Origin of the sequence: Kribbella sp. NPDC056951, from assembly GCF_042674205.1 — a bacterium.
In the GTDB taxonomy this organism is placed as follows: Bacteria; Actinomycetota; Actinomycetes; order Propionibacteriales; family Kribbellaceae; genus Kribbella; species Kribbella yunnanensis.
In genome coordinates, this window is sequence record NZ_JBHUQZ010000012.1 from 55,528 (window position 1) to 112,497 (window position 56,970).

Annotated in this window: 51 protein-coding genes (2 of these 51 cut by a window edge); 19 read left to right on the forward strand and 32 right to left on the reverse strand. The window is 67.3% G+C overall.

Features of this window, described 5'->3' with window-relative positions; genetic code table 11:
- Together ACFTSF_RS33430 and ACFTSF_RS33435 are read left to right on the forward strand one after the other, a co-directional pair.
- Window positions 1-537, forward strand: the 3' portion of a protein-coding gene (locus tag ACFTSF_RS33430; RefSeq protein WP_344149820.1) for an MsnO8 family LLM class oxidoreductase. 507 nt of this gene lie to the left of the window's left edge; 537 of the gene's 1,044 nt are visible here — the last part of the coding sequence; the start codon falls outside the window, past its left edge; the stop codon is at window positions 535-537.
- Between the two features lie 20 nt (window positions 538-557).
- Complete coding sequence (locus ACFTSF_RS33435; protein WP_380158602.1) at window positions 558-2,015, forward strand: NAD-dependent succinate-semialdehyde dehydrogenase; 1,458 nt, start codon at window positions 558-560, stop codon at window positions 2,013-2,015.
- Here ACFTSF_RS33435 and ACFTSF_RS33440 read toward each other — a convergent pair whose 3' ends face one another.
- The 7 genes from ACFTSF_RS33440 to ACFTSF_RS33470 form a co-directional block, all read right to left on the reverse strand.
- Window positions 2,016-3,218: a glutathionylspermidine synthase family protein gene (locus ACFTSF_RS33440; RefSeq protein ID WP_380158604.1), complete on the reverse strand. Its 1,203-nt coding sequence runs from the start codon at window positions 3,216-3,218 to the stop codon at window positions 2,016-2,018. It lies immediately after the preceding gene.
- Entirely contained in the window at window positions 3,218-3,646 is a 429-nt protein-coding gene (locus ACFTSF_RS33445) for a hypothetical protein (RefSeq protein ID WP_380158606.1), read from the reverse strand. Before ACFTSF_RS33445 ends, ACFTSF_RS33440 begins: the two co-directional genes overlap by 1 nt.
- 24 nt (window positions 3,647-3,670) lie before the next feature.
- Window positions 3,671-4,594, reverse strand: coding sequence for a polysaccharide deacetylase family protein (locus tag ACFTSF_RS33450; RefSeq protein ID WP_380158608.1), 924 nt, complete (start codon window positions 4,592-4,594; stop codon window positions 3,671-3,673).
- A gap of 16 nt (window positions 4,595-4,610) precedes the next feature.
- Entirely contained in the window at window positions 4,611-7,028 is a 2,418-nt protein-coding gene (locus ACFTSF_RS33455) for a glycoside hydrolase family 2 protein (RefSeq protein WP_380158610.1), read from the reverse strand.
- A 191-nt stretch (window positions 7,029-7,219) separates the two neighbouring features.
- Window positions 7,220-7,828, reverse strand: a complete 609-nt coding sequence (locus ACFTSF_RS33460) for an SGNH/GDSL hydrolase family protein (RefSeq protein WP_380158612.1) — start codon at window positions 7,826-7,828, stop codon at window positions 7,220-7,222.
- 10 nt (window positions 7,829-7,838) lie between these two features.
- Window positions 7,839-8,936, reverse strand: coding sequence for a Gfo/Idh/MocA family protein (locus tag ACFTSF_RS33465; RefSeq protein WP_380158614.1), 1,098 nt, complete (start codon window positions 8,934-8,936; stop codon window positions 7,839-7,841).
- Window positions 8,933-9,685 (reverse strand): sugar phosphate isomerase/epimerase, encoded by a 753-nt coding sequence (locus ACFTSF_RS33470; RefSeq protein WP_344149836.1) that lies wholly within the window; start codon window positions 9,683-9,685, stop codon window positions 8,933-8,935. The genes ACFTSF_RS33465 and ACFTSF_RS33470 overlap by 4 nt, the downstream gene beginning before the upstream one ends.
- A gap of 282 nt (window positions 9,686-9,967) precedes the next feature.
- Here ACFTSF_RS33470 and ACFTSF_RS33475 point away from each other — a divergent pair, with 282 nt between their 5' ends.
- The gene (locus ACFTSF_RS33475; protein WP_380158616.1) at window positions 9,968-10,981 is read left to right on the forward strand and encodes a LacI family DNA-binding transcriptional regulator; all 1,014 of its coding nucleotides are present in this window, start codon (window positions 9,968-9,970) and stop codon (window positions 10,979-10,981) included.
- A gap of 290 nt (window positions 10,982-11,271) precedes the next feature.
- Here ACFTSF_RS33475 and ACFTSF_RS33480 read toward each other — a convergent pair whose 3' ends face one another.
- The 3 genes from ACFTSF_RS33480 to ACFTSF_RS33490 are packed head-to-tail and all read right to left on the reverse strand — an operon-like array spanning window position 11,272 to window position 14,621.
- Window positions 11,272-13,368 (reverse strand): molybdopterin-dependent oxidoreductase, encoded by a 2,097-nt coding sequence (locus ACFTSF_RS33480; protein WP_380158618.1) that lies wholly within the window; start codon window positions 13,366-13,368, stop codon window positions 11,272-11,274.
- A 35-nt stretch (window positions 13,369-13,403) separates the two neighbouring features.
- Window positions 13,404-13,916 carry a phosphotransferase gene (locus ACFTSF_RS33485; protein WP_344149842.1) on the reverse strand — a complete coding sequence of 171 codons (513 nt, stop codon included), beginning with the start codon at window positions 13,914-13,916 and terminating at the stop codon, window positions 13,404-13,406.
- A 30-nt stretch (window positions 13,917-13,946) separates the two neighbouring features.
- The gene (locus ACFTSF_RS33490; protein ID WP_380158619.1) at window positions 13,947-14,621 is read right to left on the reverse strand and encodes a TetR/AcrR family transcriptional regulator; all 675 of its coding nucleotides are present in this window, start codon (window positions 14,619-14,621) and stop codon (window positions 13,947-13,949) included.
- A 77-nt stretch (window positions 14,622-14,698) separates the two neighbouring features.
- Here ACFTSF_RS33490 and ACFTSF_RS33495 point away from each other — a divergent pair, with 77 nt between their 5' ends.
- Genes ACFTSF_RS33495 through ACFTSF_RS33505 form a run of 3 tightly spaced genes read left to right on the forward strand, consistent with a single transcriptional unit; the run spans window position 14,699 to window position 16,573 of the window.
- The gene (locus tag ACFTSF_RS33495) at window positions 14,699-15,256 is read left to right on the forward strand and encodes a 2TM domain-containing protein (RefSeq protein WP_380158620.1); all 558 of its coding nucleotides are present in this window, start codon (window positions 14,699-14,701) and stop codon (window positions 15,254-15,256) included.
- Window positions 15,257-15,296: 40 nt separating this feature from the next.
- A complete protein-coding gene (locus ACFTSF_RS33500) occupies window positions 15,297-15,917 on the forward strand; it encodes a Pr6Pr family membrane protein (RefSeq protein WP_380158622.1) in 621 nt (206 codons plus the stop codon).
- Between the two features lie 11 nt (window positions 15,918-15,928).
- Window positions 15,929-16,573 (forward strand): hypothetical protein, encoded by a 645-nt coding sequence (locus ACFTSF_RS33505; RefSeq protein ID WP_344149850.1) that lies wholly within the window; start codon window positions 15,929-15,931, stop codon window positions 16,571-16,573.
- A 12-nt stretch (window positions 16,574-16,585) separates the two neighbouring features.
- On the opposite strand, the gene ACFTSF_RS33510 is transcribed toward ACFTSF_RS33505, so the two are convergent.
- Together ACFTSF_RS33510 and ACFTSF_RS33515 are read right to left on the reverse strand one after the other, a co-directional pair.
- Window positions 16,586-17,182 carry a transglycosylase family protein gene (locus ACFTSF_RS33510; protein WP_344149852.1) on the reverse strand — a complete coding sequence of 199 codons (597 nt, stop codon included), beginning with the start codon at window positions 17,180-17,182 and terminating at the stop codon, window positions 16,586-16,588.
- A gap of 296 nt (window positions 17,183-17,478) precedes the next feature.
- The gene (locus ACFTSF_RS33515; RefSeq protein WP_380158625.1) at window positions 17,479-18,015 is read right to left on the reverse strand and encodes a DUF5946 family protein; all 537 of its coding nucleotides are present in this window, start codon (window positions 18,013-18,015) and stop codon (window positions 17,479-17,481) included.
- Window positions 18,016-18,116: 101 nt separating this feature from the next.
- Here ACFTSF_RS33515 and ACFTSF_RS33520 point away from each other — a divergent pair, with 101 nt between their 5' ends.
- On the forward strand, window positions 18,117-18,716 hold the full coding sequence (locus ACFTSF_RS33520; RefSeq protein ID WP_344149856.1) for a response regulator transcription factor: 600 nt from the start codon (window positions 18,117-18,119) through the stop codon (window positions 18,714-18,716).
- Here the strand turns inward: ACFTSF_RS33520 and ACFTSF_RS33525 are convergent.
- From ACFTSF_RS33525 to ACFTSF_RS33575, 11 genes are all read right to left on the reverse strand, one after another.
- Complete coding sequence (locus ACFTSF_RS33525; RefSeq protein ID WP_380158627.1) at window positions 18,695-20,383, reverse strand: ATP-binding cassette domain-containing protein; 1,689 nt, start codon at window positions 20,381-20,383, stop codon at window positions 18,695-18,697. The genes ACFTSF_RS33520 and ACFTSF_RS33525 overlap by 22 nt on opposite strands.
- 64 nt (window positions 20,384-20,447) lie before the next feature.
- Window positions 20,448-22,100, reverse strand: a complete 1,653-nt coding sequence (locus ACFTSF_RS33530; protein ID WP_380158629.1) for an ABC transporter ATP-binding protein — start codon at window positions 22,098-22,100, stop codon at window positions 20,448-20,450.
- Window positions 22,097-24,034: a prolyl oligopeptidase family protein gene (locus tag ACFTSF_RS33535; RefSeq protein ID WP_380158631.1), complete on the reverse strand. Its 1,938-nt coding sequence runs from the start codon at window positions 24,032-24,034 to the stop codon at window positions 22,097-22,099. The genes ACFTSF_RS33530 and ACFTSF_RS33535 overlap by 4 nt, the downstream gene beginning before the upstream one ends.
- 107 nt (window positions 24,035-24,141) lie before the next feature.
- Window positions 24,142-24,276 (reverse strand): SapB/AmfS family lanthipeptide, encoded by a 135-nt coding sequence (locus ACFTSF_RS33540; protein WP_380158633.1) that lies wholly within the window; start codon window positions 24,274-24,276, stop codon window positions 24,142-24,144.
- A 3-nt stretch (window positions 24,277-24,279) separates the two neighbouring features.
- Window positions 24,280-26,871 carry a class III lanthionine synthetase LanKC gene (gene lanKC, locus ACFTSF_RS33545; protein ID WP_380158635.1) on the reverse strand — a complete coding sequence of 864 codons (2,592 nt, stop codon included), beginning with the start codon at window positions 26,869-26,871 and terminating at the stop codon, window positions 24,280-24,282.
- Window positions 26,872-27,128: 257 nt separating this feature from the next.
- A complete protein-coding gene (locus tag ACFTSF_RS33550) occupies window positions 27,129-29,663 on the reverse strand; it encodes a glycoside hydrolase family 20 zincin-like fold domain-containing protein (RefSeq protein WP_380158637.1) in 2,535 nt (844 codons plus the stop codon).
- Between the two features lie 73 nt (window positions 29,664-29,736).
- On the reverse strand, window positions 29,737-30,678 hold the full coding sequence (locus ACFTSF_RS33555) for a hypothetical protein (RefSeq protein ID WP_380158638.1): 942 nt from the start codon (window positions 30,676-30,678) through the stop codon (window positions 29,737-29,739).
- 550 nt (window positions 30,679-31,228) lie between these two features.
- Complete coding sequence (locus tag ACFTSF_RS33560) at window positions 31,229-32,290, reverse strand: ABC transporter ATP-binding protein (RefSeq protein ID WP_380158640.1); 1,062 nt, start codon at window positions 32,288-32,290, stop codon at window positions 31,229-31,231.
- On the reverse strand, window positions 32,287-33,060 hold the full coding sequence (gene modB / locus ACFTSF_RS33565) for a molybdate ABC transporter permease subunit (protein WP_380158848.1): 774 nt from the start codon (window positions 33,058-33,060) through the stop codon (window positions 32,287-32,289). Before modB ends, ACFTSF_RS33560 begins: the two co-directional genes overlap by 4 nt.
- Window positions 33,061-33,089: 29 nt before the next feature.
- Window positions 33,090-33,875 (reverse strand): molybdate ABC transporter substrate-binding protein, encoded by a 786-nt coding sequence (gene modA, locus ACFTSF_RS33570; protein WP_380158642.1) that lies wholly within the window; start codon window positions 33,873-33,875, stop codon window positions 33,090-33,092.
- On the reverse strand, window positions 33,875-34,270 hold the full coding sequence (locus ACFTSF_RS33575) for a molybdopterin-binding protein (RefSeq protein WP_380158644.1): 396 nt from the start codon (window positions 34,268-34,270) through the stop codon (window positions 33,875-33,877). Before ACFTSF_RS33575 ends, modA begins: the two co-directional genes overlap by 1 nt.
- 108 nt (window positions 34,271-34,378) lie before the next feature.
- On the opposite strand from ACFTSF_RS33575, the gene ACFTSF_RS33580 reads away from it, so the two are divergent.
- Together ACFTSF_RS33580 and ACFTSF_RS33585 are read left to right on the forward strand one after the other, a co-directional pair.
- A complete protein-coding gene (locus ACFTSF_RS33580; protein ID WP_380158645.1) occupies window positions 34,379-36,301 on the forward strand; it encodes an acyl-CoA dehydrogenase in 1,923 nt (640 codons plus the stop codon).
- A complete protein-coding gene (locus tag ACFTSF_RS33585; protein WP_380158647.1) occupies window positions 36,294-36,911 on the forward strand; it encodes a hypothetical protein in 618 nt (205 codons plus the stop codon). Before ACFTSF_RS33580 ends, ACFTSF_RS33585 begins: the two co-directional genes overlap by 8 nt.
- A 381-nt stretch (window positions 36,912-37,292) precedes the next feature.
- Here ACFTSF_RS33585 and ACFTSF_RS33590 read toward each other — a convergent pair whose 3' ends face one another.
- Window positions 37,293-37,586 carry a CopG family transcriptional regulator gene (locus ACFTSF_RS33590; protein ID WP_380158649.1) on the reverse strand — a complete coding sequence of 98 codons (294 nt, stop codon included), beginning with the start codon at window positions 37,584-37,586 and terminating at the stop codon, window positions 37,293-37,295.
- A gap of 364 nt (window positions 37,587-37,950) precedes the next feature.
- On the opposite strand from ACFTSF_RS33590, the gene ACFTSF_RS33595 reads away from it, so the two are divergent.
- Window positions 37,951-41,169 carry a phosphodiester glycosidase family protein gene (locus tag ACFTSF_RS33595; protein ID WP_380158651.1) on the forward strand — a complete coding sequence of 1,073 codons (3,219 nt, stop codon included), beginning with the start codon at window positions 37,951-37,953 and terminating at the stop codon, window positions 41,167-41,169.
- A 33-nt stretch (window positions 41,170-41,202) separates the two neighbouring features.
- Here the strand turns inward: ACFTSF_RS33595 and ACFTSF_RS33600 are convergent, their stop codons facing one another.
- Complete coding sequence (locus ACFTSF_RS33600) at window positions 41,203-43,770, reverse strand: bifunctional FO biosynthesis protein CofGH (RefSeq protein ID WP_380158850.1); 2,568 nt, start codon at window positions 43,768-43,770, stop codon at window positions 41,203-41,205.
- 52 nt (window positions 43,771-43,822) lie between these two features.
- Here ACFTSF_RS33600 and ACFTSF_RS33605 point away from each other — a divergent pair, with 52 nt between their 5' ends.
- Together ACFTSF_RS33605 and ACFTSF_RS33610 are read left to right on the forward strand one after the other, a co-directional pair.
- Window positions 43,823-44,365: a TetR/AcrR family transcriptional regulator gene (locus ACFTSF_RS33605; RefSeq protein WP_380158653.1), complete on the forward strand. Its 543-nt coding sequence runs from the start codon at window positions 43,823-43,825 to the stop codon at window positions 44,363-44,365.
- A 70-nt stretch (window positions 44,366-44,435) separates the two neighbouring features.
- Window positions 44,436-46,304 (forward strand): FtsX-like permease family protein, encoded by a 1,869-nt coding sequence (locus tag ACFTSF_RS33610; protein WP_380158655.1) that lies wholly within the window; start codon window positions 44,436-44,438, stop codon window positions 46,302-46,304.
- 103 nt (window positions 46,305-46,407) lie between these two features.
- Here the strand turns inward: ACFTSF_RS33610 and ACFTSF_RS33615 are convergent, their stop codons facing one another.
- From ACFTSF_RS33615 to ACFTSF_RS33630, 4 genes are all read right to left on the reverse strand, one after another.
- On the reverse strand, window positions 46,408-48,930 hold the full coding sequence (locus ACFTSF_RS33615; RefSeq protein WP_380158656.1) for a GH116 family glycosyl-hydrolase: 2,523 nt from the start codon (window positions 48,928-48,930) through the stop codon (window positions 46,408-46,410).
- A 73-nt stretch (window positions 48,931-49,003) separates the two neighbouring features.
- A complete protein-coding gene (locus ACFTSF_RS33620) occupies window positions 49,004-50,212 on the reverse strand; it encodes an MFS transporter (protein ID WP_380158658.1) in 1,209 nt (402 codons plus the stop codon).
- Window positions 50,209-50,646, reverse strand: coding sequence for a MarR family winged helix-turn-helix transcriptional regulator (locus ACFTSF_RS33625; protein WP_380158659.1), 438 nt, complete (start codon window positions 50,644-50,646; stop codon window positions 50,209-50,211). The genes ACFTSF_RS33620 and ACFTSF_RS33625 overlap by 4 nt, the downstream gene beginning before the upstream one ends.
- A 65-nt stretch (window positions 50,647-50,711) precedes the next feature.
- The gene (locus ACFTSF_RS33630) at window positions 50,712-51,470 is read right to left on the reverse strand and encodes a nuclear transport factor 2 family protein (RefSeq protein WP_380158661.1); all 759 of its coding nucleotides are present in this window, start codon (window positions 51,468-51,470) and stop codon (window positions 50,712-50,714) included.
- 94 nt (window positions 51,471-51,564) lie between these two features.
- Here ACFTSF_RS33630 and ACFTSF_RS33635 point away from each other — a divergent pair, with 94 nt between their 5' ends.
- Complete coding sequence (locus ACFTSF_RS33635; protein ID WP_380158663.1) at window positions 51,565-52,458, forward strand: helix-turn-helix domain-containing protein; 894 nt, start codon at window positions 51,565-51,567, stop codon at window positions 52,456-52,458.
- On the opposite strand, the gene ACFTSF_RS33640 is transcribed toward ACFTSF_RS33635, so the two are convergent.
- Window positions 52,442-52,630 (reverse strand): hypothetical protein, encoded by a 189-nt coding sequence (locus ACFTSF_RS33640; RefSeq protein ID WP_380158665.1) that lies wholly within the window; start codon window positions 52,628-52,630, stop codon window positions 52,442-52,444. The genes ACFTSF_RS33635 and ACFTSF_RS33640 overlap by 17 nt on opposite strands.
- Before the next feature lie 152 nt (window positions 52,631-52,782).
- Here ACFTSF_RS33640 and ACFTSF_RS33645 point away from each other — a divergent pair, with 152 nt between their 5' ends.
- From ACFTSF_RS33645 to ACFTSF_RS33665, 5 genes are all read left to right on the forward strand, one after another.
- On the forward strand, window positions 52,783-53,520 hold the full coding sequence (locus ACFTSF_RS33645; protein ID WP_380158667.1) for an RNA polymerase sigma factor: 738 nt from the start codon (window positions 52,783-52,785) through the stop codon (window positions 53,518-53,520).
- Window positions 53,520-54,263 (forward strand): sigma-70 family RNA polymerase sigma factor, encoded by a 744-nt coding sequence (locus ACFTSF_RS33650; protein WP_380158669.1) that lies wholly within the window; start codon window positions 53,520-53,522, stop codon window positions 54,261-54,263. The genes ACFTSF_RS33645 and ACFTSF_RS33650 overlap by 1 nt, the downstream gene beginning before the upstream one ends.
- Before the next feature lie 120 nt (window positions 54,264-54,383).
- On the forward strand, window positions 54,384-54,512 hold the full coding sequence (locus ACFTSF_RS33655) for a lasso RiPP family leader peptide-containing protein (RefSeq protein ID WP_344149908.1): 129 nt from the start codon (window positions 54,384-54,386) through the stop codon (window positions 54,510-54,512).
- A complete protein-coding gene (locus ACFTSF_RS33660; RefSeq protein WP_380158671.1) occupies window positions 54,476-56,197 on the forward strand; it encodes an asparagine synthase-related protein in 1,722 nt (573 codons plus the stop codon). Before ACFTSF_RS33655 ends, ACFTSF_RS33660 begins: the two co-directional genes overlap by 37 nt.
- A complete protein-coding gene (locus ACFTSF_RS33665; protein ID WP_380158673.1) occupies window positions 56,194-56,445 on the forward strand; it encodes a lasso peptide biosynthesis PqqD family chaperone in 252 nt (83 codons plus the stop codon). Before ACFTSF_RS33660 ends, ACFTSF_RS33665 begins: the two co-directional genes overlap by 4 nt.
- Here ACFTSF_RS33665 and ACFTSF_RS33670 read toward each other — a convergent pair.
- Window positions 56,435-56,566, reverse strand: coding sequence for a hypothetical protein (locus tag ACFTSF_RS33670; RefSeq protein WP_380158860.1), 132 nt, complete (start codon window positions 56,564-56,566; stop codon window positions 56,435-56,437). The two genes, ACFTSF_RS33665 and ACFTSF_RS33670, sit on opposite strands and share 11 nt — an antisense overlap.
- Here ACFTSF_RS33670 and ACFTSF_RS33675 point away from each other — a divergent pair.
- On the forward strand, window positions 56,532-56,951 hold the full coding sequence (locus tag ACFTSF_RS33675; protein ID WP_380158852.1) for a lasso peptide biosynthesis B2 protein: 420 nt from the start codon (window positions 56,532-56,534) through the stop codon (window positions 56,949-56,951). The two genes, ACFTSF_RS33670 and ACFTSF_RS33675, sit on opposite strands and share 35 nt — an antisense overlap.
- Here the strand turns inward: ACFTSF_RS33675 and ACFTSF_RS33680 are convergent.
- On the reverse strand, window positions 56,835-56,970 hold the end of the coding sequence (locus tag ACFTSF_RS33680; RefSeq protein ID WP_380158675.1) for a hypothetical protein. Its footprint extends 404 nt past the window's final position; the window shows 136 of its 540 coding nt (coding positions 405-540); its start codon lies off the right edge, out of view — the gene reads right to left on this strand; its stop codon occupies window positions 56,835-56,837. The two genes, ACFTSF_RS33675 and ACFTSF_RS33680, sit on opposite strands and share 117 nt — an antisense overlap.

A 56,970-nucleotide genomic window follows, 5' to 3' on the forward strand; every position in this document is an offset into this window, starting at 1 on the left:
CCCGGTGCGGCTGCGGTTGCCGCCGTACGGGGGTTGCCGGTCGTGGTGCAGCACCACAGTGCGACTGCGATGACCAGTGCGGCCGTGGCGGCGTACCGGGAGCACTTCGAGGCCAGTGGGCCGACAGTGAAGCCCTACTTGGCTGTGACGATCGGAGTGGTCGCTGCGGACACGGAGGAAGAGGCGATCATCCGATTCGCTGAATACGTGCGAGTGAAGACGCGGCTCAGTGTGGCGTCACCTCGTGCGACTACGGCCGAGCTGATGGCGTTGCTGGAGCCACCTCTGACTGGACGCGAGCGTGGTCGCGCCGAGCGCCTCCTGGACGACCCGGGCCATGTAGTCGGCTCCCGGACTTCAGTGGTGTCGGCACTCGGCGGTCTGGTCGCCGGTACGACGGCCGACGAGCTGATGCTGGTCCCGCTCGCCTTCGACGGTCTGGTCCGGTCGTCGATCCTGCGCACGATTGCGGCCGGTCTGACGCGCGCGATCCGGACTGTACCGCGGCACGCTCCGCCCCTCATTGCCACCGCCTGACAGCGACCTATGGTGGGTACATGGACCAGGAGCAGGCTGTTGTCGCGCAGTGTCCGACCGAGCTGTTCATCGGAGGCAAGTGGAGAGCGGGTGAGGGCGGCCGCACGCTGGCCGTAGAAGACCCCTCCACCGGTACGACGCTCTGCGAGGTCGCTGATGCCAGTCCGGCCGACGGCAAGGCCGCACTCGACGCAGCGGTCGCCGCACAGGCGGACTGGGCGGCCACGCCACCACGTGAGCGTGGCGAGATCCTGCGCCGTACCTATGAGCTGATGACTGAGCGCGCCGACGAGCTGGCGTTGCTGATGACGCTGGAGATGGGCAAGCCGGTCGCCGAGTCCAAGGGCGAGATCGCGTACGCCGCTGAGTTCTTCCGGTGGTTCGCCGAAGAGGCGGTGCGGATCGAGGGCAGCTACCAGGTCGCGCCGAACGGCAAGGGTCGCTTCCTGGTGATGCGCCAACCGGTCGGACCGTGCCTGCTGATCACGCCGTGGAACTTCCCGGCCGCGATGGGCGCGCGCAAGATCGGCCCGGCGGTTGCGGCCGGCTGCACGATGGTGATCAAGCCGGCCGCGCAGACGCCACTGTCGATGCTGAAGCTGGCCGAGCTGATGACCGAGGCCGGGCTCCCGGCCGGCGTCCTGAACGTGCTGACCACCAGCAACTCCGGTGGCGTGATGGAACCGCTGATCCGCGACGGCCGCGCCCGCAAGCTGTCGTTCACCGGCTCCACTCAGGTCGGCCGCAAGCTGATCGAACAGGCCGCTGAGCACGTGCTGAAGACCAGCATGGAGCTGGGCGGTAACGCGCCGCTGCTGGTCTTCGCTGACGCCGACCTGGACCAGGCCGTCGAAGGCGCGATGCTGGCGAAGATGCGCAACGGCGGCGAGGCCTGTACGGCGGCCAACCGCATCTACGTGCAGACCGCCGTACTGGATGAGTTCTCGCGGCGCCTCGCCGAGCGAATGGGCGCACTGACTGTCGGTCGCGGGACGGACGAGGGTGTCGACGTCGGTCCGCTGATCGACGCAACCCAACGGGACAAGGTCAAAGAGCTGGTCGACGACGCGGTCGAGCTCGGCGCGCGCGTCCTCACCGGCGGAGCGGTTGCTGAAGGCAACGGCTACTTCTACCCGCCGACCGTTCTCGCCGACGTGCCCTGGGAAGCCCGGTTGCAGAAGGAGGAGATCTTCGGCCCGGTCGCTCCGCTGACCGCGTTCGACACCGAGGACGAAGCGGTCGAGATGGCGAACGACACGGAGTACGGGCTGGTCTCCTACCTGTTCACCAACGACCTGACCCGCGCGCTGCGCATCTCCGAACGCCTCGAGACCGGCATGATCGGCCTCAATCAGGGCATCGTCTCCAACCCCGCTGCGCCGTTCGGTGGTGTGAAGCAGTCCGGCCTCGGCCGCGAAGGCGGTTCGGTCGGCATCGACGAGTACCTGGAGACCAAGTACATCGCGATCAACATCTGACTACTCGGCCAACCAGAGTCGTACGGTCTCGGCGTCCGGGCGCGGGCTGGTGCCGATGGCGTGCGGGACGAAGCGGGCGTAGTAGTCGGTGATGGGACCGTCGGACTCGCGCACCATCATGCCGGCGGCCGATCCGTCGACGATCCAGCTGCCGATGACGGCCCGGTTGCCGTCGTACGACGGGAGCGGGTACCACTGCTGGTAGACCATCGTCGCCGTGTCGTAGGGACCCTCCTGCGTGTGGTCCTCATCGGCGGTGTGAATGACGATGTTGCTGCCCTCGCGGCCGTGCAGCGGTTTGGCGACCCACTCGGTCAGATCGCCCGGGTGACCGAAGTATGCCGGGAGCAGGTTCGGGTGGTCGGGGTAGAGCTCCCACAGCACCGGGAGGATCGCCTTGGTCGAGAGCATCGTCTTCCAGATCGGCTCGATCCACTGCACCGGCTGACGTTCCGTACCGGCCAGGACGAAGCGGCCGAACTCCTCGTCGAGCATGTCCTCCCAGGGGTACAACTTGAAGGCAGTGCGGATCGGCCGGTTGCCCCAGTCGACGAAACGGCGCTCTGCGGAGTCCCAGCCGACGTCCTCGATCTCATGCCCGTACGTCGCCAGTCCGGCGATGGCCGCGGTGTCGCGCAGGTAGGCGACGGTCATCTCCTCCTCACCGGAGGTTTCGGCGGCGGAGTTGAAGAAGTGCGCCTCGTTGCCGGGGAACTGGTGCTGGGACCACCACTGCACCAGGCGGTCGTGGACCGAGTTCCACTGGTCGGCGTCCGGGAAGACATCCTCCAGCCAGTTCCACTGGATCACTGCGGACTCGACCAGGCCGGTCGGGGTATCGCCGTTGATCTCCAGCATCTTCGGGTCGGCGCCGTTCCAGGCCAGGTCGAAGCGCGCGTACATGGACAGGTCGTCGCGCTTGAGCGACTGCTGGACCAGAGCGAGCGTGCCGGAGGCCAGACCGAGCTCTGCGTCTGAGAACCGGTCTGCCATCACTCGGGCTGCCTGACGGCACATCGCGTAGAGCTCCTCGGTGACGCTCTCGAGGTGCAGGACCTCGTCCATGGTCACCTCGTACCAGGCGCTCTCGTTCCAGTACGGGCGCTCAGTGCCATCGGGCATGTCGGTCATCGGGAACACCAGCCCCTGTTCGACGACCTTTTCCCGCCAGCCCGGCCGCGGCTTACTCGCGTGCCGCCACATCAGCCGCCGGACCTCCCATGACTCGACTGACCGAAGCCACCGCGCGAGATGGTGCTGATGTCGCCGCCACTCTTCGACAGACCGCCGCGCTGGATCGTCGGCGAACCGCTACCGCCACCAGTGCGGTCGTCGCGCTCCCGAGGCACGGTGTAGGTGCCGTTGCCGGTGTAGTACTTCCCACCGACGGCCGGTACATACGCGCTGCCGCGAGTGGCCATGTAGAACCAGAAGAAGCCTGCGCCCGAGCCGTGGTACTCCTGCTCGTCCTTGCAGTTGCCGTCGTCGACCCGGGTCTCCGTCTGCGGATCGACACAGATCGCCGCATAGTCGGCAGTGTCGTCCTCGCTGGAGCATCCGGTGAGAGAGGCCGCGACCAGAGCGGTCAGGCCGAGCGTGATGCCGGCACTCCGCATCCGCCGCTTGTTCACACCAGGACTGACGGGGTGGTCGAGTCAGCGGTTCCCGTTCATGAGCTGAGTCACAGTGACGAGTTGGAAGCCGCGCGCCCGCAGCTCCTTCACGATCGGCGTGATCGCTTCGTCCGTGTACGGCGCGTTGTCACCGCCGTGCATGTGGAGTACGACGATCGACCCGTTCTGCACGTGGGACAGCACCTGCTTGACGATCGGCTTCGGGGACTTCGCGAAACCGTCCGCACCGGGCACGTCCAATCCCACGGCAGTCACTCCGGCCGGGGCGAGCTCGTGCAACGCCGTACCGTCGTAGCACCCACCGGGGAACCGGAACCAGCGCGTGGCGTGCGGATCCAGCTTGTCGAGCTGCTTGACCGCCTTCTGTACGTCGGCCAGCATGTCTGACCGCGGAACCGAGCCCAGCGTGTAGCAGTGCTTGGTGAAGGCACGGTGGTCGTAGGTGTGCGTGCCGAGCTCGAACAGCGGGTCAGCAGCCAGCTCCCTCGCCACCTCCGGGTACTCCTCCATCCACATCCCCGTGAGGAACATGGTGGCTGGGACCTGCAGAGTCCGGAGCTCCTTGATCAGAGTGGCGTTGTAGTACGACGTGACCTTCCCACTCAACAGGCGCTTCCGCATGGCCGCGGTCAGGTCCGCGTCGAACGTCAACGCGACCAGCTTCTGATCCCGCGGGCCATGGTCGACGATCGGCATCAGGTTGCTGTTGTGCGACGCCCCGGGCCGGCCGTTCGGCGTACCGACCGGAGTGGGCGTGCTGACCTGTGGAGTGCTCGGGATGGGGGAGCTGGGCTGGGGAGTGCTCGGCGTCGCGGTGCTGGGCGGCAGGCTCGCCGTGGGCGTCGTGCTGAGGGGGACGACGCCCGTCGACGACTCTTGTTCGCCGCAACCAGCCATCACCAGTGCGGCAACCAGCAGTAGCGCAATCCCCCGTGCCCCAGTCACAGTCGACCAGTATGCGTCACTCCCCGGTCAGCAGGTCGTTCGCCGAGCGCAGCACCGGTACGCCGACCTCAGCCGGAGCGCTCGCTCCGGTGACGCGGAAGGTGTGGCTCTCACCCGCGGACAGGGTGATCAGACACGAATCCACCCGAGCGGCCGCGTCGAGGCGGTCCGGGAAGAGCGCCAGGTCCTTGGCCAACGCGGTCGCCGTGACAGTGACGTCGTACCCATCGCTGGTCGGGGTGACCTCCGCCGTGTAGGCGTCGGCTGAGAGCTGCAGCTGAGTGTCCTCGACGAAGTACCAGTACGCCGTCGCGCCGTCGTCCGCGCGGACTTCCAGGTACTCGGTGGTGGCGTCGAAGGAGATGAGCGAAACCGGCACCGTGGTGAGTGTCGCGGTGCGGGGCTCTACTTCGAGAGCAATGCTCTCGCGCGCGAACACCTCGCCGCCGGCACCGGTCGCCCGGCGGGCCAGCGTCAATCGGGTCGACCACGCTTCGTCGGAATCGTTGTGTGCGGCAACAACCAGCCCGTCATCGGTCGGCTGCACGCTGAGCAGACGATCGGCGTACACCTTCTTGAGAGCGAACCACAGCGGCTTGCGGATCCCGTGCCCGTCGACCGCGGCCCACGAGACAACGGGCCAGTTGTCGTTGAGCTGCCAGATGATCGCACCAGTGTTCAGCGGGAACAGGCTGCGGAAATGCTCGATGCCGTAGATGATCGCCCTGGCCTGGTTGAGCTGAGTCGTCCAGTGCCAGTCGTCCATCGACTTCCAGAGCGGCAGGTGATCACCGAGACCGCGCTCCAGCTTGAGGTTGCCCTCGTAGGCCTTCTGGTGCACGAGCATCTGATCGCCGTACGGATCCAGCGGCACGTCGTGCACCACCGAGGTCAGCGTCGACCAGGCCGGCGGTCCCTGGAACCCGAACTCCGACACGAACCGCGGCTTGTACTTGCGGTAGGTCGTGTAGTCCGCCTGGTTCCACACATCCCAGATGTGCATGGTCCCGTTGCGGTCGTCGTTCGGGTGGATGAAGTGGTCGTAGGAGTACGGACTGCCCTCCGAGTACGGCGTCCGCGGGTCGAGCTCGGCGACGATCTTCGGCAGCAGGTCGAAGTAGTAGCCCTCACCCCACTTGCGCCCGGCCAACGGCGCCCGCCAGCCCCACTCGACGTACCCCCAGATGTTCTCGTTGTTGCCGTTCCACACCGCGAGGCTGGCGTGCTTGCTCAGCCGGGTGACCGCCTGCTGCGCCTCGGCCTCGACCTCGCTCCACAGCGGCTCGTCCTCGGAGTAGGCCGCGCAGGCGAACAGGAAGTCCTGCCAGACCAGCACGCCTTGCTCGTCGCAGATGTCATAGAAGTCGTCGGTCTCGTAGATGCCGCCGCCCCAGACGCGCAGCAGGTTCATGCCGGCGTCGAGTGCGTCCTGGATGCTCGTCTCGTACGTCGAGCGGTTCAGCCTGGTGACGAAGGCGTCGTCGGGGATCCAGTTCGCGCCGCGGACGTAGATCGGCTTGCCGTTGACCGACAGCACGAACGGGCCGCCGTCCTTGTCGGGGGCAACGTTCATCGTGATGTCGCGGAACCCGACCCGCCCGGCCCAACGGTCATCGCCGGCCGTGACAGCGACGTCGTACAAGGGCTGTTCGCCGTGACCGCGCGGCCACCAGAGCTCGACGTCGGCGACCGTGTTGGTCAGTACGACGCTCTCGGTGCCGACGGCAACTGTCGTGGTGGTCGTGGTGCCGCCGACCGCGACGGTCACGGCGGTGTCCGCGTTCGTGGCAGCGCCTGCATCCCACGCCAGCGCCACATGTGTTGTTAAGACGCCGTCGGCGCTCGCCAGCGGGCGGACGGAGGCGATCCGGACGCCGGACCAGGACTCGATCCCGATCGGCTTCCAGATCCCGGCGGTGGCAAGGTCGGGACCCCAGTCCCAGCCGTAGTTGCTGGCCATCTTCCGGATCGCGTTGTACGGGTGCTTGTTCGTGTGCGGCCACAGCCCGAGCGTCTCGGCAAACTTCTTCGCCGCCTCGACCGGCGCCGCGAACGCAACCACCAATTCATTGCCCGAGGCAACCAGCAGACTGGTGACGTCGAAGCGGTAACCCCGGTGCTGGTTCTGAGTCCGCCCGAGCTCGGTCCCGTTCAGCGTCACAGTCGCGACCGTGTCGAGCCCGTCAGCCACCAACTCCTGTACGGCGTGCCCGTCCGCAACCCAATCGAACGTCGTCCGGTAGGTCCAGTCGGTCGACCCGATCCACGCCAGCTTGCTCTCGTTGTCCCCATCGAACGGATCAGGAATCAGCCCCGCCGCCAGCAGATCGGTATGCACCTCACCAGGAACAGTCGCTGCAAACGGGTCTCTGTCACTGGACTCGACAGTCCAGCTGGCGCCACCTTCGGTGGTCAGGTCCTTGCGAGCAGTCACAGCGCGTCTCCAGAGCGTGAACCGGTTTAGTCAGGACAAACTCTATTGGATGCCACGCTCCGCGTGGCGGGTCACGGGGCCCTGATTCCCGTCCTTCCCTCGTCGCTCCAGTCGCTTCGCTCCCTGCGCTCCTCAGTCCAGGCCGGGGGCCCCGTGACCGGGCTCCCGGAGTGAGGTCCGGGAGCTGTAGTTCAGGGAGCGAGAACGTACTGCTGCCACAGGTTGGCAAGCGCCTCGTGGCCGGCCGCAGAAGGGTGTACTCCGTCGTCGGCCAAGGTCGCGGCGCCGACCTCGCCGGCCAGCCGGTTGAGCTCGACATCGGCCGGTACCAGGATCGCGTCGTACTCGAGGGCCAGCTTGCGGACGACCTCGATCTTCGGGTCGAGGTCCTCCCGCCACTCCGCATGCTCGGGCTTGACCTGCAACAGGAACGGCTCGACCAACACGAGCGGGCATTCCAGCGGCTCGAGCAGCAGGCGGTACGACGCCTCGTACGCCTCGACCGTGGTCGGGTCGAACTTGTCGTACCGGCGCCACGTGTCGTTGATCCCGATCAGGATCGACACCAGTGACGGCTCGAACGCCAGCACGTCGGTGGACCACCGCGCGACCAGGTCGACCGCACGGTTGCCACTGGTCCCGGCGTTGACGATCCGCGGCCGGTTGTCGCCGAGGTCTTCGGCGATGTCCCGGACGTAGGTGTTGCCCAGTCCGGTGGGGTCGGTGCGATGACCGCCGTCGGTGACGGAGTCCCCGGCGAACACAACGGTCCACCGGGGATCCAGCTCAAGTTTGTTCACCGGGTCATCTTTACAGGGTCGCCGCGTGCACGTCCCAGTCCTCCGGAAGGACCGGAGCGACCTCGACCGTGCTCGTCACGTCGACGAACGCGCCGGTGTCGATCGACTGGGTGATGGACGACATCACGTCGACGATGTGGAACGCGAGCGCCCCGTTCGCCCGGTGCGGCCGGTCTGCGCGGATCGCCCGAGCCATCTCCAGAACGCCGGTACCGCGCTGCGCCGTCGCTTTGGTGGTCTCCAACGTCTCCCAGTCCTCAGCACCTCGGCGGCGGATCTTGATCTCGCCGTCGAACGCGTTCGGATCCGGTACGGCGAGGGTCGCCTCGGAGCCCGTGATCTCGACGAACCCGGCCCGGGACAGCGGTGAGTCGAAGCTGAAGATGCTCTGCGACGACTGCCCTGACTCGAACCGCGCAATCGCGCTGACGTGGGTCGGAACCGTCACGTCGAAGTCGGTCCCGGCCAGCGGGCCCGATCCGATCGTGCGCTTCTCCTTCGACTTCGACCCGATCCCGGCCACTGCCGCGACCGGTCCGAACAGCTGGACCAGCGTGGTCAGGTAGTACGGGCCGATGTCCCAGAGCGGTCCGGCGCCTTCCTGGAACAGGAACGCCGGGTTCGGGTGCCACGACTCGGGGCCGGGGGACTGCATCAGCGTGAGCGCGGTCAACGGCGTACCGATGCCGCCCCGGTCGATGATCCGGCGCGACTCCTGCAGGCCCGGGCCGAGGATCGTGTCCGGAGCGCAGCCCAGTCGCAGGCCGGCGTCCTGTGCGGTCGCGAGCAGCTTGCGGCCGCTCTCCTGGTCCAGCGAGAAGGGCTTCTCGCTCCAAACATGCTTGCCTGCGGCAACGGCTGCCAGGGCCACCTCGACGTGCGCGACCGGGATGGTCAGGTTGACCACGATCTCGACGTCCGGGTGGTTCAGCACGACCTCGGGGGCCCCGTGGCTCTCGATGCCGAACTGGCTCGCCTTCTCCTTGGCCGCCTCGGGCCGCAGGTCGCCGATCGCGACGACCTTCAGGTCCGGGAAGCTCTGCATGCTCTTGATGTACGCGTCGGAGATCACTCCGGCGCCGATGACGCCAACGCCCACCGCGGTCATGCGGGCGCGCCCTCTCCGGTGAGGAACTTGAAGCTGCCCTCGACGGCGTCGAAGATCTCGCCGCTGAAGTCGTCCAGCTCGACCACGCGCAGCGCCTGCGGGGCCGCGGCCAGGATGTCGGCGACCGCGATGGTGCCGTCACCGACAGCGGTCTGGGCCTTGTTGTCCAGGGTGCCGTCGCCGTCCTTGACGTGCAGCGCGACCACGCGGCTGCCCCACTTCTTCAGCAGAGCCGGTACGTCGGCGCCACCGACGGCCGCCCAGTAGGTGTCGAGCTCGAGGACGACGTCGTCGTTCAGGTGGTCGACGAAGATCTCCAGCGCGTGCACGCCGTCGATCTTCGACTCCAGCTCGAAGTGGTGGTTGTGGTAGCCGACGGTGATGCCGTGCTTGGCCGCCTCGACAGACGCCTGGTTGAGCGCCTCGGCCGTTGCCTTCACGTCGTCCGCGGACTGCCAGCGCGCCGGGTCGATGAACGGTTCGATGACCGTGCTGATGCCGAGCTTCTGGGCGGCGGCGTAGATCGGCGCGGCGTCCTCGTCGCGGAGCAGGCCGGCGTGCGTGGTGGGCGCCGACAGTCCGTGCTTGGGCAGCGCTTCGGCCAGTTGGTCCGCGATACCCGGGACGCCGAACGGCTCCACCTTGGTGAAGCCGATCTCCGCGATCCGGGCCAGGGTGGCGTCGAAGTCCTCTTCGAGCTTGTGGCGGACTGTGTACAACTGGAGGGACAGGTTGTCCACTGCGACCATGGTTTCTCCTCGTGACCGGCACTGCGCCCGCTGCCCTGGAGCCGCCGTACCGTCCTGATAGCCGAACCGGTTAAGTAACGCTGGCAACCGTATCCCACTCCCGGGCGCCCCGACTAGGGTCCGCCCAGACCTCGGGCGTTCGCGACCGGAACCGGCGAGTTCCGATATGTGATCAAAAGGATCACTCTCTGCTCCCACTTGGTGACACGGCGTGGAAACGCGCGCACACTAGAGGATTCCGGACCGACCGTCAGCGGTCCGGCCGCCCGTGAGGAGTTAGTTGTGCCCCGAGTCACCATCAAGGAGATCGCGCGCCGCGCCGGCGTCTCCAAAGGCGCGGTGTCGTACGCGCTGAACAATCAGCCCGGAGTGTCCGCGGCTACCCGTGCGCGGGTTCTGAGAGTTGCCGAGGAAATGGAGTGGGTACCGAATCGCGCCGCCCGTCAGCTGTCCGCCGCGCGCAGTGAGACCTTCGGCCTGGTGCTTGCGCGGACCGCGCAGACGCTGACCGAGGAACCGTTCTACATGGGCTTCGTGGGAGGTGTGGAGTCCGTGCTCGCCGAGCGCTCGTACGCGTTGGCCCTTCAGGTGGTGACCAACTTGGACGAGGAGCTGGCGACGTACCGCAAGTGGGCCGCCGAGCGCCGCGTCGACGGCGTGATCGTGGTCGACCTGCGGGTCACCGATCCGCGGATCCCGTTGCTCCGCAAGCTCGGCCTGCCCGCCGTCCTGGTCGGCCACCCCGAACTGGCCGACGGCCTGCCGTGCGTCTGGTCCGACGCGACCGCCGCCATGCACACCGCCCTCGGCCACGTCGCGACCCTCGGCCACCGCCGGGTCGCCCGCGTCGCCGGACCGCCGGAGTACGGCGATGTGTGGATCCGCGACCGCGCGTTCGTCGAGGCGAGCAGCCGCTACGGCCTGGAGACCAAGGTCATCCACACCGATTACTCAGCCGACGAAGGCGCCGCCGCCACCCGCGACCTACTCGCCGCCGACCCGCGCCCGACCGCGATCATCTACGACAACGACCTGATGGCCGTAGCCGGCCTCTCCGTTGCCCAAGGCCTGGGCGACGTAGTCCCCCGAGACCTCACTCTCGTCGCCTGGGACGACTCCACCCTCTGCCGCATCACCCACCCCCGCCTCACCGCCATGTCCAACAACATCGTCGGCTTCGGCGCCGAAGTAACCCACGTCCTCCTCAACCTCCTCGACAACGCCCGCCCCGAACCCCACCTCTACGCCACCCCCCTCCTCATCATCCGAGACTCCTCAGCCCAACCCCCGCCCTAACCCCACCCCACCCCCACCTCAAGGGGCAACCCCCCACCTCGATGGATAACCCCTCAGACGGGGCGTTGCCCACCGAAAATCTGAGCGGGCAACCCCCCATCGCGATGGGCAACCCCCGTGCCCGCCAGGCAACCCCCCACCTCGGTGGATATCCCCTGAGTTGGGGGGTTGCCCATCGGAAATCTCAAGGGGCAACCCCTCGGCTCGGTGGGCATCCCCTGAGTTGGGGGGTTGCCACTCGAGATGGGGGGTTGCCCGTTGGGTGGTGGTGGGGGGTGGTGGTGGGGGGGTTAGGGGGTGGGGGTGATGGTTACGGGGGTGCCGTTGACTGCGGCGGTGCCGGAGATGGGGTCGGTGAGGGCTGAGTCTGTTAGGTCGTTGAGGGAGATGCCGGCTAGTTGGGTGGCTACGGTTAGGTGGACGCCGGGGCGGGTGTGGCCGAAGCCGTGCGGGAGGGAGACCACGCCGGGCATCATGTCGTTGCTGGAGGCAACTTCTACGGCGAGGGAGCCGGCGGCGGAGGTGATGGTGACGAGTTGACCGGTGGTCAGGGAGCGGTCGGCCAGGTCGGTGGGGTGCATCAGCAGGTGGTGACGGGGTTTGCCCTTCACCAGGCGGGCCGAGTTGTGCATCCAGGAGTTGTTGCTGCGCAGGTGCCGGCGGCCGATCAGGAGCAGTTCGCCGTCGGCCGTCGCCTGCAGTTCGGAGAGCCGGTCGAGGTCGGCCAGGATCATCGGCTGGTCGAGGTTGATCCGTTTGTTCTTGTGGAACAAGGCTTCGGGCAACGCCGGTTGCAGCGGTCCGAGGTCGATCCCGCCCGGCGACTTCCGCAGTTTGCGTAGTGACAGCTTGTACGGGCCGATCCGCAGCCCCACGTCGACCACGCGGCGCGGCGCCAACCGCAGTCGCGCCTCGGTGACAAGACGTTTCCGGCTCAGCGGCGTACGTCGTACCAGCGCGGTGCCGAGATCGCGGAAGATCTCCCAGTCGTGCCGGGCCGACGCGGGTTTATCCAGTACGGCGTCGTTCCAGCGAGCCGTGTTCCGTACGGCGAGGTTGTGGAAGATCACGTCGTAGTGATCGCGCTCGAGCGGCGGTGCCGGCGGGAGGATCACATCGGCGTGCCGCGTGGTCTCGTTGATGTAGGGATCGACCGCGACCATGAATTCCAGCGACTCGAATGCCTCGTCGAGCTTGCGCCCGTCCGGTGTGGACAGCACCGGGTTGCCGGCGATCGTCACCATCGCCCGGATCTGCCCGTCACCCGGCGTCAGGATCTCCTCCGCCATCACCGACACCGGCAGCTCGCCGCCGAACTCCGGCAACCCGCGGATCCGGCTCGACCACACGCCGAGATGTCCACGCCCGAGCCCGATCAGCGCATTCACCGCAGGCCGAGGGAACATCGTCCCGCCCGGCCGATCGAGGTTGCCGGTGATGATGTTCAGCACCTGGATCGCCCACTGACACAGCGCCCCGAACTGCTGCGTCGACACCCCGACCCGTCCGTAGACCGCAGCGCGCCCAGCAGCCGCGTACTCAACAGCGATCCGCCGGATCACCTCAGCGTCGATCCCGGTCAACCCGGCCGCGCGCTCCGGCGTCCATTCCTCGACTGCGGCCTCCACGGCTGCCAGCCCATCGACGTACGGCGCCGGTCGTGCATTCCCGTCCGCGATCACCTGGTGAATCAGCGCGAGCAGGAACGCGGCATCCGTCCCCGGCCGCACGAAGTGGTGCTCGTCCGCGACCGCTGCGGTCTCGGTACGGCGTGGGTCGATCACGACGACCTTGCCGCCGCGCTTCCGCACCTCCTTGATCCGCCGGCCGAACCCAGGCGCGGTCATCATGCTGCCGTTCGACGCGAGCGGGTTCGCACCGAGCATCAGCAGGTACGACGTCCGGTCGATATCGGGGACCGCGATCATCAGCTGATGTCCGTACAGCAGGTACGACGACAGCATCTGCGGCAACTGGTCGATCGACGTGGCACTGAACTTGTTCCGCGTCCGGAGCTGCCGGACCATCGTCGGCATGTGCGTCAGCGCGCCGAGGCTGTGCACGTTCGGGTTCCCGAGATAGACGCCGACCGAGTTCCGCCCGTGTTCGCGCTGGATCGCGGTGAGCTTCTCGACGATCAACGAGTACGCCGCGTCCCACCCGATCTCCTGCCAGCCGTCGGCAGTACGGCGTACCGGTGTGGTCAGCCGGTCCGGATCCTCCTGCAGGTCGCGCAGCGCGACCGCCTTCGGGCAGATGTGACCGCGGGAGAGCGGATCCGACTCGTCGCCCCGGATATCGGTGACCTGCCCGTCCTCGATCGTCACCAGGACGCCGCAGATCGCTTCACACAGGTTGCAGGAGGTCCGCCGTACCGTGGTCGCCATCTCGCCAAACTACCCTTGAGTAGCCGAGCTCGCCATCACACGAAGCGTGCCTCGTCGAGCCGGCCGAGGATCGCGTCGACGGTTTCGCCGGCCGACAGGTCGGAGTTGTCCAGCCACAGGCCGCGCCGCGGGCTGAATGCGTGCAGCTCGTAGTCGAGCTCGTCGACCAGATGATGCGAACCGCCGAGCCGCCCGGAGATCACATCGGGACGCGGCGTCAGTACGACGAGGTAGCGCGGCCGGGTGCGGATCCCGTCGAGGAACTCGCGGAGCAGCTCGCCGATCACGACATCCTGCAGTACGACGGTGAATCCGGCCTCGGCGTAGGAGTCGGCGGCCTGGCAGGCGAGGCGGAATCCGAGCTGCATCTGCCGTTGCGCCTCGGCCGGATCGTCGGTCATCGAGGCATGCCCGCTGACGATCATCCGGCGGAACAGATTGCCGGGAATGTTGACGCCGTACTGGAACCGCTCGGCGAGCAACTGGGCGACCGCGGACTTCCCGGCCGCCATGATTCCGCTGACGACGATCACCCCAGCGGACTCCATGCTGGTGATGGTGCCACGGTACGCAATGTTTTAGTCAGGTTTGTGGCGAACTTGTCGTTCCGTGGAGGAAAAATCCTTGGTTTGTAAGGGGTTTTGGCTCACCAGGGAGTCGATATGAAGGCGCAGCAGCCGGCGGACCCGGGTCGGCGTGCTCCGCCGGGGCTGGATGACCGCGTGCAGGGCAAGGCCGTCGAGCAAGGCATGCAAACGCTCTATTTCCAGACGCAGGTCCAGACCGTCGCGGAGTGCGCCCGCGTCGGACAGCGCGTTGAGCAGCTCGGCGCATAGGTCGCGCAGGCCGTCGTTCGCGGTCTCGACGTTGTTGTGCAGGGTGTCGGCGCCGGTCTCGGCCTGAGCCTGGACCATGAAGGCGAGCCAGACATCGAACTCGGCCATCCGCTCGGCATCGAGCGGGAGCACCTCTTCGAGGTACCGCAGGGCCACGGTCGTGGCGCTGCCTTTCGTGCCGCCGCGCGCGGTCAGTGCCGCGAAGCGCTCGCCGACCCGGCGGACGACCAGGTCCATCGCGAACTTGAGCAGACCGTCCTGGTCGGGGAAGTAGTAGCGCACGGCTCCGGCCGACCAGCCGGCCTCGGCGGCGATGGTGCGGACCGAGGCGGCGCGGATGCCGTCGCGGCGGACGACGCGCCACAGGGCCTGGGCGATCTCCTCGCGGCGGGCGTCGTGGTCGACGATCTTCGGCATGTGCCCTTTTTAGCACACCTGTGTTATCGTCGTTTCACAACACAGTCGTACTAAAACAACGGGAAGGGTGAATCCCTGTGCTGCTCGCTGTGATCGCCGCGTGTGAGATCGGCTTCTGGGTCCTGCTCGCCGCCGGGATGGCGACGCGCTATCTGCTGCGGAAACCCAAGGCCGGGATGATCCTGCTGCTGATGGTTCCGCTGGTCGACGTGGTCATGCTGGTGGCGAGCGTGCTCGACATTCACCGCGGTGGCGAGCCGTCGTTCAAGCACTCGCTGGCCGCGATCTTCATCGGCGTCAGCGTCGGATTCGGCCACCAGACACTCAAGTGGGCCGACGGGTGGGCGGCGTACAAGTTCGCCGGTGCGCCGCGGCCGGTGAAGCCGCCGAAGGGCGGCCGCGCGCGGGCACAGCGGGAGCGCGCCGGCTGGTTCCGGCACCTGCTCGCGTACGTCGTCGGTGTAGGCATCATGATCGCCCTCGGCCTGCTGTCCGGGAAGGGATGGGACGCCGCCACCGGCCCGGCCTGGGGCTGGACCGTGGCGCTGGTGATCGACGGGTTCGTCTCGTTCAGCTATACCTTCGACGAGGCCAAGGACGACGAGCCCGCGCCGCGCGAATCGCAGTCCGTCTGACCTCCCGTTTCTCCCCGCCCGATCGTCGTAGATTGCGGTCATGACGATGATCGGGCGGGTCTGGTCCTGGGTCACCGCGGCAGCTGTCCTGGCCGGCATCGTGATCCAGCTGTTCGTGACGGCGTCCGGGACCGAAGGCTTCTTCCCGGACAACCCGGACCGCGTCCTCAACGTCTTTGCCTTCTTCACGATTCAATCGAATCTCATCCTCGGTGCGACCGTGCTGATGCTGGATCGCCGGAGCACGCTGTTCAGAACCCTGCGGCTGAACGGCGTTCTCTGTATCGCCGTCACCGGAATCGTCTATCACCTGGTGCTCGCCGGTCTGGACTCGTTGACCGGATGGGCCGCAGTGGCGAACTTCTTACTGCACACGGCCACCCCGGTGCTCGGCGTACTGGGATGGGCATTGTTCGGACCCCGCGGTACGACGGACTTGCGGATCGCCGGCTGGTCTGTCGTGTTCCCGCTGCTCTGGCTCGCGTTCACGCTGATCCGCGGCGCGTTCGTCGGCTTCTATCCCTACCCGTTCGTGGACGTGAACCAGCACGGGTATGGACAGGTTCTCCTGAACTGTCTGCTCGTCGCGGTACTGTTCCTGGCTCTGGCGGCCGGGGCCACAGCCCTTGATCGTCGCCTCAGCAAAACCGTCGAAGGGTAAGTGCCTTGCTGGTGACCTCTCGCTCGTACGCCGAGTACGAAGCGATGTTCGATCTGACCGAACTGCCTGACTCCGTGCTGGACTGTTCGGCCGGTGGATCGAGTTTCACCGCCGAAGCCGCTGCGCGTGGGGTGGATGTGGTGGCCGTGGATCCGGCGTACGAGTTGACGATGCCTGAGCTCGTCGACACGGTTCGGCGGAGTTTGCCGGCCACGACCGAGATCATCGAGGATCACGAGGCGCGGTTCGTCTGGAAGTGGTACGGGACGCCCGAGCGGCGGGATGAGATGCGGCTCGAGGCGGCCGACCGGTTCCTGCAGGACATCGGTGCGGAGCCGGATCGGTATGTCGCGGCCGCTCTGCCGGAGCTCCCGTTCGAGGACGGGCGGTTCGAGCTGGCGTTGTGCTCACACCTGCTGTTCACCTGGGCCGATACCTTCGGCCGGGACTGGCATCTGGCCGCGCTGCGGGAGCTGATCCGGGTGACGAGCGGCGAGGTTCGCGTGTTCCCGCTGGTGCTGCAGGGCACGGGCGAACCGGTGCCGTTCCTGCCGGAGGTGCTGGACGAGCTCGCCGACGTCGCCTGGGAGATCCGCAAGGTTCCCTACGAGTTCCAGGCGGGCGCCGACGAGATGCTCGTCCTCACGCACTCCTGAGGATCAGGGCTCTCAGGGCAGGAAGCGACCGCAGACCGGCCACGGCGAGTTGCCGCGCTGCGCGTAGAGCTTCTTCGCGCGCATCAGCTGCTCGGCAGGCGAGGCCTGGGCCGGGCTGCCGCTACCGCCGACGCTGCGCCAGGTCTGCTTGTCGAACTGGAACAGGCCGAAGTACTTGCCGTTCGGGCTGACTGCGCGCGGGTTGCCGCTGGACTCGCAGTTGGCGACCTTGCGCCACGCGGCGCTCATGCTGACGTTGCCGCTGTTGTTCGACGGGCGCTCGGCGGAGCGGTTGGTCCGCGGCTTGCGCACGGTCTGCTTCGAGACAGTCTTCTTCTTCGTGACGACCTTGGACTTCGGAGTGACTCGCTGCTTCGGGGCGGTGGCCTTCTTCACACCGTCCAGCGTCAGGGTCTGACCGATCAGGATCAGGTCGGGGTCCTTCAGGTTGTTGATCTTCGCCAGGTGATGCCAGTCGGCACCGTTCGCCTGGGCGATCTCGGAGAGCGTGTCTCCGGCCTTCACCTTGTAGTCGGTCGCGAACGCCGCGCCGGTGGCTGCGACGGTGATCCCGGCGCCGAGACCGGCGACGGAGAGGGTTCGGACCACCCGGCGAGTAGATCGCCGGGGGCGCGCATGTCGGGCTTTGGACATCGGTAAGGCGCTCCTCGTGAGCTTGGGCATGGTGGAGGACACCAGCCCCCCAGGCAGGGGAGGGGGCACCCGGACAGGTAACGAAAGGGAGTCCGGATGATCACGTCCAGGTCACGACGCGATGTGAGTCATCCTGTGGGACGCGTCGCCGGAGCGCAAGGCCAGATCGGAATCTGCCCCGATTTTTTCGGTCCCTTGACGTACCGAAAGCCCAACAACAGAACGGTTTCCGAGCTGCAAACAGATCGGTTTCAGCGTCTGAAATAGCGCGCCGGGACGAGGTCGACGGTGAGTTTCCGGATGACTTCCCGGTCAGCCGCCGGCCAACCGGTCCAGACCTGTTCGGCCCATGCCAGCATCGCCTGCTCGACCTCGTCAACACCGCCGGCGGACAGTACGTCGTACGCCGTCAACCGCCCGACGGACTCGGGTGGCGTGAGCTCGGGCCAGTCGCCGAACGAGTTCGCCATGATGCCGTGGCCCGTGCGGACGTCGATGTTCCCGGAACCCCGTTCGAGGAACATGTAGAGACCGTTCAGCGCGAACACCGGGCCGATTCGCGGAGCGCCGACTCTCACATGTTGCGCGCCGTACGCGTCGATCCGCAGTTGGTGCAGGTAACCGAGCCTCAGTTGGTGCTCGATCTCGAACCCGAGCAGGTCGCCGGCGACCTGCAGACACTCCGGTGACGCGTTGTACTTCGGCGTTTCCGGCCACTGCGAGATCGGCAGCTCGACCCGGCAGCCGGGGCAGCGGCTGGATTCGTGCGTGCCATCTCCGGAGTTCACTCGTTGATGGAAACACGGGCACCGCCGTCCGGCAGCTGGTTTTCGCCGTTGCGGGGGCGGCTGGCCGGCAGATGAGGCGACGGACGTGATGGGGGCATGCGGTGATCCGAGTGGCTCTCGGCCACCGCGGCACGATGGTGCGAGGTGCACTGGCCGCGGTGCTGGCAGGCGAGACGGACATGGAGGTCGTGGCTGAGCTGGACCGCTCGGAGGACGTCCTCCAGGTGGCCGGCCGACGGCCGCATGTCGTGCTGCTCGATCCACAGCTGCCCGGACGGATCCGGATCGAGGAGCTGTGCCGCAAACTCGCCGGTCGCGGGGTGCTGGTGCTGATCGACCACGAGGCGATCGCCGCGACCAGTCTCGCGCTGGTCAAGCAGGCGCCGCGGATCGGACTGATCGCGACCGACGCGACCACGGACCAGCTGGTCCAGGCGGTCCGCGACGTGGCGAAGGGGTTGCCGGTGGTTGACGTCCGGCTCGCGGTCGCCGCGTTGAAGGCCGGTGACAACCCGCTCACCGATCGCGAGTGCGAGGTGCTGCGGCAGGTCACCACGGGTGCGACTGCGCAGGAGGTGGCCCGGACGCTGAGTCTGAGTGCCGGCACCGTGCGGAACTACCTGTCGAGGATCCTGGCCAAGACTGGTTCGCGCAGCCGCATCGAGGCCATTCGGAAGGCTCAAGACGCTGGCTGGATCTGACTGATGATCGGGTCCCAGTTGCCGTGCAGATCGCGGTACAAGCTGGAGCTGCGCATCAGAGCCTGATGCGTACCGATCGCGGCCTTGTTGCCGTCCAGCACGAGGATCCGGCGGGCTCGCAGCGCGGAGCTGATCCGGTGTGCGATCACCACCAGCGTGCCGCCGCGTTGCGCGAAGGCTACCTCGGCCTGTCGCTCGGCCTCCGCGTCGAGGAAGCAGGTCGCCTCATCCAGTACGACGAGTGGCGCGGGGGACAGGTAGGCCCGGACCAGCGCGATCAGTTGCCGCTCACCGGCGGAGAGCTCGGCCGGCTTGACCACCGCGCCCAGACCGCCGATGCGCTGGATGAGTGCGGTCGCTCCGATGGCGTCGACGGCTGCGCTCAGCTCGTCGGTCGTCGCATCGGGGAGTAGATAGGACAGGTTCTCCTCGACGGTCCCGCTGAAGACATAGGCCTCCTGTGGGATCAGTACGCGCGTCTCGGCCAGCCGCTCGGTGGTCAGTTCAGTCGGCGGTACGCCACCCAGCAGCAACCGGCCGCCGCTCGGCGTCAGCATCCCGCAGATCAGCGCGGCCAAGGTCGACTTCCCGATCCCGCTCGGACCGACCACGGCCAGGTGGTCACCCTCCGGGATGGTCAGGTCGAGACGATCGAGCACCGGTTCAGCCGCCTGCCCATACGCGAACGTCAGCCGCTGAGCATTTACCCGATGCCCTTGTACGGCGTCGATCGCGCGAACCGGCTCGTCCGGCTGACTGGTGTCGAGGATCCGGCCGAGGGTGATCACGTACCGCAGGCCACTGTCGCCCAGCGCGGCCATCACCTGCCCGAGCGCTGGTTGCAGGCCGATTAGCACATACGTGAGACCGCCGAGGAGCGTGCCGGTGCTCACGCCGCGCCCGACCAACCACGGGCCGGTTGCGAGCAGGATCAGCAGCGGCAGCCAGCCACCGACCGCGAAACACAAGGTGCGGAGCGCCGCGACCTTGGCGAGCGCTCGCTCCGCCGATGCCTGCGCCTCGATCGGTTCGCCGACCAGGAACTCGGCGTACTCCTCGGTCCCGGTCGCGGTGATGTCGCGCACGCCACCGAAGACCATCCCGGCCGAAGCGGCTAGGTCCTCATCGGCCTGCAGCGAGGCTCGCACCCGGTCGGCGGCCATGCCCAAAACGCCTAGCGATAAGGCGAATCCGATCAGGAACGGCGGTACGACGAAAGCGGCCACCATCGGCGCCAGTGACAGCAGACCGGCCAGCACCCCGAAGAGCGTGACGGCGAAACTCCGGAGCACCATGACCAGTCCGGCGTACGTGTCCCGGACGATCTCGACCTGCCGGTTCAGCCGGGCCACCGCGCTGTCGTCGCCGGTTCGCAGTGCACCGGCGACAACTCGCCGTACCAGGTCGTCGCGGACCGGCTCGACCAGATCACCGAGTCGCGTGTACACCTGCCGCGCTCCGGCGGCACCCAATCCGGCGGTCGCGACCAACCCACCAAGCCACGCGATCCCTTGCCAAACGTGTCCAGCCAGGAAGCTGTCCGTGGCGCGCGCGACCGCGACTCCGTAGATCGCGGTCGGCAGGATCTCCGGCACCGACCAAGCCACCAGCTTGACCGTCGCCCGCTTCCGCAGGGACAGAGCGCCGTACTCGAGCTCCCGCTTCATCCCGCCCACGTCCTTCGGCCCCACCGCAGTGCGCGGAGGGGCCGGTCGGCGAGGGCGGGCCGGATCACCCGAAGACCTCGCGGTACGACGTGTTGTTCCAAAGGTCGGCGTGGGGTGCCACTGCTCGGACCTGGCCGTGGTCGAGCCAGACCACGAGATCCGCGCGGGCAGCCGTGGCTGGGCGGTGAGTGACGATCAGACGGGTGCGGTGGTGGCGGTCCTCGGTGAGGGTGCGGCCGATCTGCCGTTCGGTCGCGGTGTCGAGGCTCGAGGTCGCGTCGTCCAACACGAGTAGCCGGTTGGCCGGCCAGGCGCGGGCCAGTCCGAGTCGCTGCCGCTCACCACCCGACATAGGGGCCCTACGCAACGAAGTGAAGTAGCCGTTGGGCAGTCGGCTGACGAAGTCGTGGGCGTGCGTGGCCCGGGCCGCGGCCAGTGTGCGCACCGGGTTGATCGCGTCGGGAGCGATCGACTCACCGATCGTCCGGCCGACCAGCTGCGGCCGCTCGAAGGCGCAGCCGACCGCGCGACGCAGCGCATGCCGGCTGACGGCCTGCAGCGGTACGCCGTCCAGCGAGACATGCCCGGTCGACGGATCGCGCAGCCGCGCGGCGACCGCGGCGAGCACGGACTTGCCGGCGCCGCTCGGTCCGACGACCGCGACCGTCATGCCACCCGGCAGATCCAGGCTCACGTCGTTCAGCAGGACGTTGCCGTCTGCGACAACGCTGACGTGGTCGAAGGTGAGGTGTCCGGAACCGACCGGCAATTTGAGTGAACCGTGCGGAACCTCGGCGATTGCACCCACCTCGGCAGCCCGCTGAACACCAGCCTTGGCGCGCGCGATCTCACCGATCACACCGGTGAGATTGCCGAGGCCGGCACCGAGGACGGCGTACTGCGAGGCGGCGAACAGTTCGCCGGCAGTGATGTGCCCGGCGACCAACTGGATGCCGCCGACGGCCAGCACGGCGACCAGCACGAGCGGTCCGACCACCGCAGCCTGCGCGCCGGAACGGGCCAGGATGCGCCACGTGACGACACCTTGTTTGTGAAGCTCGGGAAGCAGACCGAGGATGCGTCGCTCCTCGCGGCCTGTCGTCCCGGCGGCCGCGATGGTGCGGATGCCGGTCAGCGACTCGGACAGCCGGGCGGCGATCCGGCCCTGCGTCTCCTGGTAAGCCAGGCTCACATCGGCGGTCCGCCGCGCGAACGCCAGCAGCACCAGGATCACCAGCAGCACACCACCGAAGAACGCGGCCGCCAGCCAGGGATCGATCAGGGCGAGCAACACGAGACTGCCGACCGGGGGAGCGATCGCCGCGATCGCGGTCACCGCGGCCGGTCCGGCCTGCGCGGCGTCGGTCGCGTTCGCGGAGACTCGTGTGACCAGGTCACCGGTCTCGAACCCGCGGTTCCCCTCGGGTCCGCCCCGGACGACCTGCCGCACCAGGCGATGCCGCAGCCACGCGGTCGTTTCGGCGACACAAGCGGCACCCGCGAAGGCGTCGATCAGACTGGCCACGATGCCGAGCCCGATGGCTGCCGCGGCGGCGATCAACCACAGCGTGTAGCCCGTACCGGCGACGATCGAGTCCACCGAACGACCGAGGATCGACGGCAGGGCCAAGGTGACCGCGCTGCCGATCAATGCGTTCAACCCGATCAGCGGCAGCCAGCCACGGCCGCGCTTCGCCACCGATCCGAAGGTGATCATGACGAGAGCCTGAGGCCGGTGCGTTCCGCGAGGAACGCGAGTATGTCCGCAGCCAGGCCGATGCCTTGACTCGCCGATCCGCTGGCATGGCCGGCATCCGGATCCAACCGCAACAGGACAGAGCCTTCACTCGCGGTCGCATGCTGCAACGCCGCACACATCTTGCGAGAGTGCAGTGGATCGACGCGAGTGTCATTGCCGAACACCGTGAACAGCACGGCCGGATACTTCACGCCCTCGCTGACCCGGTGGTACGGCGAGTAGGACAAGAGGTTCTCGAACTGCGCAGGGTCCTTCGCGGATCCGAACTCAGGCACCCAACGCTCGCCCAGACCGGACAGCTCATAACGCAACATGTCCGTGAGCGGTGCCGAACAGACCGCTGCCGCGAACAGCTCCGGCCGCTGAGTCAAGGCCGCCGCAACGAGCAAGCCGCCGTTGGATTCGCCGCACAGCGACAACTGCTCGGCGGTCGTCCAACCGGTCGCGATCAAATGCTCGGCCGCCGCGATGAAGTCGTCGAAGACACCCTGCTTGCGATCCAGGATCCCCGCTTGGTGTGAGTCGATACCACCACGTGTGTTGGCCGTGACGAAAACACCACCGGCCTCGACCCACGCCAGCGCGAAGGCCGAGTACGTCGGAGTGAGCGTCTGCCCGAAACCGCCGTACCCGTAGAGGAGTGTCGGTCGTGGTCCGTGGTTGCCGGGTTTGGCGATCACCAGGAGTCGGGTCTCGTGGCCGTCCGGGCTCGTGGTGACGAGCTGCTGCGACTCCGCCTCGGCAGTCACGCCGGGGGCTTGCGACCAGAGCGTCGCCTGGCCGGTGGTGTGGTCGTAGCAGTAGACGGCAGACGGGGTGACGCTGTCGGTGTAGCTGAACCAGGCTTGCGGTCCGCCGTCTGGCAGCGTGGTCAGCGAACCGACCGAACCGACGCCAGGCAAGGCGATATCGCTGACGTGCGCACCGGTCTGCAGATTGTGCACGGCGATTCCGCTCGGGCTGGCCAGCAGCAGTGCGCCGTCCAGGATCGCCAGGCCGGTGAGCGGCACATCCGGGGTGACGAGGTCCTGCCAGATCAGCGGATTGTGCGGATCACCGACGCAGATCTTGCTCGTCGGCGCATCCTTGGTGGTGACGACGTAGAGACGACCGTCGGGGCCGACCGACATCACGGTCAGCGCGTCGATGCTCTGCTGGATCGGGCGCGGCGAATCAGCGCTCTCGAGATCCTGCAGCCACAGGTCGTTCGCCCCGCCACGGGCAGCGGAGATGGTCAGCCAGCGTCCGTCGGCGCTGAGCTCCAGCCCGTACGACGCCTCGGTCGACAGCGCGACTGTGTCGTCGGCGACGTCCAGGTGGCGGCAGCGGACCTGACGGAATCGCACGTAGTAGAAGGACTTCCCGTCCGGTAGCCACGCGACCGGGGAATACCGGCAGCCGTCGATCGGCTCGCCGATGAGCTCACCGCTATCCACGTCGAGCAGGTGTAGGACGGACTGTTCGGTGCCGCCGCGAGAGGTCTGGAACGCGACCAGAGATCCATCGGGTGATGGCTGCCACGCGTCCAAAGTCGTGAGACCGGATGGGTCGATCGCCATCGGGTCGAGGATTGCGCGCCGGCCGTCGTACAGGACCGGGTGCTGCTGACCGGGGTCGCTGCGCAGCGTGAAACAGCGCCCGCCGTGCCACGAAGGTGTGGAGACGGTGCCGACGTTCGAAAGGGCCTTCACCCGGTGACGGAACTGGTACCGGCCGGACAGCGTGACTGCATGGTTCAGCCAGAGCTCGTCCTGGGCCGCGAGCCAGCGCTTGGTCTCGGAGGACTCGGCGTCCTCCAGCCAGCGGTAGGGATCCGCGATGGTGTGGCCGTGCACCTGCTCCACGAGCGGTAGCCGCTCGGCGCATGGATAGGACTGCACGGAATTGGGCAAAAGAGCTCCTTCCGTCGGGTGAAGCGACGGATCCCGCAGACAGGTTCGGCCCTGGGTGGGTATGCCGCCCACCCAGGGCCTCCGGAACCTGACTATCCAGGATCCGATCAGTGGCAGAGCAGAAGGCTCAAGTTGCTCGGGCGACCCGACTGGCAACCAAGCACGGTCAGCGTGGAGCCGCCGCCGTGGTGGCCGCCACCGTAACCGGGGGTCTCGAGGCCCTGAAGGTCGAGAAGTGCCATGTTCTACACCTCCTTCGATTCATGTTGTAGGGATGGAGACTCGGACCACTGGGGAGGTCCGAGGAACGGGAGGGATACGGGCACCGAGTGCAGTGCCGATCCCAGGGCCAGCAGGACGCCGGCCGATCCGGTGGCCAGATCCATCGACAGGCGAAGGAGCTGGTTGCCGGGGAACGCGAGGCCACCTGCGTAAGGCATCGCGTGCCAGCCGAGTCCGTACACCAGGTCGTCGACCGTCGTCTGCTGCGCACCGAGTGAGGCTGCGGTGAGAAGCAGACCGGCGCGACCCATGAACAGGCCGGGCTGGACGTAGAAGGAGCAGTGCGCCACCCGTTCGAGCTGCGCGAGCACCGCGGTCAGCTCGTCACTCGGGCGATGCTTCAGGTAACGCGCGAGGGCGAGTGCGATCCCGGCCGAACCTTCTTCGAGGTACGGCAGGGTCCGCCAGCCCTGGTTGACCTGGAGCATGTCGCCGTCGGGCGAGGCCGAGCAACGCCGCAGATCCTGCCGGATCGCGATCTCGGCCAGGTCGAGCAGACCGGTGTCACCCAACTGCTCGAACGCTTCGATGAAGAGCAGAGCCGGTCCGGACGAGCCGTACATGAGGCCGGCGTGCGGATACTGCCCGCCACTGAGCTCCGGTACGTCGGTCACGTCGCCGAGGCGATCTGCGACCAGATCGAGCACCCGGACCGCCTTGGCGCGCAGGGCGGGTTCGGTGTCGAAGTGCAGGAGGCTCAGACCGATACCGGCCAGTCCGGAGTGCAGCCCGAGCTCGCGGGTGCTCCAGTCGTCGGCCAAAGTGCGGTCGACCAGGTCAAGCGCGTGCTGCCGATGACCGAGCACATCGAAGACATGGGCCACCCCGTGCAGACCGTCGTACAGGCCCGGGCCGGCCGCGGTGGTCAGGCTGCGCTCGCGCAGCCACTCCTCGTACTGCTCGAAGCGGCCGGCGCCGGTCTTGGCCATGGCGTAGAGGACACCGGCTGCGCCGCTGGCGAGGTCGATACCGCCACCACCGCGGAACTGCGCGATGTCGCCGGGGAACAGCCGGTCAGTGCGCTCGGGCGTTGCCGAGGCCACGATCGCCTTGGTCAGCGCGGCGCGGACGTCGGTCCACTCGGCCTTGCCGGGCAGTGCGAGCTCGGCCATCTCCGGATCACTGGTGGCGTCGGAGCCGACCACGGTCCGGACGGCCTCGTCGATCGTTGCCCTCGGCACCGGGAAGGTCTCGGTGATCATCTCGGCGAGCTGGAACGCCTTGCCCCGATGGAGATTCAGCAGGATCGTCGTCTGCGGCGCATAGACACCGAGCCCGATACAGGCCAGCGCGTAGCGGTCGACGTCGACACCTTCGCGGTCCGGCGGTGCGGCGTACCCGGGGTGGGCCAGCGTGGAGCGGGCCTTGTCCGCGGCGTTCGTCGCCACCTCGAAGTCGATCAGCACCATCCGGCCGTCGACATCGAGCAACACGTTGTCCGGGTGCAGGTCGCAGAACACCACACCCCGCTCGTGCAGCAAGGCGACTGCCCGGCCGACCTGCTCGACAGCGGCCGTCGCCCACTCGGCGAAGGCCGCCTTGTCGGCTTCGGTCGCATCCGGCTTGCTCAGCGGGTAGCGCCCGACCAGGTCGCGTTGCAACGAGATCGAGTCGATGTGCTCCTGCACCATGAAGTGGTGCTCGCCGAGCTCGAAGCGCTCGTAGGTCTTCGGGACGACGTCCAGGCCTTCGAGACGCTGCAGAATCTCGTACTCGTGGGCGATCCGGGCGACTGCGTCCCGGCCGGCCAGGTCGAGACCGGCGTGCGGGCGGCCTTCCTTGAGGACGACGCGGTCGCCGGACTCCTTGTGGTGGCCGAGGTACACGCCGCCGCCGTTGGAGAACTGGATGACGCTCTCGATCGTGTACGCGAGCTCGTTGGTGGAGACCGCGTTGCGGGCCTCGAGATGCGGCTGCAGGAAGTCCGGCAGCGGCACCCACGGCGGGATGCTGAACGTCGGACCGCGATGATCCGGAACCAGCTGGCCGTGCTCGTTCTCGAGGGCGAGCACGCGCTCACCACTCGGCGACAGACAGAAGCGGCTGACAAAGGCGCCGTACCGGACGAAGAGTGCACCGGTGCCGTAGCGCAGGTCGCTCAGGATGTACGGGCCCTGGACACCGTCGAGGATGTCGTCGAGCTCCTTGAGGACCAGCTCCAGCTGCGCCTCGTCGGCCGGGTAGATCGTGACCAGCTTGCCGCTCGATCCGCGCGGGGCGGCCTTCGAGTTCGCCATCACCAGCACGGCTTCGTTGCGGAGGAACTTGAACGCGATGCCGCGAGGGACGCAGTACTCCCAGACGGCATCGAGCGTCTTGATCACGTCGTCGAGCCGGGCCGAGACGTGGATCTTCCAGCCCTGCTGCGGCAACTGCAGACCCTCGGGTGCGTAGTGCATCCAGGTCTCGCCGGGGACGTGCTGCCAGCCCTCGGGCACTGGCCGGGTGGCCGGCTCGAAGTCCGGGTGCTCGACCCCACGCTGGGTGGGTGTGTCGTAGAACGTCCGGTCTGCCAAGCAGTAGAACTCGTAGCTTTCTTGCGCTCCGTCACGCATAACCGATCACCCCCCTCTCGTGGTGCTCCGCCATCTTGGGCGGCGTGAGAGGGGGTGGCGTAGTGCACGATGTCATCACTCTGATGTGAAGAATCCACACACTACGAGTGGGTAAGTAAACACTCTTTGTTACCAGTCCGCGCGTTCTGAGCGTGAATCGGCCTGTTACAAGATGTCAATTCGTGGCAGTGAGGTCACGAGGCGTAACTTCCCCCGGCATCCTTCGTGTCCCCTGGTTCATGCGTTCGTGTCAGGTCTCAGTTCCAGTTGTCCTGCTGGGGAGTGTCGGCCGGCGACGACCACCAGTGGTGCCTCGGCAGACCGCCGCCGGGGGCGAACGCATGGAGTTCGGCGTCGAACCGGAGCCCGTCCGGATCGCCGGTCGGCGCGACCTGCGTGCCCGGCGTGACAGCGGTCAGATCCTTCAGTACGGCGGCGCCGGTGCTCGGCACGCGGATCCGCAGCAGGTGCTGGTCGGAGGAGCGCCGTACGAAGATCACCGGGTTGCCTGCGGCATCCGCGAAGCCGGACGGTCCGCCAGTGGCGGTTGCACCGGTTTCGGTGGTCAGGTCGCGAGTGGTCGGCCGGTCACTGTCGAGGTCGAGAGTCCACAACCGGATCCGGCCATCCGGGTCCACGATGACCAGGTTCTGCCGGGCCGTCAGGATCGCGCGGCCCTGGGTGTCCTTGCGGGTGCCCGAGGTGGTCCAGCCGCCGATCTTGGTGTTCGCGGCGACAGGAATCCCGAGATCGGCGCGCTGGACGTTCTTCGCGTCGGTCGGTTGCCACCACCAGCGTTGCAGGTTGCCGTTGGCGCCGCGGGCGTAGACGACCTGCGTCCGCCCCCAGACGAAGGCGACCGGCGGACCGGTGATCTTGCCACCCCAGCGGTCGCCGTGGATCTTGGCGTCGCCCGGCGAGTACCACAGGTGGCTGAGGTTGCCGTCGGTGTCGGCGCCGAACACGTGCCGCTCAGCACCGTAGGAGAACCCAGCTGGATCGCCACCGAAGTTGAAGGTGCCATAGCCGTTGCCTGCTGCTGCGGCAGACCAATCCGCCGTCTTCCAGCCGGTGCCGCTCACGTACGACGTCTCGCGGACAGTGCCGGCGGTTGTGCGAGTGAATGCGCTCAGGCGATTGTCCGGGTTGGCGTACGCGAGTGGGCGGCCGGTGATCGAGTTGGCCGGAAGTAGGTCCTCACCGACCTGCCCTTGCGCGGCAGACCAGAAGGAATGCCGCAGAGCGCCGGCAGGCGAGGTGGTGAAGAGCTGCTGCGACTGCTGGTACCGGACTGCCGGCCCACTGGGGTTGGCGCCGAGCCCGACATCGCCGAACCGAGGCGTGTCGAGGATGCCGGGTGCACGCCCCACCGCGTTGATGGCCGGCAACGCATCGACGTACTTGGTGGCCACGGGTGTGGTGCCCCAGGCCTTCTGGGCGAGAGGTCGCAGTCTGGGGCTCAGGTCGCGTTCCAGCCGACCGGCGTCGTACACCGCTCCTCCGGTCCAGACGCAGAACTGCAGACCGGCCAGATGCGGGTCCGCTGCACTACCTGGCAGTTTGAGACCGCCATGGAAGGTACCGGAGTCGAAGTCGTTCCAGATCCGGTCTGGTGGGTTGTCCGTGGTGGCGAGGTCGAAGTACAGGTAGCTGAGGTTGGAGTTGATCAGCTGGTTGCCGTTGGCAGCCAGCTGGGTCGGTGTGAGGCCGTAGTTGATCCAGTGCATCATCACCAGGTTGCTGTCCGGTGTGACCTTGGTGGCGGGGGTGAGATCGTCCGTCCACATGCGGCTCGTCTTGCCGAGGCTGCGGACAACGCCGTTCGTCTTGTTCATGTACGCGCGGAACGCGTCCTGGACGGCACCGGTCTCGTTGTACGTCGCCATCGCCCGCCGGTAGAGATCGGGGTAGTCGTTCACCGTCACCTTGTCGGCCCGCAGGTTGGACCGCGGCCACTCGTCGCCGCCGATGTTGAACGTGTCGGACGGGAAGCGGCGGGCGAGGCGCTCCACCTCCGCGTTCGCCCACGACACTCCGGCCGCATTCGTCACGTCGAGGTTGATCTTGTCGGTCGCGCCGGCCGCGTCGACCAGCCGGTAGTGCGGCGGGATGTAGCCGGTGCCGAACTTCGGAGCGTTTACCCAGCCGATCAGCTTGACGTGTCGCCGCTGGGCGAGCTGGTTGACCGCACTGATGTCGGCGTCGGTCATGTTGAAGCTGTTCAGTGTCAGCTCGTTGAGCTTCAGATAGCTCATGTCGCGAAGGATGTTGTCCAGCCACGACACCGGCATCCGCGCCACACTCAGCAGCACACCACGGGAGGGGTACCGCGGCGAGTCGGTGATCACACCGGCCGGCAGGGTCGGCTTCTGCTTGAGGAGCTGCAGTACAGTCCGAGTGCCCCAGTAGACCCCGACCGCGGTCTTGGCGGTGACAGTCGCCGTCTCCCCGAGATCGACGCGGTACGCCTCATCCCCGGTGGCGTTCGGATCGAGTCGCAGTACGACGTCGCCCGCAGCGCTCGGACCGTCCGCCACCGCAGGCGCCGTACCGAGCAAGTAGGACAGATCATCGGCGAACGTGTCGGCATCGGCTCGCAGCTCGGCACTCTCCACCACCAGACGCGACTCTGGACGCCACTGGAACTCGCCACTTGCTGCCGGTTGCCAGGACTCCACAGCCGGCAGTACTGAGGGCAGGGGTGCGGCTGCGGTTGCCGGCGTACTGCCAGGCGCAATCAGTGCGGTCAGGAGAATGAGGAGGGCTACGACGCTGCGCAGAGACGCGGACATGCTGCAGTATCCGGCCGCTGCCGACCCGCCCGCAGCCCCTTCGACCTCCGTCGAATACGGCGGTAGCTGGGGGTCAGTGGATGATGGCGTCGCTGCAGCCGTGCCAGAGGACGGCCTGGTTGTTGCCGACGGCACCGATGGTCCCCACCGCATCGGGCTCCGGTCCGGTGACCGGGTTGCGGTCCGGCAGCGTGGCGATCCGCGTGCGCTGCGGGAACTTCCACCGCGTCGTACCGTTCACCGCAACCACCACTTGACTACCGTCCTGCTCGTTGACAGTCACAGCGTCACCACTGTCGTTGATCGACTCCGGCGTGGTCGGAAGCGGATAGAACCTGCCGTGCAGGTCGTCCCACACCATGCCGGCGAAGATCCCGGTGTCGACGAAGATCTCCGACCCACCACTGAAGTTGCCCCGGATTTCCGAGACGACGCCGCGGTTCTTGTTCCGGGCGTACACATACTCACCGGGCTGGTCCCAGGCCTTCCAGCGCAAGCTGATCTCGCGCTCCCGGCCGCCCTCCTCGATCAGACTCCAACCGACCACCACTCCGTCGTCGTTGATATCCGTCGCACTGGACAGCTGCCCCTCCGGCGTCAACAGCACCCGCGGCTTCCCACCACCCGGCCACACCAGCGACGCCAGATCCTCAGTGAAGCTGCTCATCCCCGACCCGACGACGTCGCCCCGGTTGTTGATCGCCGCCACCCCGGTCGTGCCATTCATGTAGTCCGGAACCTCCAGCACGCGGTACGTCCCATCCGCGAACACCCACGGCAACGTCGTACCGTCCTTCGCCGTACTGGACCCGATCACTACCCCACTGCTGTTCACGTCGACCACGCCAGGCCCAACCCCCGGCGCATCATCCAGCACCCGAGGTACGCCGTCCGTCCACAACACCGGCCGCATGTCGTCCCCCGACCACACCCGCCCCACCACGAACCGCCCCGAATCATCGGCCTTGGTCACATCACTCTGAGCCCCCACCGGCGTACCCGCAGGCAATGGCAACACCGAAGCCGAACAAACCGGCACCCCCGCCGCCGAAGCCACCCCCACCGGCCCCATCAAGACCCCAAGTGCAACCAGTCCCACCAATGCAGTCTTCCGCACAGCCCCTCCCGATCAACTAGTCAGACCTCTAGCCGACCGCTTTCCGGCCTACACCGCAATCCCTTCGACCACCACGCAAACGGTCACCAACACCGGCTGGCGGAGGTCAGCGTCAGTCTCGTGGTGAACACATCGACACCCCACCGTCGCCCTGCCCCAACGGCCCCTCGCCCACCCCCGAACACCCAGCTACCAGAGCCACCACAACAACCGCCACCCCAAGACGCTTCACCCAGATATCCACCCATGCGCAAACGTCGACGAGCAAGCAACTTGCAGCTTGTGGCAAAGCCCCGATCCTCCGAAGAACAGGACGTATATGCCTGATCAGGGTGCCTAGGCCGACCGCGCCGCGGACTGGTCGGTGTACGCAGACGGATACGTCCTGTCGCTCGGGCGATGCCGCACACCTGGGAGCGGTTCCCGGCAACGAGATCCAGGGGATGAATTACACCGGGTAGGTGGCTACTTCGGTGGCTTTTAGGGTGGCGTGTAGGGGGTGGCCGGGGGTGGGGTGGAGGTCGGCGAGGGCGGCGGGGGTTATGTCGGCCAGGAGGGTTGGGGGGCCGGTGGGGGTGGCGTCGAGGGTTATGCGGACTGTGTGGGCGTGTTGTTCCAGGGAGGTGACTGTGGCCGGCCAGGTGTTGCGGGGGCTGCCGGTGGGGGGTTGGGGGTAGAGGCTTACGGCGGTGGGTGGGAAGGCTACGTGGACTGGGCCTTGGGCTGGTTCGGCGAGGGTGATGGTGCCGCCGGTGGGGAGGGTGACTGTGGTGCCGTTGGCGGTGCCTCGGTAGAGGTTCAGGCCTACTAGTTGGGCTACGTAGTCGGTGCGGGGGTGGCGGGCTATGTCGGTGGGGGTACCGGACTGGACTACTCGGCCGTTCTCAATGATGACTAGGCGGTCTGCTAGGACCATGGCGTCCAGGGGGTCGTGGGTGACCAGGAGGGTGCGGCCGGGGAAGCGGGTCAGGTGCTGGCCGAGCTCGGCGCGGACGTGGAGGGTTGTGCTGGCGTCCAAAGCAGCAAGCGGCTCGTCCAGGAGTAGTACGTCGGGGCTGGTGGCCAGGGCTCGTACTAGGGCTACTCGTTGGGCTTGGCCGCCGGACAGGGCGCGGGGGCGGGTGCGGGCGTAGGGGGTGAGGCCGACGGTCTCCAGCCAGCGGGCGGCTTCGGTGCGGGCTGTGTGTTTGTCTACGCCGCGGGCGCGGAGGCCGAAGGCTACGTTCTCCAGGCAGGAGAGGTGGTTGAAGAGGAGGTAGTCCTGGAAAACGACGCCGATGGGACGGTGTTCTGGTGCGAGGAACGTGCGGGGTGGTGCGTCCCAGGTCTCGTCGTCCAGGGCGATGCGTCCGGCGTCTAGCGGGAGCAGTCCGGCGATGGTGCGCAGTGAGGTGCTCTTGCCGGCGCCGTTCGGGCCCAGCAGTGCAACGACTTCGCCGGGAGCGATCGCGAGGTCCACTTCGAGGTCGAAGGAACCGCGGGCCACGCGGAGGTCGGCGTACAGAGTCATCGCAGCCCACTGATCCAGCGCTCGCGCAGAGACGCCAGGACGACAACGGACACCAGCAACAACACGAGGCTCAGTACGACGGCCACGTCCGGATCGGTCTCCAAAGCCAAATAGACCGCCAGCGGCATGGTCGTCGTACGGCCCGGGAAGTTGCCGGCAAAGGTGATGGTGGCTCCGAACTCGCCCAGCGCGCGGGCCCAGCACAGTACGGTTCCGGCGACCACACCGGGCGCAATGGAAGGCAGTGTGACCCGCCGGAACGTCAGCCAGCGACCTGCGCCGAGTGTGGCGGCCGCCTCTTCGTAGCGCGGGTCTGCGGCCCGCAGTGCGCCCTCGACCGAGATCACCAGGAACGGCATGGCGACAAAGGCCTCCGCAACGATCACTCCGGCCGTTGTGAACGGCAAGGAGAACCCGAACCAGGTATCGAGGTGCTCACCGACCAGTCCGCGTCGGCCGAGGACCAGCAGCAACGCAACGCCACCAACCACCGGCGGCAACACCAGTGGGACGGTCACCAACGCCCTGATGAGACCGCGGCCCGGGAGATCACCTCTCGCCAGCAGCCAAGCCAGTGGGATCCCCAGCAACAAACACAGCACGGTAGCCGCGGTCGCACAGACCAAAGAGAGCCGTAGTGCCGTCCACACGTCCTCGCTGAACAAGCGACTCGGCAACGTCGACCATGGCGCTCGGGCGAGCAATCCGATCAGTGGGATCAGCAGAAACGCCAGACCGAGCAGCGCAGGCAGCAAGAGCACAAGAGGCAGTCGCCCACTCGTGCTCCTGCTGCGGCGACTCACGGTGCGCCGAAACCTGCGGCCGAGAGGACAGCCTTGCCCTTGTCGGACAGGACGTAGTCCACGAAAGCCTTGGCGCCGACCGCATTCGGTGCCTTGCTCAAGGTGGCGATCGGGTACTCGTTGATCGCCTTGCTCGCCTCAGGGAACTCGATACCGTCCACCTTCTCCTTGGCCGCGAGCACATCCGTCTTGTAGACGAGTGCCGCGTCGACCTCACCCAGGCTGACCTTGGTCAGTGCGGCCTTCACGTCCTGCTCCAGGCTGTCCGGCTGCGGTGTCAGCCCGACCGCCTTGAACACCTTGTTCGCGGCCGCACCGCATGGCACCTGCGCGGCGCACAGCGCGATCTTCTTGTTCTTGTCGGTGAAGTCCTTCAGCCCGGTGATCTTGCCCGGGTTGCCCTTCGGTACGGCGATCTCCAACGCATTCGTCACGAATGTCGTCGCTGCGCCCTTGTCTGTCACCTGGTCCATGTTCTTCGGCGCTGCGGACGCGAAAACGTCAGCCGGTGCGCCCTGGTTGATCTGCTGGGCCAGAGCCGAGCTACCGGCGAAGTTGAAGACCACCTTGACGCCCGGGTGCGCAGCCTCGAAATCCTTGCCCAGCTGGGTGAACGTCCCGGTCAGCGACGCCGCCGCGAACACGGTGACGGTCCCGGAGACGGCCGCCGTACTGGAGTTGGAGCTGGACGGGGATGACGCGGCCGGCTGGTCGGTGCCGCAGCTGACCAAAGTCAGGGCAGCGACGGCGGTCAGCGCGGCGAAGGTGGTACGGCGGAACATCAGACCTCCGGGATCTCGACGACGACGTGGGTGGACTTGATCGAGGCCACGGCGACCACACCTGGTTCCAGGCCGAGCTCGTCGGCGGCCTCGCGGCTCATCAGCGACACGATGCGGAACGGGCCTGCCTGCATCTCGACCTGAGCCATCACACCGTCCTTGACGACGCGGGTGACGATCCCGCGCATGCGATTGCGAGCCGAGGCCGCGGTGGTGTTGCCCGGCTCCGGCGTATCGGCCAGCTCCTGGGCGAACGCAGCCAGCGCCTGCCCGTCGACGGCCATCCGGCCGCCGTCCTGAACCGAGGGCAATCGGCCCTGATCGATCCAGCGGCGAACGGTGTCATCACTCACACCGAGGAGCGCTGCTGCCTCACTGATCCGCAAATTCGGCACGGTAGACAGCATACTGCCGCAACTGCGCCTCGAAGCTTCGATCTCAGAGTTGTCCACAAGCCGTAATTGGTCACAGAAAGTGGGCACGAATCCGCATATGTTGTTGGTATGAGGACATCGGGGATGCGGGACTACCTGGACGGGCCGCACAAGGCTGCCCGCGACGTCGTGCGCGCCGGCCTGGCGGCGAACGCGGAGCTGTTCGAGTTCGCCGTGCGGCAGCCGCGCGACGAGTATCGCGACACCGTGCTGGAGATGCTGCAGACGATCACCGCGCAGGGCCATCCGGCCCGCGGCTTCCCCAAGGAGTACGGCGGCGAGGGCGACCTCGGCGGGTATATCGCCGGCTTCGAGACCCTCGCGTTCGGCGACCTGTCGCTGATGGTGAAGGCCGGGGTGCAGTTCGGCTTGTTCGCGGGCGCGATCCTGCATCTCGGCACCGAGCGGCACCATGAGGCCTATCTCGCCGACGCGATCGGCGGCCGCCTGCTCGGTTGCTTCGCGATGACCGAGACCGGGCACGGCTCGAATGTCCAGGCGCTCGGCACCACGGCGACGTACGACGCTGCGACCGGCGAGTTCGTCATCAGCACCCCGTCGGCGGCCGCTCGCAAGGACTACATCGGCAACGCGGCTCGGCACGGGCGGATGGCGGCGGTGTTCGCTCAGCTCGTGGTCGGTGGCGAGACCCATGGCGTGCACTGTCTGCTGGTGCCCATCCGCGATGAAGCCGGTACGGCGCTGCCGGGCGTGACGCTGTCGGACTGCGGACCGAAGCTGGGGCTGAACGGTGTCGACAACGGGCGGATCGTCTTCGACAACGTCCGGGTCCCGCGCGCGGCGCTGCTGGACCGCTATGCCCAGGTCGATGCCGATGGCAACTACCACAGTGAGATCGAGAATCCGGACCGCCGGTTCTTCACGATGCTCGGCACGTTGGTCCAAGGCCGGGTGTCGGTCGGCGGGGCCGCGATCACCGCGAGCAAGGTCGCGCTCGAGATCGCCGTACGGTATGCCGCCCAGCGGCGGCAGTTCGGGGCGCCGGGGAGCAATGAGGAGACGCTGCTGCTCGACTACCGGATGCATCAGCGTCGGCTGCTGCCGTTGCTCGCGAGGACGTATGCGCTGCACTTCGCCCAGGGGGAGTTGGTCGACGAGTTCGTCCGGGTGTTCGGTGACGGGAGTAGTGAGCACGACCGCCGGGCGCTGGAGGCGCAGGCTGCCGGGACGAAGGCGCTCGGGACGTGGCACGCGACCGAGACGATCCAGATGTGCCGGGAGGCGTGCGGTGGTGCGGGCTACCTCGCGGAGAACCGGTTGGCGACGCTGAAGGCGGACACCGATGTGTTCACCACCTTCGAGGGTGACAACACCGTCCTGCTGCAGTTGGTCGCGAAGGGCCTGCTGACCGACTACCGGGAGTCGTTCGGGAAGCTCGATCCGCTCGGGACCGCACGCTTCATCGCGGCTCAGGCGGTCGAGATAGCGGTCGAGAAGGCCGCGCTGCGACCACTCATCGATCGGCTGCGCGACGTCGTACCGAACCGGAACGATCCGAGTGATCCGGACGCCGGGCTGCGCGACGACGCGTACCACTCGGGGCTGCTGCGGTTCCGGGAGCAGCACATGCTGTCCGGGGTTGCGCGCCGGTTGAAGGCCGGGATCGACGCCGGGGACGAGGCGTTCGACGTGTTCAACCGTTGCCAGGATCATGTCATCGCGGCCGGTCGGGCGCATGTGGACCGGGTCGTGCTGGAGGCCTTCCAGACGGCGGTGCAGGGTGCGCCTGAGGAGATCCAGGAGGTATTGAAGGACGTCTACGACCTGCATGCCTTGTCAACCATCGAGGTCGAGCGTGCGTGGTACCTCGAGCACGGACGGTTGTCACCGGCCCGTTCCAAGGCGATCACCGCCCTGGTGAACGAGTTGTGCGGCGTCGTCCGGCCGGTCGCGGTCGAGCTCGTGGAGGCGTTCGGCGTACCGGGCGCGGCGGTGCAGGTGCCGATGGTTGTACCGTCACAGCATGAGTGAGTCGATCGAACCCGCGTCGGCTGCCGAGGCCGCCCGCGAACTCGCCCGGGTGCTGCTGGAGCAGGCCGATGCCCTCGACCTGCACGACCTGCGGGCCACCACAGCGATCGAGAACGTACGCGTTCAGGCCAGGGTGCTGGCCGAGGCCGTCAACGAACGCGGTTGGGGTGACATCTTCCTCGGGATCGACTCCTACGACCCCGACGAGCTGGACGACCTGCCGCTCGGACCGGACGACTTCGACGACCCCGACGACTATCGGGAGATCGTCGCGGGCGACGACCTGGACGAGCTCGAGGAGGTGCTGTTGCCGGAGGACGGAGTCCGGCTCAGCTACCAGGCTCGCTACGACTTCGTGGTGACGGACCCGGAGGCGTTTGTGCGCTACGTCCGCAGCCGCGCGGACGAAGCCCAGAACGACGAGGTCGTGGACGACATCGAGGACGCCCAGTCGGCCTTCGAGCTGCTCTGCTATCTCGACGGACTCGGCTCCAAGGACTACGACCAGGCCGGTCTCACTCCGGCCGGCGGCGAGGAGTCGCACAAGATCGTCGAGTTCTCCCTCTGGGACCTCGACCCGACCCGGCGCGACGACACCTACCCGTACTGACCCCGACTCAGCGCGTCTTGTTGTTGCGGAAGGCAACATATAGACGGAGCGTAGTTGGAAAAACACTCAGCGTTGCCTTGTTCAAAGGCAATGCAAATGTTTGAACCGAGCAGTAGCCGGTTCTTGTGGCCCCATGACAACGTTCTGTTGTCAGCGACGGACGGGTCGCCGACACAGGCTCCAGGCGGAAAGCCGATGTACTCCCGTCCGCGACCGGAAATGTACCTCCCCTGCCGGTTACGGAATGAGACGACGGCTCCGCCCTCCTTCGGGCCGACTGCCCTCTCGGGGCAACAGCAGGACGCCGGTCGCGCCATCAGCGGTGCCGGTCGCCAGTGAGGTGGCGACCGACACCCGGCGCGACCGGCGTTTCTTATGCGGTCACTCGCCGACGGCTCGCTCCAGAGCCTCGCGCGCGAACTGTGACACGGTCATGCCGCGTGCTTTGGCCTTCGCCTCGGCGCGGGCCTGCAGTTCGTCCGGGACCCGGAAGGCGATCTGGGGTGAGGACTTCCGGGATCCGCTCAACGATGGCCGGCCGGCGCGCACGCGAACGACTGCCTCCTCGGCGAGCTCCGCAGCCCGCTCCTCGGTGATCCGCTTCCCGCGGCCATCGCGCACCACCTCGACATCGAGATCGACATCCTCGCCGTACTCGTGCTTCTTCTTACTCATTTCGCCCTCCAGTCCGGTACTGCGTCGGCATCACATGAATGACGAGCCAGTACTCCGGCAGGACCAGCGCCACGATCTCGAGCTCGACTCCACTGTCTCCAGCACGTACTTCGCGTGCGCCCTGCCAATGCGGTGCTTGCGCGAACCGCGTGTGAACTTGATGAACACCCTGCCCCCGATTCTGTCAGACAAAATTAAATCTGTCCAACAAAATTAGTCACTGTCTGTCGAAGTCAGTCTGCAGGGCGTCACCGACAGGAATCGGTCCACGGCTTATTCGGTGTTCGTTCACCGTGATAGGTCTGGCGTGAACATCTGCCGGGGCGGTTGACTTGGTTCGTCAATCGTTGACGGTGGAGGTCTTGTGCGTGCCTTGTCGGTGGTGGGGGTTGTGCTGGCGGCCGGTCTGGTTGGGCCGGGGGTGGTGGCGAGTGCTCGGCCTGTTGAGCAGGCGGCTGTTGGTGGGGTGCAGACGTATGAGCGGAGTCGGCCGGTTGCGCCTGGGGTGACGGCTGGGGCGCTGGAGACGTTTGACGCGCGCGGGTGGCAGCAGGGGAATACCTTGACTGTCGATCTGACCAAGGGGGCTCGGATCGACTACCTGTCGGCGGGCAAGGTCAGCTCGACCAAGCCGATTGACCAGCAGGCCAACGAGGTGGGCGCGGTCGCGGCGGTCAATGCGGACTTCTTTGACATCAACAACTCGGGCGCCCCGCTGGGGCCGGCGGTTGCTGATGGCAAGTTGGTGAAGTCGCAGTCGGAGGATCCGTATCGTGCGGTCGCATTCGATCAGCGTGGGGTTGGGCGGGTTCTTGAGGTGCTGTTTGAGGGTACGGCGGGGCCGTTCCGGCTCGATCGGCTGAATAGCCCGGTTATTGCCAAGGATGAGATCGGTGCGTTCACCGCGTTGTGGGGGAGCTACTCGCGGGCTCAGGCGGGTGCGACCAAGGTGGTTGAGGTGGTGATCACGGGCGACACCGTGAGTGCGATCAACCCGGTCGCGGGTGCTGGTGAGATTCCGGCTGGTACGACGATTCTGGTCGGTCGCGAGGCTGGTGCGGACGAGCTTGGTGCGCTGAAGGTTGGCGACAAGGTGCCGGTTTCCTTTACGCCGCGCGCGTCTGACGGCAGTACGGTCCGGACCGCCGTCGGGGCGCATGCTCTGCTGGTCGACCAGGGGAAGCCTCAGCCTGTCGACGACACCGTGTACGCCGGGCGTACCGGGCTCGGGTTCTCGGCTGACGGGAAGAAGATGGTTGTCGTCACCATCGACAGCAACCGGGTTACCCACAGTCGGGGCGCGACGTTGGCCGAGATGGGGAAGATCCTCGCGGCTCGCGGCGCGTACGTCGGTGTTGAGTTGGATGGCGGTGGTTCGTCGACGCTGGTGTCGCGGCGGCCGGGGGATGCGCGGGTTCAGGTGGACAACGTGCCTGGGGATGGTTCGATTCGTCCGGTTCCGAACGGGCTTGCGGTGATGGGGCAGAAGGGGAGCGGGCGGGTGCACGGCGTCTGGGTCGAGACCGCGGCCGACGGTCGCACGGCACCCGGTGATGCTCCCGTACCAGGCGGTCGGCCGGATCGCGTGTTCGTCGGAACCACGCGGACGCTGACGGCGACGCCGTACGACGAGGTTTTCGGCCCGGTGAAGCAAAAGCCGCACGTGGTCTGGTCGGGCTCGCACGGGACGGTTCGAGACGGGGTATTCATCGCACGCACGCCCGGCCGGGCAGTAGTCAACGCCACCGCACTCGGGGCCGGGGTCGGTTCTGGGCGGGCGGAGTTGGAGGTGTTGGGGCCGCTGGTGCGGATTGCGGCTACCAGTGGGACGTTGAATCTGACGGGGAGTGGCAGCTTTGGGTTGGTTGGGTTCGATGCGCTCGGCAACTCGGCGCCGGTGGAACCGCGGGATGTTGAGCTGAGTTACGACCAGAGCTTGCTGGCGATCACGCCTACTGCGGATGGGCGGTTTGGGGTCACGCCGAAGAAGGAGTCTGGGGCGGGCGTGGTGTCGGCGCGGATCGGGTCGGCGGAGGCGGCGATCGCGGTTTCGGTGGGGGTGGAGAAGCGGATCATCGAGACGTTCGATACCGCCGAGAAGTGGACTTCGGGGTCGGCGCGGGCGACTGTGTCGGTGAGCAAGACGCCTGAGGGGCAGGACGGGGCGGGGCTCAAGTTGAGTTATGACTTTGGGCAGTCCGCGTTGACTCGGAATGCGTACGCGATCTCGCCGACGCCGCTTGGTGGTACTGAGCAAGCGCGTGCCTTCGGGGTGTCGATGTTCGGGCATGGGAAGGGGGAGTGGACCGCGTTCGGTCTCGTCGATGCGACCGGGAAGCTGACCGCGGTCTACGGGCCGTACGTCACCTGGAACGGGTGGCAGACAGTCGAACTCCCTGTCCCAGAAGGGCTTCCGCAGCCGGTGCGGTTGCGGCGGATCTACACGCTGGAGACGAAGGCGACCGCGCAGTACCAAGGTGAGGTCGTGGTCGACAACGCCTATGTGAAGGCTGCTCCGGCGGTGACCGCGCCGACCCCGGCGAAGGTGGCCGATCCGCTGATCCAGACCGCGCGAGCGGTCGACGGGCGGGACTGGCGGTTCGCGGTGATGTCGGATGCGCAGTTCGTGGCGCGTGATCCGGATTCACCGCTGGTGCAGGCAGCCCGCCGTACTCTGCGTGAGATCAAAGCCGCGAAACCGGACTTCTTCGTGATCGCCGGTGACTTCGTGGACGAGGCCACTGAGGTGGACTTCCAGCTGGCCAAGCGGGTGCTGGACGAGGAGATCGGTACGTCGGTCCCGTACTACTACGTGCCCGGGAATCACGAAGTGATGGGCGCGGCGATCACGAACTTCGAGAAGTACTTCGGCGCGACGCATCGCGTCTTCGATCATCGCGGGACGCGGTTCATCACGCTCGACTCATCCTCGGGGACGTTGCGGGGTGGCGGATTCGACCAGATCGCCATGCTGCGTGGGGCTTTGGACGACGCGGCGCGGGATCGGAAGATCGGGTCGGTGGTGGTGATCGAGCATCATCCGCCGCGGGATCCGACTCCGGCGCGGAACAGCCAGCTGGGTGATCGGCACGAGGCTGCGCTGCTCGAGAAGTGGTTGGCCGACTTCCAGCACTCGACTGGGAAGGGTGCGGCGTTCGTCGGCGGTCATGTGGGGACGTTCAGCGCGGCTCACGTGGACGGCGTTCCGTACCTGATCAACGGGAACTCGGGGAAGGCGCCGGCCACCGATCCGGGGGACGGCGGGTTCACCGGCTGGACGATGTTCGGGGTGGATCGGCGCGGGAAGGACTGGTTGTCCGCGCAGATTCGACCGCATGTGGACGAGCTGACGCTGGAGGTGCCGAGCACGATCCGGCGAGGCGAGTCCATGCCGGTGAAAGCCACGCTGACTCAGGCCGGACGCGCCGTACCGGTGGTCTATCCGGTGAGCGTCGACTGGTCAACCAGTCGGAACCTGCGGTACCGCGACGGCACCGTCACCGCACTCAGTCAAGGTGCGGCAACGGTGACCGTCGAGGTCAACGGCATCCGGCGGACGGCCACGCTCACCATCACTCGCTAACGTCCGAAAGGAACGGCGTACGTGGCCCAGACGTTAGGCGAGTTCTAGGAGGGTGTTGGAGCGGACGGGGACTTCGCCGTACGTCGTGGTGCGCTGCCGGGCGGGTCGTCCGGCAGCCGTCGCCATCGCGGTGAGTTCCTCGATGGACTTGCGGGAACCGTGCTTGGAGCCGGCCATGCGGCTGATGGTCTCCTCCATCAAGGTCCCGCCGATGTCGTTGACACCACCGTTGAGTACGGCGACGCAGCCGTCGACACCGAGTTTGACCCAGGAGCACTGGATGTTGTCGATCCGGCCGTGCAGCATGATCCGCGACATCGCGTGGACTGCGCGGTTCTCGTCGTACGTCGGGCCCGGGCGGGCGACGCCGGCCAGGTAGATCGGCGAGTTCTGGTGGATGAACGGGAGCAGCACGAACTCGGTGAATCCGCCGGTCTGGTCCTGGACCTCGGCGATCGTGCGCAGGTGCTGGACCCAGTGCCGGGGTTCGTCGACGTGGCCGTACATCATCGTCGAGCTCGACGGCAGGCCGACCTTGTGGGCGGTGCTGATGACCTCGATCCAGCTTGCCGTGGGCAACTTCCCCTTGGTCAGGATCCAGCGGACGTCGTCGTCGAGGATCTCGGCGGCGGTGCCGGGGATGCTGTCCAGCCCGGCCTCCTTGACCGAGATCAGGAACTCCTCGATCGACAGGCCGGTGCGGACCGAACCGTTGACGATTTCCATCGGCGAGTACGCGTGGACGTGCATCTGCGGGACGCGGTCCTTGATGGCGCGGACGAGATCCGCGTACGCCGTACCGGGCAGGTCGGGGTGGATACCGCCCTGCATGCAGACCTCGCTGGCGCCGATCACCCAGGCTTCTTCGGCGCGCTGGGCCACTTCGTCCATCGAGAGGGAGTAGGCGTCGGCGTCGGTACGGCGCTGCGCGAACGCGCAGAATCGGCAACCGGTGTAGCAGACGTTGGTGAAGTTGATGTTCCGGTTCACCACGTACGTGACGTCGTCCCCGACAACCTCCTTGCGCAGATCGTCCGCAATCTTCGCGAGGTGGTCGAGGGCAGGCCCGGTGACGGTCATCAGCGTGAGGGCTTGAGCGTCGGACAGCCCGGCGGGGTTGTCCGCAGCCGCGGCGAGTGCGGCCTTCACGTCGGCGTCGATTCGCTCAGGTGCACTCTCGGCGGATCGGCGGGCGGCTACGTCTTCGCGGATTACGTCCCAGTCGCCGTAGGCGGCGTCGAAGTCGGAGCGGGTTTCGGTACGGCGGCCTTCGGTGTCGATGGCGGTGTGCAGGTCGGTGCGGCCGACGCTGTCCCAGCCGCCGTCGGGTTCCTGCCAGGGGAGGCCGACCGGCTTCGCGTCCTCGTTGGCGAGGCCGGTTTCGGGGTCGATGAGGGCCTCGACGTGGGAGATGAGGCGCGGGTCTAGCCACGGCTCGCGGAGGTATTCGGGGTGCGCGGTCAGGCGCTCACGCAGGACGAAGCCGGCGTCGGCGGTGACCTTGGCGAGGTCGTCGATCTGGGGCCAGGGGCGCTCGGGGTTCACGTGGTCGGGGGTCAGCGGGGAGACGCCGCCGAAGTCGTCGACGCCTGCATCCAGCAGCGCGCGGCACTCGGCGAGGTCGACCAGATTCGGTGGCGCTTGCACGCGCACTCGGGGGCCGAGCACGATGCGGGTCGCGGCGATCGCGGCCAGCCACTCGTCCAGCGGTACGTCGGCGTCGTTGCGCATCGCCGTGTCCGGCTTCACCCGGAATCCCTGGATGATCACTTCCTGAATGCCGTTGTACTGCCGCGCAATCTTCCGCAGCGCGAAGATCGAATCTGATCGTTCGGTCAGATTCTCGCCGATACCGATCAGCAGACCGGTCGTGAACGGAACATTCGATCGACCGGCATCCTCGAGCACCCGCAACCGGATCGCCGGGTCCTTGTCGGGCGAACCGTAGTGCGGCTGACCCTTCTCCTCGAACAACCGGCGCGACGTGGTCTCGAGCATCATGCCCATGCTCGGCGCGACCGGCTTCAGTCGCTGCAGGTCCTGCCACGACATCACGCCCGGGTTCAGGTGCGGCAGCAGACCGGTCTCTTCGAGCACTCGGATCGACATCGCCCGGACATAGTCCAGCGTGCTGTCGTACCCGGCCTCCTCCAGCCACACCCGCGCCGCGTCCCACCGCTTCTCCGGCGCATCGCCGAGCGTGAACAGCGCCTCCTTGCAGCCCAGCGCCGCACCCTGCCGCGCGATCTCCAGCACCTCGTCCGGGGACAGGTACGGCGCGTGCACCCGACCGGGCGTGGTCGCGAACGTGCAGTAATGGCAGCGGTCCTGACACAACCGCGTCAGCGGGATGAAGACCTTCTTCGAGTACGTGATGATCCCGGGGCGGCCGGCGTCGGCCAGCCCCTGGTCGCGGACCCGGGCCGCGGTCGCCATCAGGGCGGTCAGCGCGGTCCCCGAGGCGGTCAGCAGCACCTCCACCTCGGCCGGGTCGAGGGTCTTGCCGTCATCGGCCCGCTTCAGCGCTCGGCGCATCGCCGTACTCAGCTCGTTGGTTGTCACGTCACCAAAGCCTAGGGGCGGAAATGCGCCCGACCCCATGATTCCGGCGGCCAAAAACAATCCGTACAGGTGTCCTGATAGTTTGCCGATTATGACTCCCGACGGCCGCCGCAAGCGCGGTGAGCTGCGGCGGAACGAGCTTCTGCAGGCCGTCGTCGAGGTGATCCGATGCGACGGAGTCGCAGGTGTGAGTCATCGTGCGGTCGCCGCGAAGGCCGATGTGTCGGTCGCGTCGATCACCTATCACTTCGCGACCCTCGACGATCTGATGGTCGCCGCACTGACCTGGGCGGCCGACGACCTGGCCACCGAACTGCATGGCTGGGGCAGTGAACTAGGCCCGCGGCCGACCGACGAGCTCGCCCGGCTCATCGAGCACAACCTGGTACGGCGACGCGGCCGCACGCTCGCGCTCTACGAGCTCTACTTGTACGCCGCTCGTCGCCCGGAACTGCGGTCTGCCGCAGCCGCCTGGCTGGAGCCGATGACTGATATCGCCCGGACCTTCACGGCGGATCCGCGGAAGGCACAGCTCCTGGTCGCCGCTCTCGACGGTCTCCTGATGCAGTGCCTGATCGGGGCGCGCGAGGTCGACCGCGCTGACATCGCGGCACTGCTCGACGTACTGCGGTAGCGCGTGAGCTACCCCGACTGGGGTGCGCGGGCCAGGGTGATCAAACCCGCGCCCCTGTTGGGTTGAGGGCATGCTCAGGTTGTCGGTTGGTGCTGTGCGGGACAGGTGGCAGTTGTTCGCCGGAGCGGTCGTTGCGGTGGCTCTCGGCGTCGGACTGGTCCAGTCGGGTCTCCAGATGCTGGCCGCCACCGGCCGACCCGCGCTGCCGGCCGGACTGTCGGCGTACGAGCGCGCCCAGATCCGTGAGGGGTATGTGGGCGCCGGAACGCTGCTGGGGATGTCGGTGATGCTTGCGGTGTTTCTGACCGTGTTCATCGTCAGTACGACATTTGGGTTCACCGTGGTGCAGCGGCGGCGCGAACTGGGGCTGCTGCGACTGGTCGGCGCGCAGCGGGGCTATCTGTGCCTGATGCTGGTCTGCGAGGCCGCACTGCTCGGTTTGCTGGGCTCAGCGATCGGTGTGCCGGTTGGACTGCTTGCGACGTGGGGTCAGTCGGCTCTGATGATCAGGCTCGGCATGTTGCCGGAGTGGTTCGCTGCACCGTGGAGTCAAGGTGCGCTGTGGTCTGCGGTGATCGTTGGGGTCGGTACGGCGCTCACAGGCGTACTCGCGGCTGCGTGGCGTGCATCTCGGGTCAACGCACTGGAGGCCCTGACCGAGAGCCGTTCTTCGCAACGGGTGATGACCGGCTGGCGGTGGTTCTGGGGACTGTCGGCCGCTGCGGCAACCGTGGCCATGGTGATCACCGCCCAGGCCGCACGTGATCTGGTGGCCGGTCTGCTGATCGGACTGATGGTGCTGGTCAGTGGCTCGGTCGCGCTCAGCCAGCTCAGCCCGATCGTCGTACCGTGGGCCGGTCGGCTACCGGCTGCGGTCCTTCGCGGTCACCTGATCGCGGACCTCGCTCGTGCCGGCGTCCTCCACGCCGTACGGCGGAGTGCGGCGACTGCGGCACCGTTGATCGTGCTGGTCGGGTTGGTGGTCGGTCTGTGGGGAACGTTCGGTTCGCAGGCCAAGGCGGTCGGGGTTGAGCAGCAGCGGTTGATCACCGCCGACCTGGTCGTCGACCGCGCGGTACCGGCCGGCCCCGGGATCGCGGTCGTTTCGCGGCAGACCGCCGTACCGGTGGTGGTTTCGCGGGGGAAGAACACGGTGTATTCCGAGGCGGTGGGGATCGATCCGGTGGCGTATCAGCAGACACATGCGCTGCGGCCGCGGAAGGGATCGCTCGACAAGCTGTCCGGGCAGACGATCGCGATCGGTCCGGGGATGGCGGCCGAGGGGTTCAAACTCGGGTCGACACTGACTGTTGCCATGGGCAAGAAGAAGGTTGCCGTGAAGGTAGTCGCGATCATGCCGGAGACGCTCGACGTCAGCGAGAACTTCTTCCTGCCGTTGTCCTTGCTGCCGGCCGGTGGTCGCACCGAGACGCTGGTGAAGGTTGCTCCAGGCATCGACCCGAAGACTGTTGCGGCGGGCCTTCCGGGTTCGATTCAGACGGTTGGCGAGTGGGCGAAGGCTCGGGGTGATGCGCAGCAACGCAACAACACCGGCCTCTTCGCCGCGCTGATGGGGCTGGCCGGGATCTTCACCGCCGTCGCTGTCGTCAACGCCGTGGTGATGTCGACCGCGGACCGGCGCCGCGAGTTCGCGTTGGCCCGGATGGCCGGGCTCACCCGTCGCCAGGTGATCGCAGTCGCCCTGACCGAATCGGTCACGGTCGTCCTGACCGGCGTACTGCTCGGTGCGGTGGTCGCCGCCGCAGCCCTCGCCGGAATCGCCGCTGGCCCCTACGGCCTCGCCGCGGTGGCAATGCCGTGGCGGCTTCTTGGGCTCATCCTCGGCGCGGCGCTCCTGGTAGTCGGCGCGGCCGCGGCCGGCACCGCCCACCAGGCGACCAAACAACGACCGATCGCCCTGCTCGCCGCCCGCGAATGATCCTCCTAAGAACAGGAGGTGTCCCCGATGTGGAGCCTCGGCCGGGCCGGGCTGAGCCTGGCGGGGGTGCCGGGTACAGGTATACGTCCTGTTCTTCGGGTGATCAGTTGAAGGGGATTGTCGATCCGGCGGCGAGGGTGTCGCCGGTGAGGGTGATTGGGGGTTCGCCGGGGAGGCTGAGGGAGGTGAGGAAGAGGGTGCCTTCGCGGACGTGGAGGCCGTTGTGATCGAGGGTGCCGAAGGCGTTGCCGGTTGACCAGAAGTGGGTGCCGGGGGTGCCGAAGCGCATGGCACCGGTGCGGCCGTCGTAGTCGAAGCCGGTGAGGGCGACGACCGCGCCCCAGCTCGCCATTGCGCGGGCGTAGTGATGACCGCATTCGGTCTCGTCGTACGGGTTGCGGCGTTCGCCGTCGTACCGGGCGCGGATATCGGTGATCACCTGGAGACCCTCGTCGATCAGGCCTTCCTGGATGAGGCCGACGGCGAGGATGTGCTCGAAGCCGGTCATCACTTCGCTGAAGTAAGGGAACGGGCGCTCGGGGCGGTTGCCGCGCGGGTAGGTGCACATCAGTACGGCGGTCTCATCGCCGAGCACGTAGCTGCGCATGTGGTTGAAGTGACCGTGGAAACCTTCGAGGCGGTTGTGGCGGAGGATGCTGGTCAAGGTGGTTCGCACGCGGGCGGGGTCGAGGAGTGAGTCGAAACCGGCGATGCGGGCGAGGTGTTGGCCGGCCAATTGGTCGATGAGGCAACCATCGCCGAGTTGGAAGACGGGGTTGGTCGGGTCGTCGGCGCCCATGGATTCGCGCAGGCCGGGGGCGATGTCGGCCAGGGCTTGTGGGCGGATGTCGTGGCGGTAGTACTCGCCGTTGAACAGGTGTTCGTCCATCCATGTGCTGCCGTGGTCGAAGAGGCGGCGGCACTCGTCGGCGAGCTTGTCGTCGCCTTGGTGGCGGGCCATTTCCTCGGATGCGCGGAGTGCCGCTAGGTACCACGACTGCATTTGCGGGTTGGGACCGTAGTACTCGACGTCCATGGTGTTGTGCTGGCAACCCTCCATCACGCCGTCGCGATCGGCGTCCCAGCCGCCCTTGATCCAGCAGAACTCCAGGGTGCGGCGGGCGGCCGGCCAGAGGTTGTGGAGCAGTTGGTCGTCGCCGCTGAGTCGCCAGTCGCGGTACAGCTTCACGAGGCAACCGAGCTGACCGTCGGCCGCGGCGACGCGCCAGTCCTGTGCGTTGGTCTCCAAGGGGAGGCCGACGCGGAAGCTCATCAGGCCTTGGTCGTCGGTCGCGTGGGCGAACTCGACTTCGCGCAGGGAGCGGGCGATCTCGCCGAACAGGTACGGCGTCGCCTGTTCGTAGTTCCAGACGTGGGTGCAGCTCCCGAAGCAGCTGCCGACGTGATCCGAACAGCCTTCCCAGCCGAAGAACCGGCCGTCTGGGGTGCGGAATACGGTTTGGGTGCGCAGGGTGCTGAGGTTGAAGAGCGCGGCCTCTTTCACCTGGTCGGGGAGGTCGCTGGCGAGGAAGTCCGAGACGAAGGCGACGGTACGGCGTTCCAGCGATTCGAGCTGGGATGCGAATCGGCAGACCGTGGTCCAGGCGTCGTCGGCGAGGGTTGTGTAGTGGTTGCCGACGAGGTCGGGTTTCTCCCAGGCGAGACGGTTCGGGAAGTGCCAGCCGAGCAGGAAGGTGAAGCGCTCGGTCGCGCCGGCGGCGACGGTACGACGATCTGCCACCGAGGCGACCGGGGTTGCGGACTCGCTGGTGCGCTCGTCGAGTCGGCCGTCCGCGCTGAAGTCGTCCCAGAAGTCGAGCAAGCTGTCACCCCACGTCCGATCCGCCCACCCGGTACGACGGGTCACGTCCCGCCCGTCGAGCACCGCAAGCGCAATCGACCCAAACTGCTCGGCATCGGGGGAGACGCCGCGGCTCTGGAGAAGCACCCCGTCGGCACGCGACTCCTGCAACTCGCCGTCGGCACCTCCTTCGGAGATCGTTCCATCCGCTTGGCGCTTGGGGAGGAGGCCGCCGCCCGATCCCATGCTGCCGGTTGCGGTGGTGTTGTAGTTGCTTTTAGCAACGTCGGTGGTGCCGTCGCGGCCGATGAAGTTCTGCAACGAGCCGGCCAGTGACACTTCGAGGGGCTGATCGGTTGGATTGGTGACTGCGAAGCGGAGTACGGCGACTGGCCAGGAGCTGGCTTCGACATCGGTGGGGACGAACGGGGTGAATGCTTCGACGGCGAGTTCCACCGGCACGTCGTTGTCGCGCAAGGCGAGTCGCGCGAAGGGGTACGCCGTACCAAAGGTGGCTTCGCGGAAGCGGGGGAGGCCGTGGCTTTGGGCGGGGCTGCCGTGGGCGCCTTCGTAGTCGCTGAGGTCGAGTGGGCCTTCGGCGGCTCGGGTGGTGACGGTGCCGTCGGGCGACTCGGTGCGGAGGGCGAAGAACGCCGTACCGGGGTGGAATCCCTTGGCCGGGCGGTTGACGATCTCCCAGTCGCGGAGGTTGCCGCGGCCGCCGAAGCTGACCGTGCCGGTGCCGATTCCGCCGAGCGGTAAGGCGATTCGCCGCAGTTGACGTCCGGTGTACGTACGAAGCAAGGGCCACGCTGTCGTCGTCATACCCACCGACCCTAACCGCGATCACCGCCCCCGGAAATCGACTTCCGCGCGCCCAGGTAGACCACCTTATGGGTTAGGCGTCGGCGGCGGTTAGGGCTTCGGCTTCGGGTTCGGAGTGGGGGGCGGGGATGCGGAGGTGGGCGAGGGGCTTCCAGCCGGTGGCTAGGACGGCGACCGCGAGGATGACGGCGAAGGCGCCGACGTAGAAGGGGAGTTGGATGTTGACCTCTTCGCCGAGTTTGCCGGCCAGCCAGGGGGCGACGGCGCCGCCGGAGAAGCGGACGAACGAGTACGCCGCGGACGCCGTACCGCGCTCGACCGGCGCGGCGCCCATCACGGCTTCGGTGATCAGGGTGTTGTTCACGCCGAGGAAGAGGCCGGCGACGATCACGCCGATCGCCAGGACTGCCTTGTGGTGGGCGAAGATGCCCATCACGGCGAGGTCGGCGCCGAACAGCAGTAGCGACGTCATCACCACCGGGAGCGTGCCGAACCAGCGCTGCAACCGCGGCGCCACGAATACCGAGGTGACCGCGAGCCCGATACCCCAGCCGAAGAAGATCAGGCCGATCTGTCGCGCGGACATCGCGAGCGGGAACGGGGTGAACGCGAGCAGGGTGAAGAAGCCGAAGTTGTAGAGCAGTGCGGTGACGGCGACGGTCGCGAGGGAGCGGTGGCGCAACGCCTTCAGGGGTTCGAGGATCGACGTACGGCGGGCTTCGGGTGGCGTGGACGGCAGCAGGAAGGCGGTTGCGGCCAAGGCGATCGTCATCAGCACGGCGACACCGAAGAACGGGCCGCGCCACGAGATCGTGCCGAGCTCACCGCCGACCAGCGGACCGGCTGCGATCCCGACCCCGAGTGCAGCCTCGTACAGGATGATCGCTTCGGCGACTGAGCCTGCCGCGGAATTCACAATGGTGGCCAAGGCGGTCGCGATGAACAGCGCGTTGCCCAGACCCCAGCCCGCCCGGAAGGCGACGATCATGCCGATCGAGTTGGACAGACCGGCCAGCGCGCTGAACACCACGATGATCGCGAGACCGATCAGCAGAGTGCGCTTCGCGCCGATCCGGCTGGAGACCGCGCCGGTGATCAGCATCGCGATACCGATGACCGCCATGTAGCTGGTGAACAGCAGCGACACCTGGGACGGGCTGGCGTGCAGTTGTTCGGCGATCGGCTTGAGGATCGGGTCCACCAGGCCGATGCCCATGAACGCGATCACACAGGCGAACGCGACCGCCCAGACGGACTTGGGTTGCTTCAAGAACGAGCTCACTGGGGAGCATCCTCCAGAACTTCGAGGGTGAGAACTTTGTGCATCACGGCGACCGCGTCTTCGAGGGTTTCGAGGTCGGCCGCCGGAAGGTGACGGAATCTGGCCGCGACCGCGGCGCCCGCCTCCCGGCGGGCGCGCTGCAGTTCGGTCAGGCCTGTCTTCGTGAGGCTGATCAGGCTGGCGCGCGAATCGGCGGGATCCGGCGCACGCCGTACCCACCCTTGTTCTTCCTGTCGCTGCACCAGCGTGGACATCGTCGGCTGCGAACACCGGTCCGCCTTCGCCAGATCACTGATCCGGGTCGGGCCCAGTTCGTCCAGCCGGCCGAGCAACCGCATCGCCGCGTGCGGTAACGCACTCACGTCCCGGCTCGCCATCCGCGTCAACCGCGCGGACGCGACCACGACCTCGACACCCAGCTCATTCAGGTCCACGCCTTCGAATATACATAGGAGTGCTATGCATATCTACCGCAGGTCGCCGTGAAGCCCGTCACTGCTCAGAACAGGCCGTTGGTGTGCGGCAGGGTGGCGGGGATCGGGGTGATGACATCCCAGTGCTCGACGATCTTGCCGTCGGCGACGCGGAAGAGGTCGTAGTACGCGACCGGTACGCCGAACTCGCCCTCGGACTGCAGTAGCACGAACTCGCCCTCGGCGATCACGCGGTGGATCGTCTTGTAGACAAGGGTTTTGCCCTCCTCGGCCCACTTCGCGGCGGCCGCGCCGAAGCCGGCCAGACCGTCGGCGGCCTCGGGGTTGTGCTGGTCGTAGGTCTCGGTGGAGATGAAGTCGGTGAGGACGGAGTAGTCGGCGCCGACCAGGACCCGCTCGGCGAACTCGGTGACGAGCGCGCGGTTGGCCTCGGTCTGGTCCGGCTCGGTGACGGTGGTGGGGCCGTCGACCTGGGTGCGGCCGGAGGCGGTGTCGGTGACCTGCGGGGTGAGGGCGTCCCAGTGCTCGGCAAGCTTGCCTTCGGCATCGATCCGGAAGATGTCGAAGCCGACCAGCGGTTCCGGGCCGAAGCCGTGGTAGACGCCGTGCAGGGCGACCAAGTCGCCATCGGCGAGGACGCGGGCGCCGTCGTACCGGAAGTCGTCGCCGAGGCTGGCGACCAACTCGCGGAGACTGGCCGGGCCGTCGGCGGCGAGGGTGCTGTGCTGGCGGTAGTCGGCGGCGACCCAGCGGTCGACCGCTGACGGGTCCTTGGCGCCGAACAGTTCGGTCGTCGCCTGGATCACGATCTTCTTCGCGCTCATCGGGAGCTCCTATCCTGTCTGAAGGTCCTTTTCGGACTCTGGTATCTGAAATCTAGGAGCCATTTACCGCAAAATTGTGTGAGGATCGAGACCGATGATGGTCAAAACCGGACTGACGATCCCGAGCCTGCAGTTCGCCGCCCCGGCGGGGACGCCGGCCGGTATCGAGGTCATGTCGCTGACCGAGCTCGCCGGCCGGATATCGCCCGAGCGGCTGGCGCGGCCGCAGCGGCCGCACTTCCACCAACTGATCGCGGTGACTGGTGAATCGCTGCAGCAGACGATCGACTTCCGGACCTACGAACTGGCCGCGGGTGACTGGCTGTGGATTCGGCCTGGTCAGGTGCAGCAGTGGGGTGCGTTGGCCGGGGTGACGGGCGACCTCGTGCTGTTCCAGCCGAGTCATCTGGATGCGCAGACCGCCGGCCGGGTGCAGCTCGACGACCCGAACGTGCCGGTACTTCGACAGCCGTCGCCGGAGGATGCGGCGAGTGTGCGAATGGCGCTCGACCATCTTGCGCTTGAGTTTCGTGCGCTCGGTCGGATGCCGCTGGAATCCCATGCAGCGGCGCTTCGATACCTGCTCGCGGTCTTGGTTCTGCGGTTGACGCACCTTGCGATGCCGGTGACCGATCATGCGGTGGCGGCGGATCCGGCGTACCTGCGCTTCAGGTCTGCGGTCGACAGCGACTTCACGCGGACCAGGCGCGTCGAGGATTACGCGCGGTCGCTGGGCTACTCGGCGAAGACGCTGGCGCGGGCGACTCAGGCGGCCGCCGGGGTAAGCGCGAAGGCGTTCATCGATCGCCGCGTGGTGCTGGAGGCCAAGCGACTGCTGGCGCACAGCGATGACAGCGCCGTACAGATCTCGCAGCAGCTTGGCTTCCGGACGCCTACGCAGTTCGCCAAGTACTTCGTGCAGCGGACCGGGCAGACGCCGATGGCGTTCAGGTCGGAAGTATCAGGACGACTCAGCGTTCCTGGATGAGGGTGTGGGCGAGCCCGAGGGTGCCGCCCGCCGCGCCACCGCCGACCAGGACGGCTGCGGCCAAGGGCTGGCCGGCCAGGAAGGCGAGGGTTCCCGCGATGCACCCCACAACGGATGCAATGAGCAGGATGACTACCGCGCGCACTGAAAGAAGACCGCGGGACTGGTTCACTGGTACCTCCTTGGCTGGATCGTGCGCGGAGCTATAGGTCGTGCGCAGGCGAGGGCCCCACGGCGAAAGATTTCTGGGTTTTCCGCGTGGGGTGATCGGGTGGAGGCGACCTACCACCGTCGATCAGGTGGTCCCGAGCGAAGTGAGGTCCCGTGAGCACCAGCGAGCAGGGGGAAGCGCAGGACTTACAACCTGCACACCTGCCCGACCGAGACCCGGCGACCGCCGCCGACCGGTTGCGGCGCCGGCAAGGTGATCAGCAACTGCTGAACAGATTGCGGGAGCGCGGCTTTCGAGGAATCGAGTACGAGATGTTCGCGGACGAGCTGGCGCGCTACGCGATCCCGGTGCTGTGCGGCTGGATGTTCTCGGGGTATATCTTTCCGCTCGCGGCCGAGCGTGGATTCCGGCTCGCGCCGACCGCGACCGAACTGGACCGCCTGCGGCGCGATCCGGCCGTTCGCGAGGAGCTCGCGAGCATGACGGTCGCCCAGGCGTTGCGCCAGTTCCGGAGTCGCGCGCTGGTCGGAGGTGGCTGGAACGTCGACGGCGGGGCGAGCCTGACCACCTACTTCACCGGGAGCTGTGTCTTCGTCTTCCCGAACGAGTTCCGCCGGTACCGCCGAGCCGAGCGGCAGGACCTGATCGAGCCCGCGGGTGAGGCAACAGCGCAGGATCCGGCCGGCCTCGTCGCCGGCAACCTCTGGGTCGACGACTGCCTGGCGAAGCTCGATCCCCGGACCCGGGCGATCGTCGAGCTGAGCATGAACGGCTACTCGCACGCAGAGATCGTCGACATGCTCGACGAGACCTCGGTGCGTGCCGTCGAGGGTGTCCTGCACCGCTTCCGCACCACCCAGAAGGCCCGCCTGCAGCGAGAGGGGGAGTGATGACAGCGGAAGAACCCACGATCCACGAGCTGATCCAGCAGTCGTCGTTGGGGAGCGACGCAGCCAAGAGCCTCCGCCGCCGGACCACCGACGAGCAACTCGACCTGGTACGTCGCCATGCTGCGGACCGCGACCTGCAGATGGCGTGGGCCCGCGCGAGGTCGGCCCGGTCAGGGGACGGCACGATGACTCTCGTGGCCGGGAGCGATCGGTCGATGGACGACGACGAGCTGATGCAGCTGCACGCGGCGGGTGATCCGGATGCGTTCGCCATCCTGGTCGAGCGGCATCGGGACCGGATGCGGGCAGTCGCGATCCGGACCCTGGGCGAGCCAGACGAAGCGGCCGAAGCGCTCGAGACAGCGTTCGGTACGGCGTTCCTCCGGGCCGACTCGTTCCGTGGCGACACGAAGGTGGTCACCTGGCTGCATCGGATCGTGGTGAACGCGTGCCTGGACCGCCTCCGTCGCCGCCAGGGCCGAGGCGATGATGAGCCTGGCCCGCCGACAGCCAAGGAACGCCAGCGCAGGCTTGACCTCTTGGCCGCAATGGAACGGCTCGACGCCGGACAGCGGGAGGCACTCGTCCTGGTCGACATCGAGGGCCGTTCGCTGGACGAGGCGGCCCTGATCCTCGGCTGTTCTCGGGCTGCGGTCGCGCGTCGTTGCGTCCGAGCCCGGACCCGGCTGCGGCCGCTCCTCGGCGACGTCATGACCAGCCGGGACAGTGAGAGCGCGGACTGACGTATCGCGGTCCAGACCGGATTGGCAAGGGGTTCGGGCAGGCTCGAAAGGGCGTGACCGGGGATGGCGGTGGCGGGTAGAACGGGGAACGTCATGTCATCGGGAGATGTGGAGACACAGATGCACGAGGAGACGGACAAGCAGGAGTACGAGCGGCCGACGCTGACGCGGCACGGTGAGTTCGGGCAGGTGACGGCCGGGCGGACCGGCAAGTGGGAAGACGGGTCCGGCGGGCGGCGCGGGCTCTGATCCTCGCGAGTGGGCAGCCCGTCCGGGAGACCGGGTGGGCTGCCCGTACGTCGTGGTTCGTGGCACTGCCTGATGTCGAGGCCGCTGGGGTGATCGCGGCGCGGATCGAGGCGGAGCACGAGATCTGCTATCCGTCGGGGCGACCGTTCGTGCTCGCGCGCGGCGCCGAGGTGGCGATCGACGCGCGGGATCGACTGCGCGTCGTACTGGGTGAAGCGGGCAGCGTGCATGTGCTGGAGGTTGTGGACGGGCACGTCCGGGTTCGCGGTACGGCGTCTGGGCTGCGGCGGGTGTTTCATGCGCGGGTGAACGGTCTCGGGATCGCGTCCGACCGGGCGGATGTGCTGGCCGGATTGGCCGGAGCAGGCCCTGATCCGTTGGGGATTGCGTTGCGGTTGCTTTCGCCCGAAGCGCCGTGGCCGCTGGCGTGGCATTCGGTGTGGTCGGGGGTGGCCGCCGTACCGCCGGGGCATTGGGTGGACCTGGCTTCGGGACGGTTCGATCGGTGGTGGACTCCGCCGGAGCCCGAGTTGGCGTTGGCCGACGCGGCGGTTGCGTTGCGCGAGGCGTTGGCGGATGCGGTCCGAATTCGCCAGCAGGGTAAGGCGAAAGTGGCTTGTGATCTCAGTGGGTTGGACTCCAGCTCGCTGTTCGGGCTGGCGGTTCGCGGTGGTCCGGTGGTCGCGCTGACCCATCAGGCCGATGATCCGATGGACGAGGATGTCGCGGCCGCGCAGTACCTGGCAGAGCATTTCGGGGCCGAGCACGACGTACTGGCGGCCGAGCAGGCGCCGTTGCCGTTCGACGGGGTTGACGGCAGTCTCTTCGACGAGCCGACTTGGGTCTCCGCCTACCGCTCCCGGATCGGTACGGCGAGTGCGCGGGCCGCGAAGTATGGAGCGGAGCTGCGGTTCGCTGGACACGGTGGAGACGAACTGCTGATGCCGCCGCCGGTTTGGCTGGCCGATGTCGCGCGCCGGCATCCCTTGCGCGCGGCCCGATTGGCGCGTCGGGTGCAGGCGAAGTACCGGCTGACGGCTGGTGCGGTGGCAGGGCTGCTGGCGGATCGGACGACGTACGCCGACTGGTTTGCGACCAGCCTCGAACGCAAGCAGTCAACGGAGATGCATGTTCTGGGCTGGGGTGTCCCGCCGCAGTTGCCGCACTGGCTGACTGGGCACGCGGTCGAGTTGGTGCGCGGCGCCTTCGCTGAAGCGGCCGAGCCGTTGGCCGAGGCGCGCGGAATGCATGCGACGCTCGAGTTCGTCCACACCGGCGCATTGGCTGCCCGGCATGTGGCGCAACTCGGAGAAGTCGACGGCGTACCGGTCGCGTCCCCGTTCTTCGACGATCGCGTGCTGGAGGCCTGCCTCGCCGTACGACCTGATGAGGCGATCGATCCGCGGCGCTACAAGCCGCTACTGGTGCAGGCGATGGCCGATGTGCTTCCGCCCCGGGCGCTCGCGCGGGCGAGCAAGTCGGACATCTCCATGACGGTCAGCAAGGGCTGGAGCGAGCACAGGCGTGGGTTGCTGGCGTTGCTGGAGGACTCCGGGACCGCGCAACTCGGGCTGATCGACGTCGACGCCGTACGGCGGATCTGTCGCGGACCGTACGACGTGGACACGTGCGGGCCGGTCCGGCGGTTGCTCGAAGTCGAAGCCTGGTTGAAGGGACTGCGATGAAGCTCAGGACTGCGGTGACGATGGTCGAGACCGAGTACGGATGGGTGCTGCTGGACGAAGTTGCCGGCGGGTTCTTCAGCCTCAACCCGTCCGGGGTGCTCGCCGTACGGACGATGCTCGACGGTGGTGGGATCGTGGAGGCTGTTGCGGCGATCACCGATCGGTACGCCGTTGATGTCGCCACGGCGCGGGTGGACGTCGAGGAGCTGCTGGGTGAACTCGCTGCGGCGAAGTTGGTCACGAGGTGAGCGCCACCGGCGTCATCACCTTCGACCCGACGTCGGTGCCGTGGCGGTGGCGGGTCGCGGTGTGGTTCGTCGTACCGGTTGCACGAGTGTTGGCGAAGCGGCCGCCCGGGCGGTTGCGCAAGGCGATGTCCTTGCTGGCCAAGGGATCCCGGCCTGCGGGTGGTCAACTCACCGCGCAGGCCAGGGCCGCTGTTGTTGCTGTCAGCATCCATTGTTCCGGACCGCAGGGTTGCCTGCCGAGGTCGATCGCGACGGCGTTGTTGTGCCGTGCACGCGGTCAGTGGCCGGTCTGGTGTGTCGGCGTCCGGCGGCACCCGCCGTTCGGTGCGCATGCCTGGGTGGAGGCCGAGGGAGTGGCGGTGGGCGAGGGGCATCCGGCCGGCTACTACTCACTGCTGTACGCCGTTGGTTGTGCGGAAGAGGGCGACCGGGATGGGGCCGCGGTGGAGGATGTGGGGGATGTCGGCCCAGGGGAAGAGCGGCTCGGTGGGGTTGAGGGTTCTTAAGCGGTGCAACGCTTTCTCG

Bases quoted from the DNA above. Each gene is read 5' to 3' on its own strand.
- ACFTSF_RS33465 (WP_380158614.1), bottom strand. From the start codon at position 8,936: ATGACCGCGGTGGGCGTTGGCGTCATCGGCGCCGGAGTGATCTCCGAC.
- ACFTSF_RS33550 (WP_380158637.1), bottom strand. From the start codon at position 29,663: ATGTCCGCGTCTCTGCGCAGCGTCGTAGCCCTCCTCATTCTCCTGACC.
- ACFTSF_RS33490 (WP_380158619.1), bottom strand. From the start codon at position 14,621: ATGCCGAAGATCGTCGACCACGACGCCCGCCGCGAGGAGATCGCCCAG.
- ACFTSF_RS33500 (WP_380158622.1), top strand. From the start codon at position 15,297: ATGACGATGATCGGGCGGGTCTGGTCCTGGGTCACCGCGGCAGCTGTC.
- ACFTSF_RS33530 (WP_380158629.1), bottom strand. From the start codon at position 22,100: ATGATCACCTTCGGATCGGTGGCGAAGCGCGGCCGTGGCTGGCTGCCG.
- ACFTSF_RS33615 (WP_380158656.1), bottom strand. From the start codon at position 48,930: ATGACGACGACAGCGTGGCCCTTGCTTCGTACGTACACCGGACGTCAA.
- ACFTSF_RS33470 (WP_344149836.1), bottom strand. From the start codon at position 9,685: ATGGTCGCAGTGGACAACCTGTCCCTCCAGTTGTACACAGTCCGCCAC.
- ACFTSF_RS33665 (WP_380158673.1), top strand. From the start codon at position 56,194: ATGAAGCTCAGGACTGCGGTGACGATGGTCGAGACCGAGTACGGATGG.
- ACFTSF_RS33435 (WP_380158602.1), top strand. From the start codon at position 558: ATGGACCAGGAGCAGGCTGTTGTCGCGCAGTGTCCGACCGAGCTGTTC.
- ACFTSF_RS33480 (WP_380158618.1), bottom strand. From the start codon at position 13,368: ATGGCGACCACGGTACGGCGGACCTCCTGCAACCTGTGTGAAGCGATC.
- ACFTSF_RS33440 (WP_380158604.1), bottom strand. From the start codon at position 3,218: ATGTGGCGGCACGCGAGTAAGCCGCGGCCGGGCTGGCGGGAAAAGGTC.
- ACFTSF_RS33540 (WP_380158633.1), bottom strand. From the start codon at position 24,276: ATGGCACTTCTCGACCTTCAGGGCCTCGAGACCCCCGGTTACGGTGGC.
- ACFTSF_RS33605 (WP_380158653.1), top strand. From the start codon at position 43,823: ATGACTCCCGACGGCCGCCGCAAGCGCGGTGAGCTGCGGCGGAACGAG.
- ACFTSF_RS33485 (WP_344149842.1), bottom strand. From the start codon at position 13,916: ATGGAGTCCGCTGGGGTGATCGTCGTCAGCGGAATCATGGCGGCCGGG.
- ACFTSF_RS33585 (WP_380158647.1), top strand. From the start codon at position 36,294: ATGAGTGAGTCGATCGAACCCGCGTCGGCTGCCGAGGCCGCCCGCGAA.
- ACFTSF_RS33655 (WP_344149908.1), top strand. From the start codon at position 54,384: ATGCACGAGGAGACGGACAAGCAGGAGTACGAGCGGCCGACGCTGACG.
- ACFTSF_RS33525 (WP_380158627.1), bottom strand. From the start codon at position 20,383: ATGAAGCGGGAGCTCGAGTACGGCGCTCTGTCCCTGCGGAAGCGGGCG.
- ACFTSF_RS33630 (WP_380158661.1), bottom strand. From the start codon at position 51,470: ATGAGCGCGAAGAAGATCGTGATCCAGGCGACGACCGAACTGTTCGGC.
- ACFTSF_RS33580 (WP_380158645.1), top strand. From the start codon at position 34,379: ATGAGGACATCGGGGATGCGGGACTACCTGGACGGGCCGCACAAGGCT.
- lanKC (WP_380158635.1), bottom strand. From the start codon at position 26,871: ATGCGTGACGGAGCGCAAGAAAGCTACGAGTTCTACTGCTTGGCAGAC.
- ACFTSF_RS33635 (WP_380158663.1), top strand. From the start codon at position 51,565: ATGATGGTCAAAACCGGACTGACGATCCCGAGCCTGCAGTTCGCCGCC.
- ACFTSF_RS33650 (WP_380158669.1), top strand. From the start codon at position 53,520: ATGACAGCGGAAGAACCCACGATCCACGAGCTGATCCAGCAGTCGTCG.
- ACFTSF_RS33600 (WP_380158850.1), bottom strand. From the start codon at position 43,770: ATGGGGTCGGGCGCATTTCCGCCCCTAGGCTTTGGTGACGTGACAACC.
- ACFTSF_RS33590 (WP_380158649.1), bottom strand. From the start codon at position 37,586: ATGAGTAAGAAGAAGCACGAGTACGGCGAGGATGTCGATCTCGATGTC.
- ACFTSF_RS33610 (WP_380158655.1), top strand. From the start codon at position 44,436: ATGCTCAGGTTGTCGGTTGGTGCTGTGCGGGACAGGTGGCAGTTGTTC.
- modA (WP_380158642.1), bottom strand. From the start codon at position 33,875: ATGTTCCGCCGTACCACCTTCGCCGCGCTGACCGCCGTCGCTGCCCTG.
- ACFTSF_RS33560 (WP_380158640.1), bottom strand. From the start codon at position 32,290: ATGACTCTGTACGCCGACCTCCGCGTGGCCCGCGGTTCCTTCGACCTC.